The organism is Pseudomonas sp. GW821-FHT09D08, assembly GCF_059416305.1.
In genome coordinates this window covers 453,225-509,705 of record NZ_JBWKOX010000002.1, presented here as the reverse complement: position 1 = coordinate 509,705, position 56,481 = coordinate 453,225, and the positions used below count along the sequence as shown (strand labels likewise).

General features: G+C 60.3%; 53 protein-coding genes (2 of these 53 running past the window's edge). 29 read left to right on the top strand and 24 right to left on the bottom strand.

The window, feature by feature from the left end; translation table 11 throughout:
- Both AC07OP_RS05340 and AC07OP_RS05335 read right to left on the bottom strand, forming a co-directional pair.
- Positions 1-211, bottom strand: partial view of a glycine betaine ABC transporter substrate-binding protein gene (locus tag AC07OP_RS05340; RefSeq protein WP_495101115.1) — the start only. It extends 683 nt beyond the left edge of the window; 211 of the gene's 894 nt are visible here — the first part of the coding sequence; its start codon is at positions 209-211; its stop codon lies off the left edge, out of view.
- Between the two features lie 20 nt (positions 212-231).
- Positions 232-984: an ABC transporter permease gene (locus AC07OP_RS05335; protein ID WP_262382155.1), complete on the bottom strand. Its 753-nt coding sequence runs from the start codon at positions 982-984 to the stop codon at positions 232-234.
- Positions 985-1,279: 295 nt separating this feature from the next.
- Between AC07OP_RS05335 and AC07OP_RS05330 the strand changes: the two genes are divergently transcribed.
- The 3 genes from AC07OP_RS05330 to AC07OP_RS05320 all read left to right on the top strand — a co-directional run bounded on the left by AC07OP_RS05330 (position 1,280) and on the right by AC07OP_RS05320 (position 3,600).
- The gene (locus AC07OP_RS05330; RefSeq protein WP_495101116.1) at positions 1,280-2,863 is read left to right on the top strand and encodes a peptide chain release factor 3; all 1,584 of its coding nucleotides are present in this window, start codon (positions 1,280-1,282) and stop codon (positions 2,861-2,863) included.
- A 133-nt stretch (positions 2,864-2,996) separates the two neighbouring features.
- On the top strand, positions 2,997-3,242 hold the full coding sequence (locus tag AC07OP_RS05325) for a hypothetical protein (RefSeq protein ID WP_495101117.1): 246 nt from the start codon (positions 2,997-2,999) through the stop codon (positions 3,240-3,242).
- 97 nt (positions 3,243-3,339) lie between these two features.
- Positions 3,340-3,600: a hypothetical protein gene (locus AC07OP_RS05320; protein WP_495101118.1), complete on the top strand. Its 261-nt coding sequence runs from the start codon at positions 3,340-3,342 to the stop codon at positions 3,598-3,600.
- A 112-nt stretch (positions 3,601-3,712) separates the two neighbouring features.
- On the opposite strand, the gene AC07OP_RS05315 is transcribed toward AC07OP_RS05320, so the two are convergent.
- From AC07OP_RS05315 to AC07OP_RS05270, 10 genes are all read right to left on the bottom strand, one after another.
- Positions 3,713-4,684 carry a peptide ABC transporter ATP-binding protein gene (locus AC07OP_RS05315; RefSeq protein WP_495101119.1) on the bottom strand — a complete coding sequence of 324 codons (972 nt, stop codon included), beginning with the start codon at positions 4,682-4,684 and terminating at the stop codon, positions 3,713-3,715.
- Positions 4,684-5,652, bottom strand: coding sequence for an ABC transporter ATP-binding protein (locus AC07OP_RS05310; protein ID WP_027604859.1), 969 nt, complete (start codon positions 5,650-5,652; stop codon positions 4,684-4,686). The genes AC07OP_RS05315 and AC07OP_RS05310 overlap by 1 nt, the downstream gene beginning before the upstream one ends.
- A gap of 10 nt (positions 5,653-5,662) precedes the next feature.
- Positions 5,663-6,574, bottom strand: a complete 912-nt coding sequence (locus AC07OP_RS05305) for an ABC transporter permease subunit (RefSeq protein WP_027604858.1) — start codon at positions 6,572-6,574, stop codon at positions 5,663-5,665.
- 10 nt (positions 6,575-6,584) lie between these two features.
- Positions 6,585-7,595, bottom strand: a complete 1,011-nt coding sequence (locus AC07OP_RS05300) for an ABC transporter permease subunit (protein ID WP_003215992.1) — start codon at positions 7,593-7,595, stop codon at positions 6,585-6,587.
- 76 nt (positions 7,596-7,671) lie between these two features.
- On the bottom strand, positions 7,672-9,267 hold the full coding sequence (locus AC07OP_RS05295; protein ID WP_027604857.1) for an ABC transporter substrate-binding protein: 1,596 nt from the start codon (positions 9,265-9,267) through the stop codon (positions 7,672-7,674).
- An 80-nt stretch (positions 9,268-9,347) separates the two neighbouring features.
- Entirely contained in the window at positions 9,348-10,745 is a 1,398-nt protein-coding gene (locus AC07OP_RS05290) for an OprD family outer membrane porin (RefSeq protein ID WP_495101120.1), read from the bottom strand.
- A 169-nt stretch (positions 10,746-10,914) separates the two neighbouring features.
- Positions 10,915-12,459, bottom strand: coding sequence for an ABC transporter substrate-binding protein (locus AC07OP_RS05285; RefSeq protein ID WP_371914612.1), 1,545 nt, complete (start codon positions 12,457-12,459; stop codon positions 10,915-10,917).
- A 364-nt stretch (positions 12,460-12,823) separates the two neighbouring features.
- Positions 12,824-14,452: an ABC transporter substrate-binding protein gene (locus AC07OP_RS05280; protein WP_141156742.1), complete on the bottom strand. Its 1,629-nt coding sequence runs from the start codon at positions 14,450-14,452 to the stop codon at positions 12,824-12,826.
- A 258-nt stretch (positions 14,453-14,710) separates the two neighbouring features.
- Entirely contained in the window at positions 14,711-16,312 is a 1,602-nt protein-coding gene (locus tag AC07OP_RS05275) for an ABC transporter substrate-binding protein (RefSeq protein WP_495101121.1), read from the bottom strand.
- A 92-nt stretch (positions 16,313-16,404) separates the two neighbouring features.
- Positions 16,405-17,118, bottom strand: a complete 714-nt coding sequence (locus tag AC07OP_RS05270; RefSeq protein WP_027604852.1) for an SIMPL domain-containing protein — start codon at positions 17,116-17,118, stop codon at positions 16,405-16,407.
- 204 nt (positions 17,119-17,322) lie between these two features.
- Here AC07OP_RS05270 and AC07OP_RS05265 point away from each other — a divergent pair, with 204 nt between their 5' ends.
- The 3 genes from AC07OP_RS05265 (at position 17,323) to AC07OP_RS05255 (ending at position 20,960) form a co-directional block, all read left to right on the top strand.
- Entirely contained in the window at positions 17,323-18,585 is a 1,263-nt protein-coding gene (locus AC07OP_RS05265) for an ATP-binding protein (protein ID WP_027604851.1), read from the top strand.
- Positions 18,578-19,138, top strand: a complete 561-nt coding sequence (locus AC07OP_RS05260; RefSeq protein WP_010565532.1) for a response regulator transcription factor — start codon at positions 18,578-18,580, stop codon at positions 19,136-19,138. Before AC07OP_RS05265 ends, AC07OP_RS05260 begins: the two co-directional genes overlap by 8 nt.
- Before the next feature lie 97 nt (positions 19,139-19,235).
- The gene (locus AC07OP_RS05255; protein WP_495101122.1) at positions 19,236-20,960 is read left to right on the top strand and encodes an ABC transporter ATP-binding protein/permease; all 1,725 of its coding nucleotides are present in this window, start codon (positions 19,236-19,238) and stop codon (positions 20,958-20,960) included.
- A gap of 102 nt (positions 20,961-21,062) precedes the next feature.
- Here the strand turns inward: AC07OP_RS05255 and AC07OP_RS05250 are convergent, their stop codons facing one another.
- Positions 21,063-21,500, bottom strand: coding sequence for a Z-ring associated ZapG family protein (locus AC07OP_RS05250; RefSeq protein ID WP_003171734.1), 438 nt, complete (start codon positions 21,498-21,500; stop codon positions 21,063-21,065).
- A 147-nt stretch (positions 21,501-21,647) separates the two neighbouring features.
- Between AC07OP_RS05250 and AC07OP_RS05245 the strand changes: the two genes are divergently transcribed.
- The 3 genes from AC07OP_RS05245 (at position 21,648) to zapE (ending at position 24,831) form a co-directional block, all read left to right on the top strand.
- The gene (locus AC07OP_RS05245) at positions 21,648-22,277 is read left to right on the top strand and encodes an alpha/beta hydrolase (protein WP_065924314.1); all 630 of its coding nucleotides are present in this window, start codon (positions 21,648-21,650) and stop codon (positions 22,275-22,277) included.
- A gap of 24 nt (positions 22,278-22,301) precedes the next feature.
- Positions 22,302-23,657: a tryptophan--tRNA ligase gene (locus tag AC07OP_RS05240; protein WP_495101123.1), complete on the top strand. Its 1,356-nt coding sequence runs from the start codon at positions 22,302-22,304 to the stop codon at positions 23,655-23,657.
- 79 nt (positions 23,658-23,736) lie between these two features.
- Complete coding sequence (zapE, locus tag AC07OP_RS05235; RefSeq protein ID WP_027604847.1) at positions 23,737-24,831, top strand: cell division protein ZapE; 1,095 nt, start codon at positions 23,737-23,739, stop codon at positions 24,829-24,831.
- 111 nt (positions 24,832-24,942) lie between these two features.
- Here zapE and AC07OP_RS05230 read toward each other — a convergent pair whose 3' ends face one another.
- Positions 24,943-25,863 carry a GlxA family transcriptional regulator gene (locus tag AC07OP_RS05230; RefSeq protein ID WP_193603550.1) on the bottom strand — a complete coding sequence of 307 codons (921 nt, stop codon included), beginning with the start codon at positions 25,861-25,863 and terminating at the stop codon, positions 24,943-24,945.
- A gap of 220 nt (positions 25,864-26,083) precedes the next feature.
- On the opposite strand from AC07OP_RS05230, the gene AC07OP_RS05225 reads away from it, so the two are divergent.
- A complete protein-coding gene (locus AC07OP_RS05225; RefSeq protein ID WP_495101124.1) occupies positions 26,084-27,220 on the top strand; it encodes an acyl-CoA dehydrogenase family protein in 1,137 nt (378 codons plus the stop codon).
- 60 nt (positions 27,221-27,280) lie between these two features.
- Here AC07OP_RS05225 and AC07OP_RS05220 read toward each other — a convergent pair whose 3' ends face one another.
- Complete coding sequence (locus AC07OP_RS05220; protein ID WP_495101125.1) at positions 27,281-28,321, bottom strand: NADP(H)-dependent aldo-keto reductase; 1,041 nt, start codon at positions 28,319-28,321, stop codon at positions 27,281-27,283.
- A gap of 248 nt (positions 28,322-28,569) precedes the next feature.
- Between AC07OP_RS05220 and rplM the strand changes: the two genes are divergently transcribed.
- The 7 genes from rplM (at position 28,570) to AC07OP_RS05185 (ending at position 33,458) form a co-directional block, all read left to right on the top strand.
- Complete coding sequence (gene rplM, locus AC07OP_RS05215) at positions 28,570-28,998, top strand: 50S ribosomal protein L13 (protein ID WP_003171742.1); 429 nt, start codon at positions 28,570-28,572, stop codon at positions 28,996-28,998.
- Between the two features lie 14 nt (positions 28,999-29,012).
- Positions 29,013-29,405, top strand: coding sequence for a 30S ribosomal protein S9 (gene rpsI, locus AC07OP_RS05210; RefSeq protein WP_003171743.1), 393 nt, complete (start codon positions 29,013-29,015; stop codon positions 29,403-29,405).
- A gap of 266 nt (positions 29,406-29,671) precedes the next feature.
- Complete coding sequence (gene petA, locus AC07OP_RS05205) at positions 29,672-30,265, top strand: ubiquinol-cytochrome c reductase iron-sulfur subunit (RefSeq protein WP_027604843.1); 594 nt, start codon at positions 29,672-29,674, stop codon at positions 30,263-30,265.
- Positions 30,265-31,476: a cytochrome b gene (locus AC07OP_RS05200; RefSeq protein ID WP_003171746.1), complete on the top strand. Its 1,212-nt coding sequence runs from the start codon at positions 30,265-30,267 to the stop codon at positions 31,474-31,476. The genes petA and AC07OP_RS05200 overlap by 1 nt, the downstream gene beginning before the upstream one ends.
- On the top strand, positions 31,476-32,255 hold the full coding sequence (locus tag AC07OP_RS05195; protein WP_027604842.1) for a cytochrome c1: 780 nt from the start codon (positions 31,476-31,478) through the stop codon (positions 32,253-32,255). The genes AC07OP_RS05200 and AC07OP_RS05195 overlap by 1 nt, the downstream gene beginning before the upstream one ends.
- 148 nt (positions 32,256-32,403) lie before the next feature.
- Positions 32,404-33,021, top strand: a complete 618-nt coding sequence (locus AC07OP_RS05190; RefSeq protein ID WP_049710008.1) for a glutathione S-transferase N-terminal domain-containing protein — start codon at positions 32,404-32,406, stop codon at positions 33,019-33,021.
- A gap of 17 nt (positions 33,022-33,038) precedes the next feature.
- Positions 33,039-33,458 (top strand): ClpXP protease specificity-enhancing factor, encoded by a 420-nt coding sequence (locus AC07OP_RS05185; RefSeq protein ID WP_065938513.1) that lies wholly within the window; start codon positions 33,039-33,041, stop codon positions 33,456-33,458.
- A gap of 61 nt (positions 33,459-33,519) precedes the next feature.
- Here the strand turns inward: AC07OP_RS05185 and AC07OP_RS05180 are convergent, their stop codons facing one another.
- The gene (locus AC07OP_RS05180) at positions 33,520-35,109 is read right to left on the bottom strand and encodes a glucan 1,4-alpha-maltotetraohydrolase domain-containing protein (protein ID WP_495101126.1); all 1,590 of its coding nucleotides are present in this window, start codon (positions 35,107-35,109) and stop codon (positions 33,520-33,522) included.
- 277 nt (positions 35,110-35,386) lie between these two features.
- On the opposite strand from AC07OP_RS05180, the gene AC07OP_RS05175 reads away from it, so the two are divergent.
- Positions 35,387-36,136, top strand: coding sequence for a FadR/GntR family transcriptional regulator (locus AC07OP_RS05175; protein ID WP_053131606.1), 750 nt, complete (start codon positions 35,387-35,389; stop codon positions 36,134-36,136).
- A gap of 1 nt (position 36,137) precedes the next feature.
- Here the strand turns inward: AC07OP_RS05175 and AC07OP_RS05170 are convergent, their stop codons facing one another.
- The gene (locus AC07OP_RS05170) at positions 36,138-36,512 is read right to left on the bottom strand and encodes a hypothetical protein (protein WP_141156747.1); all 375 of its coding nucleotides are present in this window, start codon (positions 36,510-36,512) and stop codon (positions 36,138-36,140) included.
- Positions 36,513-36,646: 134 nt separating this feature from the next.
- Positions 36,647-37,801 carry a phospholipase gene (locus tag AC07OP_RS05165; protein WP_495101127.1) on the bottom strand — a complete coding sequence of 385 codons (1,155 nt, stop codon included), beginning with the start codon at positions 37,799-37,801 and terminating at the stop codon, positions 36,647-36,649.
- 242 nt (positions 37,802-38,043) lie between these two features.
- Here AC07OP_RS05165 and kdgD point away from each other — a divergent pair, with 242 nt between their 5' ends.
- The 5 genes from kdgD (at position 38,044) to AC07OP_RS05140 (ending at position 44,587) form a co-directional block, all read left to right on the top strand.
- Positions 38,044-38,955 carry a 5-dehydro-4-deoxyglucarate dehydratase gene (gene kdgD, locus AC07OP_RS05160; protein ID WP_495101128.1) on the top strand — a complete coding sequence of 304 codons (912 nt, stop codon included), beginning with the start codon at positions 38,044-38,046 and terminating at the stop codon, positions 38,953-38,955.
- A gap of 54 nt (positions 38,956-39,009) precedes the next feature.
- Entirely contained in the window at positions 39,010-40,455 is a 1,446-nt protein-coding gene (locus AC07OP_RS05155) for an aldehyde dehydrogenase family protein (protein ID WP_027604836.1), read from the top strand.
- 97 nt (positions 40,456-40,552) lie between these two features.
- Positions 40,553-41,917, top strand: coding sequence for an MFS transporter (locus AC07OP_RS05150; protein ID WP_495101129.1), 1,365 nt, complete (start codon positions 40,553-40,555; stop codon positions 41,915-41,917).
- An 11-nt stretch (positions 41,918-41,928) separates the two neighbouring features.
- On the top strand, positions 41,929-43,482 hold the full coding sequence (garD, locus tag AC07OP_RS05145) for a galactarate dehydratase (protein ID WP_065938518.1): 1,554 nt from the start codon (positions 41,929-41,931) through the stop codon (positions 43,480-43,482).
- 163 nt (positions 43,483-43,645) lie between these two features.
- Positions 43,646-44,587, top strand: coding sequence for an AEC family transporter (locus AC07OP_RS05140; protein WP_027604833.1), 942 nt, complete (start codon positions 43,646-43,648; stop codon positions 44,585-44,587).
- On the opposite strand, the gene AC07OP_RS05135 is transcribed toward AC07OP_RS05140, so the two are convergent.
- The 6 genes from AC07OP_RS05135 to gatC form a co-directional block, all read right to left on the bottom strand.
- Positions 44,584-44,964: a carboxymuconolactone decarboxylase family protein gene (locus AC07OP_RS05135; RefSeq protein WP_065924306.1), complete on the bottom strand. Its 381-nt coding sequence runs from the start codon at positions 44,962-44,964 to the stop codon at positions 44,584-44,586. The genes AC07OP_RS05140 and AC07OP_RS05135 overlap by 4 nt on opposite strands.
- A complete protein-coding gene (locus tag AC07OP_RS05130; RefSeq protein ID WP_414887081.1) occupies positions 44,961-46,007 on the bottom strand; it encodes a calcium/sodium antiporter in 1,047 nt (348 codons plus the stop codon). The genes AC07OP_RS05135 and AC07OP_RS05130 overlap by 4 nt, the downstream gene beginning before the upstream one ends.
- 58 nt (positions 46,008-46,065) lie before the next feature.
- Positions 46,066-46,437: a septal ring lytic transglycosylase RlpA family protein gene (locus tag AC07OP_RS05125; RefSeq protein WP_027604830.1), complete on the bottom strand. Its 372-nt coding sequence runs from the start codon at positions 46,435-46,437 to the stop codon at positions 46,066-46,068.
- Between the two features lie 99 nt (positions 46,438-46,536).
- Positions 46,537-47,982, bottom strand: coding sequence for an Asp-tRNA(Asn)/Glu-tRNA(Gln) amidotransferase subunit GatB (gene gatB / locus AC07OP_RS05120; protein ID WP_108573889.1), 1,446 nt, complete (start codon positions 47,980-47,982; stop codon positions 46,537-46,539).
- 10 nt (positions 47,983-47,992) lie between these two features.
- Entirely contained in the window at positions 47,993-49,444 is a 1,452-nt protein-coding gene (gatA, locus tag AC07OP_RS05115) for an Asp-tRNA(Asn)/Glu-tRNA(Gln) amidotransferase subunit GatA (protein WP_495101130.1), read from the bottom strand.
- Positions 49,445-49,460: 16 nt separating this feature from the next.
- Positions 49,461-49,748: an Asp-tRNA(Asn)/Glu-tRNA(Gln) amidotransferase subunit GatC gene (gene gatC, locus AC07OP_RS05110; protein ID WP_003171764.1), complete on the bottom strand. Its 288-nt coding sequence runs from the start codon at positions 49,746-49,748 to the stop codon at positions 49,461-49,463.
- A gap of 210 nt (positions 49,749-49,958) precedes the next feature.
- On the opposite strand from gatC, the gene mreB reads away from it, so the two are divergent.
- From mreB to AC07OP_RS05080, 6 genes are all read left to right on the top strand, one after another.
- The gene (gene mreB, locus AC07OP_RS05105; RefSeq protein WP_002555108.1) at positions 49,959-50,996 is read left to right on the top strand and encodes a rod shape-determining protein MreB; all 1,038 of its coding nucleotides are present in this window, start codon (positions 49,959-49,961) and stop codon (positions 50,994-50,996) included.
- A 138-nt stretch (positions 50,997-51,134) separates the two neighbouring features.
- Complete coding sequence (mreC, locus tag AC07OP_RS05100; protein ID WP_495101180.1) at positions 51,135-52,256, top strand: rod shape-determining protein MreC; 1,122 nt, start codon at positions 51,135-51,137, stop codon at positions 52,254-52,256.
- Positions 52,256-52,744 carry a rod shape-determining protein MreD gene (mreD, locus tag AC07OP_RS05095; protein WP_027604826.1) on the top strand — a complete coding sequence of 163 codons (489 nt, stop codon included), beginning with the start codon at positions 52,256-52,258 and terminating at the stop codon, positions 52,742-52,744. Before mreC ends, mreD begins: the two co-directional genes overlap by 1 nt.
- Positions 52,745-52,795: 51 nt before the next feature.
- Positions 52,796-53,392: a Maf family protein gene (locus tag AC07OP_RS05090; protein ID WP_495101131.1), complete on the top strand. Its 597-nt coding sequence runs from the start codon at positions 52,796-52,798 to the stop codon at positions 53,390-53,392.
- Positions 53,393-53,462: 70 nt separating this feature from the next.
- Positions 53,463-54,920: a ribonuclease G gene (rng, locus tag AC07OP_RS05085; RefSeq protein ID WP_010213134.1), complete on the top strand. Its 1,458-nt coding sequence runs from the start codon at positions 53,463-53,465 to the stop codon at positions 54,918-54,920.
- A 76-nt stretch (positions 54,921-54,996) separates the two neighbouring features.
- On the top strand, positions 54,997-56,481 hold the 5' end (the start) of the coding sequence (locus tag AC07OP_RS05080; RefSeq protein WP_495101132.1) for a YhdP family protein. Its footprint extends 2,331 nt past the window's final position; the window shows 1,485 of its 3,816 coding nt (coding positions 1-1,485); the start codon lies at positions 54,997-54,999; the stop codon falls past the right edge of the window.

Here is a 56,481-nt window from a genome sequence, read left to right as displayed (position 1 = left end):
TTTCCTGGGCACTGCGCGCCAGGTTGCTGCCCAGGCCGCCGGTCACGCGGGCGTCATAGCCCTTGGTGCGCAGGTACTGGGAGGTGATTTCGGCCAGCAAGGTCTGTTCGGTGAACACCCGGGCGCCAATGCGGATCACGGGTTTTTCGGCAGCTTGCGCAAAACCTGCAAACAGCAGGACGCAGCTCAGTATCAAGGTGAATTTTTTCATGTGTATTCCTTTGCCAAGCCTTAAGACGGACGCAACCCGCGTTCCAGCCAGAGGCGGCTGGCCATGGTTACCAGGCCGTCGAGCAGCAACGCCAGCAACGCGGTGCACGCGGCGCCGAGCAGCAGTTGCGGCTGGTTGTTCAGGGCGATGCCGGGGAAAATCAGGCTGCCCAGGCTATTGGCACCAATCAGGAACGCCAGCGGCGCGGTACCGACGTTGATCGCCAGGGCTACGCGCACACCGCCGATGATGATCGGCACGGCGTTCGGCAATTCGACGCGAAACAGCACCTGGCGCGGGGTCATGCCGATGCCGGTGGCGGCTTCTTTCAGCGAGCCTTGAACGTTTTTGAGGCCTTCGTAGGTGTTGCGCACGATGGGCAACAAGGAGGCGAGGAACAGCGCGAAGATGGCCGGGCCACTGCCGATGCCGAGGACGCCGAGGGCGATGGCCAGTACGGCCAGGGGCGGGACGGTGTTGCCGATGTTGAAGATCTGCATGAAGCGTTCTGCGCGCCCGACCATGTTCGGTCGGCTGAGCAGGATACCGGCGGGGATGCCCACAACGAGGGCGGCCAGCATGGAGACTAGAACCAGGATCAAATGAGCTTGCAGGTAAAACAACAAATCGTCGCGGTACAGTTCGATCGTGTTGATGCCGATCCAGTGGACCAGCAGGGCCAGGAGAGCGACGACAACCACTCCTCCTATCAGCCCTTTGCCATAGCGAATAGCCACAGGCGGACTCCTTTTTTCTTTTGTCGGCGACCACATTTCCGAGCGGCAATGCCATTCCTGGCTGTCGGCGAATAGGGTCGCGAAAAGCAGCTCGCCAATACCGGCAACGCGGTATCAAATCGAGCCATGAGCGCAGCCTCGTCAGGCTAACTTGCTGATTTTTCAGCCCCTGTTACGAGTGCGGTAGCAGGGGAGTGGACGTCTCTACCTTTTAAAAGGTTCCATACTTGGCAGCATTTAGCCACCCCCAATGGGGTGAACGGTGGTCCGGCACCTGCGGTTTGCGCTATACTCGCCGCCCTTTTTTGACTCACCTGCCAGGCGATTTCCCATGACCCACCAGGCCGCCGAAGTCGCGAAACGCCGCACTTTCGCCATTATTTCCCACCCCGATGCCGGTAAAACCACCATCACCGAGAAGCTCCTGCTGATGGGCAAGGCGATCGCAGTGGCCGGCACGGTGAAATCGCGCAAATCCGACCGCCATGCCACCTCCGACTGGATGGAAATGGAAAAACAACGGGGTATTTCCATTACCACGTCGGTCATGCAGTTCCCGTATCGCGACCACATGGTCAACCTGCTCGACACCCCGGGCCACGAAGACTTCTCCGAAGACACCTACCGCACCCTGACCGCGGTGGACTCGGCACTGATGGTCCTCGACGGCGGTAAGGGCGTCGAGCCGCGTACCATCGCGCTGATGGACGTGTGCCGCCTGCGTGACACGCCGATTGTCAGCTTCATCAACAAACTCGACCGCGATATCCGCGACCCGATCGAATTGCTGGATGAAATCGAGGCCGTCCTGAAGATCAAGGCTGCGCCGATCACCTGGCCGATCGGTTGCTACCGCGACTTCAAGGGCGTGTACCACCTGGCTGACGACTACATCATTGTCTACACCGCTGGTCATGGCCACGAACGCACCGATGTGAAAATCATCGAGAAGCTCGACTCCGACGAAGCCCGCGCCCACCTGGGTGACGAGTACGAGCGCTTTGTCGACCAGTTGGAACTGGTTCAGGGCGCCTGCCACGAGTTCAACCAGCAGGAATTCCTCGACGGCCAGCTGACCCCGGTGTTCTTCGGGACCGCCCTGGGCAACTTCGGCGTCGACCACGTGCTCGACGCTGTCGTGAACTGGGCACCGAAGCCGCTGGCCCGTGTCGCCAACGAGCGCACCGTGGAACCGGTGGAAGAGAAATTCACCGGCTTCGTGTTCAAGATCCAGGCGAACATGGACCCCAAGCACCGCGACCGTATTGCCTTCATGCGCATTTGCTCGGGCAAGTACGAAAAAGGCATGAAGATGCGCCACGTGCGCACCGGCAAGGACGTGCGCATCGGCGACGCCCTGACGTTCTTCTCCTCCGAGCGTGAACAGCTCGAAGAGGCCTACGCCGGCGACATCATCGGCCTGCACAACCACGGCACCATCCAGATCGGCGACACCTTCACCGAGGGCGAAACGCTGGGCTTCACCGGTATCCCGCACTTCGCCCCGGAACTGTTCCGTCGCGTGCGCCTGCGCGATCCGCTGAAATCCAAGCAACTGCGCCAAGGCCTGCAGCAACTGGCGGAAGAGGGCGCTACCCAGGTGTTCTTCCCCGAGCGCAGCAACGACATCATCCTCGGCGCCGTGGGTGTGCTGCAGTTCGATGTGGTCGCCAGCCGCTTGAAAGAGGAATACAAGGTCGAATGCTCCTACGAGCCGATCACCGTGTACTCCGCGCGCTGGATCGAATGCGCCGATAAGAAGAAGCTGGAAGAGTTCTCCAACAAGGCCGTGGAAAACCTCGCGCTCGACGGCGGTGGTCACCTGACCTACCTGGCCCCGACCCGGGTCAACCTGGCGCTGATGGAAGAGCGCTGGCCGGATGTGAAATTCCGCGCGACCCGCGAGCACCACTAAGGTCTGAGCGCCGCAAAACAAAATGTGGGAGGGGGCAAGCCCCCTCCCACATTTTTTTCTCCTCCAGGCATGGGATTGGCGAGAATCCGGCATCGGGTCTAGCGTTTAACCACCGACTGCAAAGGAGATCACCGTGCGAAATGCTCAACGCGCCATCCCCCTGGTGTTGCTGGCCGTCCTGGGGCTGACGTCCCTTCCGGCACTGGCGGGCGCAGGAGTGCCGCAGTGGAAAGACACCGGCCCGGCCACCAAGAAAAAGCAGAACGAGGTCAACTCCGGCAGTTGGCAACCCCAGGTCCAGCCTGCGCCCAAGGAAGATGCAGAAAACCCTTATAACGAAGGGGAAGACAGCGAAACCTATGACGATGGTGACACCTGACGCGCGAGTGGCATAAAACCAGGATCGGAACTAGCTTAATTCACAGCGCCGGTCGAACGCCGGCGCGAGTGATTCACTGACTGGACGGAAATTGACCATGAGTATTTTTCAACGTTTAGTGATGTTGCTAAAAGTGCTGGTGATGTTATCGCTGGGGATCTCCTCTGCATGGGCCAATACCGCAGTGCAGAGCCAGGTCCAAGGGTTCGTAGCGGCGAAAACGGCGCAGGCGGGTGGTTTACAACTGGCCAAGAGCGAGTCGGAGCCCGGTGATGAGGACCAGGGCGGCTCCAAGGATGACGATGACCAACAAGCCCCTGCGGATGATGATGACACTGAGGGTGACAGCGATACCTGAGTCGAGCTGAAAAAAAGCCCCACCTACCGGACTGATGCGCAATCCGACGGGTGGGGCGGTAGAACTCATGTCATGCCCTGGACTGAACCTCCAGGGCATTTTTATTGCTGGGTCAGGCCACAAACTGCTCCGCGTAGTGGCACGCCACTTGGCGGTTATCCAAGGCGCGCAGTTGCGGCTCCTCGCTGCTGCAACGTGCCGTCGCATACGGGCAGCGCTTGTGGAACGCGCAGCCCGGCGGCGGGTTCAGTGGGTTGGGCAACTCGCCAACGATTTTGATCTTCGGTTTGTTCGGATCCGGATGAATGGTCGGGGTGGCCGAGAGAAGTGCCTGGGTGTACGGGTGCAGCGGGCGCGCGTAGATGTCTGCCTTGGGGCCCACTTCCACCGGGCGGCCGAGGTACATCACCATCACGTCATCGGCGACGTGCTGCACCACCGCCAGGTTGTGGGAGATGAACACGTAGGCGGTGTTGAATTCCTGCTGCAGGTCCATGAACAGGTTGAGCACCTGGGCCTGGATCGACACGTCCAGCGCCGAGGTGGGTTCATCCGCCACCAGCACTTTCGGTTGCAGCATCATCGCGCGGGCCAGGGCGATCCGCTGGCGCTGGCCACCGGAGAACATGTGCGGGTAGCGCTGGTAATGCTCAGGGCGCAGGCCCACTTGCTTCATCATCGCCTGCACTTTCTCGCGGCGTTCGGCGGCGGACAGGTTGGTGTTGATCAGCAGCGGCTCGCCCAGCTGATCACCGACCTTCTGGCGTGGGTTCAATGAGGCATACGGGCTCTGGAACACCATCTGCACGTCTTTGCGCAATTGCTTGCGCTGGGCCTTGTCGGCACCGGCGACTTCCTGGCCGGCGATTTTCAACGAGCCCGAGGATGGCTCTTCAATCAGCGTCAGCGCACGGGCCAGGGTGGATTTGCCGCAACCCGACTCGCCTACAACCGCGAGGGTCTTGCCGGCTTCCAGTTCAAACGACACACCATTAAGCGCGCGTACCAGCGCATGGCCCTTGAACAGACCACGGGACACTTCGTAATGACGGGTCAGGTCGCGGGCGGTAAGAACGACGGCCATTACGCCACCTCCTGGTTCAAGGGGTAGAAGCAGCGCGCAAGGCTGTTGCTTTTCGGATCAAGGCCGGGCCGCTGGGCACGGCAGCTTTCCTGCACATACGGGCAGCGTGGCGACAGCAGGCAACCCTGCGGGCGGTCATAGCGGCCGGGCACGATACCCGGCAGCGTGGCCAGGCGCGTGGCGCCGAGGCTGTGCTCGGGGATCGCCTTGAGCAGCGCTTCGCTGTACGGGTGCGCCGGGATATCGAACAACTGCGGCACCTGGCCGACTTCCACGGCTTGGCCGGCGTACATCACGCACACGCGCTGGGCGGTTTCTGCCACGACCGCGAGGTCATGGGTGATCAGTACCAGGCCCATGTTCTGCTCTTTCTGCAGGGCCAGCAGCAGTTCCATGATCTGCGCCTGGATGGTCACGTCCAACGCGGTGGTCGGCTCATCCGCGATCAGCAGTTTCGGCTCGCCGGCAATCGCCATGGCGATGGCCACACGCTGGCTCATACCGCCGGACAACTGGTGCGGGTAGGCGTCCATACGGCTGGCGGCGCCGGGGATCTCGACTTTTTCCAACAACTCGATGGCGCGCTTGCGGGCTTGCTTGCCGGACATTTTCAGGTGCAGGCGCAGCACTTCTTCGATCTGGAAACCCACGGTGTAGCTGGGGTTCAGCGCGGTCATCGGGTCCTGGAACACCATCGCCAGGTCTTTACCGACGATCTGGCGGCGCTGGCGGTTGCTCAGCTTGAGCATGTCCTTGCCGTCGAAGTTCAGGGCGTCGGCGGTGACGATGCCAGGGTGCTCGATCAGCCCCATCAGCGCCATCATGGTCACGGATTTACCCGAGCCCGACTCGCCAACGATGGCCAGGACTTCGCCCTTGTCGACGGCAATGTCGAGGCCATCGACCACCGGTACGGCGGTCTTGTCGCCGAAGCGCACGTTGAGATTCTTGATTTCTAACAGTGACATGGGAATCTCCTCAGGCGGCGTTCTTGAGTTTCGGGTCCAGCGCATCGCGCAGGCCGTCACCCATCAAGTTGATTGCCAGCACGCTGAGCAAAATGGTCAGGCCAGGCAGGCTCACCACCCACCAGGCGCGTTCGATGTAGTCACGGGCCGAAGCCAACATGGTGCCCCACTCCGGGGTTGGCGGTTGTACGCCAAGGCCAAGGAAGCCCAGGGCCGCGGCATCGAGGATCGCCGAAGAGAAACTCAGGGTCGCCTGCACGATCAGCGGTGCCATGCAGTTAGGCAGCACGGTGATGAACATCAGGCGGGGCAGGCCGGCGCCGGCGAGGCGGGCGGCAGTCACGTAGTCACGGTTCAGCTCGCCCATCACCGCAGCGCGGGTCAGACGTACGTAGGACGGCAGCGACACGATGGCGATGGCGATCACGGTGTTGATCAGGCCAGGGCCGAGGATCGCGACAATCGCAACCGCCAGCAGCAGCGAGGGCAGGGCCAGCATGATGTCCATCAGGCGCATGATGGTCGGGCCGAGCAGGCGCGGGAAGAAACCGGCGAACAGACCCAGCAGGATGCCCGGGATCAGCGACATCACCACCGACGACAAGCCGATCAGCAAGGACAGGCGTGAGCCCTGGATCAGGCGCGAGAGCAGGTCGCGGCCCAGTTCGTCGGTGCCGAGCAGGAACTGGATCTGCCCGCCTTCCAGCCACGACGGTGGGGTGAGCAGGAAATCGCGGTATTGCTCGCTGGGGTTATGCGGCGCTACCCAGGGGGCGAAGATCGCGCAGAACACGATCAGCAACATGAACAGCAGGCCGGCAACCGCGCCCTTGTTCTTGGAGAAGGCTTGCCAGAATTCTTTGTACGGCGACGGGTACAGCAGGCTTTGATCGACTGCTGACACTTGAGTAGGTGTGGTCATGGTCATGATCTCAGCGCTGGTGACGGATGCGTGGGTTGGCGAAGCCGTAGAGGATGTCCACCACGAAGTTCACCAGGATCACCAGACAGGCGATCAGCAGGATGCCGTTTTGCACCACCGGGTAGTCCCGTGCGCCAATGGCTTCGATCAGCCATTTGCCGATGCCGGGCCACGAGAAGATGGTTTCGGTCAGCACCGCACCGGCCAGCAGGGTGCCGACTTGCAGGCCGACCACGGTGAGTACCGGGATCAGTGCGTTACGCAGGCCGTGCACGAACACCACGCGCGCCGGCGACAGGCCCTTGGCCTTGGCGGTGCGGATGTAGTCTTCACGCAGCACTTCGAGCATGGATGAACGGGTCATCCGCGCGATCACTGCCAACGGAATGGTGCCGAGCACGATGGCCGGCAGGATCAGGTGGTGCAGCGCATCCCAGAATGCGTCCGGCTCGTCGGCCAGCAGGGTGTCGATCAGCATGAAGCCGGTGCGCGGCTCGATGTCGTAGAGCAGGTCGATGCGCCCGGACACCGGGGTCCAGCCCAGGCTCACGGAGAAGAACATGATCAGGATCAGGCCCCACCAGAAGATCGGCATCGAATAGCCCGCCAGGGAGATGCCCATCACCCCGTGGTCGAACAGGGATCCTCGCTTGAGTGCCGCGATCACCCCGGCCAACAGGCCCAGGATGCCGGCGAACAACAGGGCGGCCATGGACAGTTCCAGGGTCGCCGGGAAGAGGGCGGTGAACTCGGTCCACACGCTGGTACGGGTACGCAGGGATTCGCCAAGGTCGCCGTGGGCGAGCTTGCCGACGTAGTCCAGGTATTGCGCGTACAGCGGCTTGTTAAGGCCAAGGCGTTCCATTGCCTGTGCGTGCATCTCGGGGTCGACGCGCCGCTCGCCCATCATGACTTCGACAGGGTCGCCAGGGATCATGCGTATCAACGCAAACGTGAGCAACGTGATGCCGAAAAACGTGGGGATCAATAACCCCAGTCGGCGGGCAATAAAACTAAACATCTTGTGGTGTACCTCAATCAGCCGGTTAGGCAGGTTCGGCACCGTCCTGGTGGGCGGTGCCGAGCGTTTCTCTTATTTACTTCACCTGGGTGGTGGCGAAGTTATTGTTCGTCAGAGGGCTTTGGGTATAACCCTCGACGTTCTTGCGCATGGCGGTGAACATTTTCGGGTACGCCATGGGAATCCACGGTTGGTCCTTGTCGAAAACCTCCAGGGCTTGTTGATAGAGTGCGGCCCGCTGCTGGGGTTCAGCGTCGGCGCGGGCCTTATCGATCAAGTCCTGAAACTCTTTGTTACACCAGCGGGCGTAGTTTTCGCCGTTTTTCGCTGCATCGCAACTCAGGTTCGGCGTAAGGAAGTTATCCGGATCGCCGTTGTCACCGGCCCAGCCGGCGGAAACCATGTCGTGCTCGCCGGCTTTGGCGCGCTTGAGCATTTCGCCCCACTCCATGACCTTGATATTGACCTTCAGGCCGATCTGCGCCAGATCCGCCTGCATGCGCTGGGCGCCGAGCATCGGGTTGGGGTTGGTCGGGCCGCCGCCGTTACGGGTGAACAGGGTGAACTCGGTGCCTTCCGGTACACCGGCTTCCTTGAGCAGAGCACGGGCCTTGTCCAGGTCGCGCTCAGGGTTTTTCAGCTTGTCGTTGAAGCCCAGCAGGGTCGGCGGATACGGGCCGGTGGCATCCACGGCGTTGCCTTTGCCATACAGGGATTCGTTGTAGCCTTTCTTGTCGAACGCGATGTTGATCGCGTGACGCACCCGCGCGTCGCTCATGTACTTGTGGGTGGTGTTCAGGGCTGTGTATGCGGTGGTCATCGCCGCCAGTTCGGCGACCTTCAGGTTCGGGTCTTTCTTGATGCTGGGAAGGTCGTCGGGCTTGGGATACAGCGCGATCTGGCATTCGTTGGCCTTGAGCTTCTGCAGGCGCACGTTGTTGTCGACCGCAATGGCCAGGATCAACGGATCGGCCGGAGGCTTGCCACGGAAGTACTCCGGGTTGGCCTTGAAGCGCACCTGAGCGTCCTTCTGGTAGCGTGTGAAAATGAACGGGCCGGTGCCGATCGGCTTGCTGTTGAGCTCTTCGGTCTTGCCGGCGGCAAGTAGCTTGTCGGCGTACTCGGCGGAGTGGATGGCGGTGAACGGCATCGCGACATCGGCCAGGAACGGTGCCTCAGGGCGGGTCAGGGTGAAGACCACGGTATGGTCATCGGTCTTCTCCACGCTCTTGAGCAGTTCCTTGAAGCCCATGCTTTCAAAGTACGGGTAGCCCACGCTGGATTTGTTGTGCCACGGGTGTTTCGGGTCCAGTTGACGCTGGAAGCTCCAGAGCACGTCGTCGGCATTCATGTTGCGCGTGGGTTTGAAGTAGTCGGTGGTGTGGAACTTGACGTCGTCGCGCAGATGAAAGGTATAGGTCAGGCCGTCGTCACTGATTTCCCAGGAAGTGGCGAGCGCTGGCACGATCTCGGTGGTGCCGGGCTTGAAGTCCACCAGGCGGTTGAACATGGTTTCGGCGGCGGCATCGGCGGTGACTGCCGTGGTGTACAGGACCGGGTCAAAACCCTCCGGGCTGGCTTCGGTGCAGACCACCAGGGGTTTGGCCGATACGCCGATAGCCACGCTTAACAGCGCAGCGGCAACGGCAGCTTGTAGCGGGAGCATTTTCATTCAGAGCCCTCTGCAATCGATGGGACCAGACAAGCATAGACGGCAGGCTCGTCCTGAGCCTGCCGTCTACCTGGTGCTAGTTAAAGAATGTTGAACGGGATGGTGGTGACCAGGCGGAACTCTTTGATGTTGCCGTCAGCCTGTTGTGCGCTGGCGCGGTGAGTCACGTAGGTGCCACGGATGGTGGTGGCCTTGAGTGGGCCGCTCTGAATCGCGTAGGACGTGCCAACCCCGTATTCCTGGTGTTTCTCGCCGTCCATCAAGCGCAGGTCGCTACGCGAAGCGCCGGCTTCACCGTAGGCGGTACCGTTGTAGTGAGTACCGTCGATGCCCCAGCCGCGCGCCGAGTAGACGTTGAACTTCAGGCCCGGCACGCCGTATTCGGCCATGTTGATGCCGTAGGCGATCTGGAAGGACTTCTCGTTCGGGCTGTTGAAGTCGGAGGTCAGGGAGTTGGCCAGGTAGATGCCGTTGGTTTCGTGCAGGTAGTCGAAGTACTCGTCACCGTTAACTTCCTGGTACGAGAAGGTCAGGCTGTGGGCCTGGTGGGTCAGCCCCAGGGACAACGAGTAAGTGTCGTTGTCGATGTTGCCCATCTTCTTGCTGCCGGTGTCGGTGGTTTTGTAGTAGTTCAAACCGGTGGTCAGTGCCAGGGTCTGCGCATCACCCAATTCGTGGGTGGCACCGAAGTAGTACTGGTTCCAGAAGTCTTCGACGTTAGCGGCGAACACGCTGGTTTTCAGGCTCTTGAACGGCTGGTAGTTGAAGCCCAGGGTTTTGACCTTGTCGGTTTCCTGGCCATTGCCGTACTCGGAACGGAATTTCGACAGGCTTTGTTCGGTACGCGGCGAAACGCGATCAAAGATGCCGCCCTGGAACGACAAGTTGCTGAACTCTTCGCTGTTGAAGCTCACACCCTCGAAGCTTGAAGGCAGGGCACGGTTGCCGATGGTGTCGACGATACCGGTGCTGAAATTCTGGCGACCGGCGGTCAAGGTAGTGTTGGACACGCGGAACTTGACGTTGGCCAGGCCCAGTTTGCTCCACTGGCCTACTGCATCGCCGCCGGAGTCAGCCAGGGTGCGGTTGGAACCGCCGGCAATGTCTTTACGGTCGCGGTCCAGCGCGATGAAGTTGTAAGCCGCGACTTCGGTGCTCACGCCCACGGTGCCTTGGGTGAAGCCCGAGGTGTAGTTGAGGATGGTGCCCTGAGCCCAGTTGATACGGCGGGAGATCGGGGTCTTCACGCCGTCTTTACGGTAGCTGAAGCGATCGTTGCGAAACTTCATTTCGTTCGCATACCAGTTACGGGTAGTACCACCCAGGCTTTGGCCGTCGACAAAACCCTTGGCCTCGCTTTGCGCGCTGGAGCCGGCCAATGTGGTCGGGACGAAGTCCTGGCTGGCGGGTTCAGCATAGGCGGTGGCCGTGATGCTGCTGATGGCCAGGGCCAGAAGCGCTTTGCTGCTCAGTTTCATGGATGAAGCTCCTTTGGTTCTCTTTTTTATGCCGGTCTTTTAGGTGAACCGGCTATTGGGTGTGTAACTCGATCAAGCTGTTGCAAACGTTTGCCGTAGGAAATTTCCCAATAAAAGGCTGCACGTTTGCGGGAGAGCCAACTTCGCTCCCTGCAATCCGGTTATTTTCTTATGGGGTAATGCTGACGCCCGAGAACACGTTGCGGCCGAAGGGGCTTACTTTGAAGCCTTCGACTTTGGCGCTTAACGGCTGGTTGACCGTCGAGTGGGCGACGGGTGTGATCGGCACCTGCTGCTTGAGCAGTTGTTGCGCCTGTTTGTACAGAACAGTCCTTTGTTCGCGGTCGGTCACGACCTTGGCTTGCTTGATCAGCTTGTCGTATGCCGGGTCACACCACATGGAGTAGTTGTTCCCGCCGATGGCGTCGCAGCTGTAGAGGGTGCCCAGCCAGTTGTCCGGATCACCGTTGTCGCCGGTCCAGCCGATCAGGCTGACATCGTGCTCACCGTTCTTGGTGCGCTTGATGTATTCGCCCCACTCGTAGCTGACGATCTTGACCTTCAGTCCGATCCTGGCCCAGTCGCTTTGCAGCATCTCGGCCATCAGCTTGGCGTTGGGGTTGTACGGCCGTTGCACCGGCATCGCCCACAGGGTGATCTCGGTACCTTCCTTCACGCCGGCGGCCTTGAGCAGTTCCTTGGCTTTTTCCGGGTTGTAGGCGGCGTCCTTGATGCTGTCGTCGTAGGACCATTGGGTCGGCGGCATGGCATTGACTGCCAACTGCCCCGCGCCCTGGTAGACGGCGTTGAGGATGCTCTGCTTGTTCACCGCCATGTCCAGCGCCTGGCGCACTTCGAGCTGGTCGAAGGGCTTGTGGCGCACGTTGTAGGCGATGTAGCCCAAGTTGAAGCCCGGCTTGGTCAGCAGTTGCAGGTTCGGGTCGGCCTTGAGCGCGTCGACGTCGGCCGGGCGCGGGTGCAGGGTGACCTGGCATTCGCCTGCCTTGAGTTTTTGCACGCGCACCGAGGCGTCGGTGTTAATGGCAAAAATCAGCTGGTCCAGCTTGACCTTGCTCGGGTCCCAGTACTGTTTGTTGCCCACATAACGGATCTGCGAGTCTTTCTGATAGCGCTGGAAGACAAAGGGGCCAGTGCCGATCGGCTTCTGGTTGATATCGCTGGGCTTGCCTTCCTTGAGCAACTGCTCGGCGTATTCGGCCGACAGGATGGCGGCAAAGCTCATGGCAATGTTCTGCACGAACGCAGCGTCGACCGAGTTCAGCGTCATCACCACGGTATGCGGGTCGGTTTTTTCGACCTTGGCGATATTCTTGTTCAGGCTCATCCCGTTGAAGTACGGAAACTCAGTCGGGTAGGCCTTGCGAAACGGGTGGTCGGGGTCAAGCATGCGGTTGAAGGTGAACAGCACGTCGTCGGCGTTGAAATCCCGCGTCGGCTTGAATTCCTTGTTGCTGTGGAACTTCACCCCTTCACGCAGGTGAAAGGTGTAGGTCAGGCCGTCTTCGGAAATGTCCCACTTGGTCGCCAGCCCAGGTACGACGTTGGTCGCTCCCTTTTCAAACTCAACCAGGCGGTTGTACAGCGGCTCGGCCGCATCGTTATCGGTGGCGGTGGTGTACTGCGCGGTGTCGAACCCTGCCGGGCTGCCTTCGGAGCAGAACACCAGGCTCTTCTTGTCGGCCGCCTGGCCCATCGTGGCTACAGCCAGCAGGCTGGTGCTAAAAATTGCGGATAGAACGGTGGTATGGCGCATGACGATCCCGATCCTTGTTTGTAGTTGTCATCAGCAAGCAATCACCCTGGCGTACGGCCAGGGGGACATTACTGATCCCACACACAGCAAGTGCCTTTCCCAGGTTGGAGCCTCTGCTGTCCTACGACGGTATGGGTCGCGGACTGCGCAGTAAATGCGCCAAATTGGACTGACCTTGTAGGCAAAAGAGCTACTTGTCGCAGTTCGCAGCTGTAGGAAGCGGCGATTACGAATGTGGTCTATTTCCTACGGTCCAGGCGGATGCAATAACGGCGACGTTATGAAACGTCGCCGTTATTGGTCCTTACTTGCCGCTTACGCTCACGCCATAGAAGGAATTCAGGCCAAACGGGCTGATCTTGAAGTCCTGTACGGTGTTGCGCATGGGTTGATACACCGTCGAGTGCGCGATAGGTGTCATCGGGACTGCATCTTTGAGGATATGTTGCGCCTGCTTATACAGCTCGGTGCGTTTGGCGACGTCCGACGTAGCCTTGGCTTCTTTCACGACGCCGTCGAATTTCTTGTCGCACCACTTGGAGAAGTTGTTACCGGCCAGGGAGTCGCAGCCGAACAGCACGTTCAGCCAGTTGTCCGGGTCACCATTGTCGCCGCTCCAGCCAATGATCATGGCCTGGTTCTCGCCGCCTTTGGAGCGCTTGATGTACTCGCCCCACTCGTAGCTGGTGATCTTGACCTTCAGGCCGATCTTGGACCAGTCGTTTTGCAGCATTTCGGCCATCAGCTTGGCGTTCGGGTTGTACGGACGCTGAACCGGCATCGCCCACAGAACGATCTCGGTACCTTCCTTGACACCCGCTTCCTTGAGCAGCGCCTTGGCTTTCTCGGGATCGTACTTGGCGTCCTTGATGGTGGTGTCGTAGGACCATTGGGTTGGCGGCATGGCGTTGACCGCCAGTTGGCCTGCGCCCTGGTAGACGGAATCGATGATCTGCTGTTTATTCACCGACATGTCCAGGGCCTGGCGCACGCGCAGGTCAGCCAGTGGGTTGGGCTGGTCGCTGCCCTTGACCTTGTCCATGACGTTGTAGGCGACATAGCCCAGGTTGAAACCGGCCTGGTGCGGCAGTTTCAGGTCCTTGTCTTCACCCAGCGCCTTGAGGTCGGCCGGACGTGGGAACAGGGTGATCTGGCACTCGTTTTTCTTCAGCTTCTGGATACGCACCGACGGATCGGTGGTGATGGCGAAGATCAGGTTATCGATCTTCACGTCCTCAGGTTTCCAGTAGTCCTTGTTGCCGGTGTAGCGAATGTTCGAGTCTTTCTGGTAGCTCTTGAATACGAACGGGCCAGTACCGACCGGCTTCTGGTTGATGTCCTGGGGCGTGCCGTTTTTCAACAGCTGGGCGGCGTATTCGGCCGACTGGATGGAAGCGAAGCTCATGGCCAGGTTCTGGATGAACGCGGCGTCCACGGTGCCAAGGGTGAACTTGACGGTGTGGGCATCGACCTTCTCGATGTTCTTGATATTGGTGTCCATCCCCATGTCCGTGAAGTACGGGAACTCGGTGGGGTAGGCCTTACGGAATGGATCGTCTTTGTTGATCATCCGGTTGAAGGTGAACAGGACGTCGTCAGCCGAAAATTCACGAGTCGGCTTGAAGTATGGGGTGGTATGGAACTTGACGCCTTCGCGCAGGTGGAAGGTGTAGGTCAGGCCATCCGGGGACACGTCCCAGCTGGTGGCCAGGCCAGGAACAACGGCGGTGCCGCCGCGTTCGAACTGGCTCAGACGGTTGAACATGGTTTCGGCCGAAGCATCGAAGTCTGTTCCGGTGGTGTACTGGCCTGGATCGAAACCAGCCGGGCTCCCTTCGGAGCAGAACACCAGGTTAGTCGCCGCTTGGGCGAATGGGGCCGCGGCCATAAGGCCAGCGCTCACTAATAACGGAAGGACTGCGTGTTTAAGCATGTTGGCCTCATGATTTGTTGTCATTTTTGGTGGTGAGGGCGACCTCGTGAGTCGGCCTGCGGATACTTATGCAGGCGCCATACCCATTGCAAGATGCTGAACCGTCGCAAGGCGGAAAGAGTGGTACGAACGTACAGGAATGTCGCAATTATGAAAGTTTTGACATATTTGAACGTATTTATGGGTTTTTTTCGGTGCACAAGGTGCACCAGAGAGGGTCAACCGAGGCGTCTAGCGCACTCGGTTGGGGCATTGCTGTTACTTATCTAGACTCACGCCGTAGAACGGTGTCAGCCCAAAGGGGCTGATCTTGAAGTCCTTCACTTCCTTGCGCAGGGGTTGGAAAACCGTCGAGTTTGCAATTGGCGTTATAGGTACTTGTTCTTTAAGAATTTTTTGTGCCTGTTGATACCACTTGATGCGCTGCTCGCGGTCACTGCTGACCTTGGCCTGCTGCACCAGTTTGTCGTAGGCCGGGTTACACCATTTGGCGTAGTTGCTGCCCTTGACCGCAGCACAACTGTAGAGCACGCCGAGCCAGTTATCCGGGTCGCCGTTGTCGCCGGTCCAGCCATAAATCATCGCATCGTGCTCGCCATTTTTGGCGCGCTTGATGTATTCGCCCCACTCATAGCTGACGATATTGGCCTTGATGCCGACTTTCTCCCAATCCTGCTGGATCATCTGGGCCGACATGCGCGCGTTCGGGTTGGAAGCGCGCTGGACGGTCATTGCCCACAGGTTGATGGTGGTGCCCGGTGCAACCCCTGCTTCTTTTAGTAGCGCGCGGGCCTTGGTCGGATCGTGCGGGGCATCCTTGATGGTCGGGTCATAAGACCACTGCGCCGGTGGCAGTGCATTCTGCGCCAATTGTCCGGCGCCCTGGTACACCGCCTTGATGATCGCCGGCTTGTCGATGGCCATGTCCAGGGCCTGGCGGACCTTGAGCTGATCCAGCGGTGGGTGGGTCACGTTGTAGGCCAGGAAGCCCAGGTTGAAACCGGCTTGCTGCAGCACGCGCAGGTTGGGGTCCTGCTTCATCACCTCGATGTCCGACGGGCGCGGGTAGCCGCTGACCTGGCATTCGCCGGCCTTGAGCTTTTGCAGGCGCGACGCGGCGTCCGGGGTGATGGCGAACACCAGGTTGTCGAGTTTCACATCCTCGGGCTTCCAGTACTGCTTATTCGCCACGTAGCGAATCTGCGAGTCTTTCTGGTAGCGCTTGAACACAAATGGCCCGGTGCCTACCGGCTTCTGGTTGATGTCTTCGGCCTTGCCTTCCTTCATTAGCTGGGCGGCGTACTCGGCCGATTGCACGGAGGCAAAACTCATGGCCAGGTTCTGCACGAACGAGGCATCGACGTTGTTCAGGTTGAAACGCACGGTGTGCTCGTCGAGTTTGTCGACGCTCTTAATCGTGGTGTTCAGGCCCATGTCGGTGAAGTACGGTGATTCGGAAGGGTAGGCCTTGCGGAACGGGCTCTCGGCATCCAGCAGGCGATTGAAGGTAAACAGCACGTCATCCGCGTTGAAATCGCGGCTGGGTTTGAAGAAGTCAGTGGTGTGGAACTTGACGCCTTCGCGCAGGTGGAAGGTGTAGGCCAGGCCATCCTTGGACACCTCCCAGCGTGTGGCCAGGCCCGGTTCGACTTCGGTGCCGCCACGCTTGAATTGGGTCAAGCGGTTGAACACGGTTTCGGCGGATGCATCGAAATCGGTGCCGCTGGTGTACTGGCTGGGGTCGAAACCGGCGGGGCTGGCTTCGGAGCAGTAGACCAGGGTGCTGGCTGCATGGGCCATCGGCATAAAGGCCAGCATGCCTGCGGCAAGGAGGAGCGGTTTGAAGGTGGTTCTTTCCATGGAGACCCCTAGAAGTGGCAGGCATATAAACGCTGCCCAAACGAAAACGGCGGTCACCGAGGTTACCGCCGTTCAGGTTTGCCGGGTAGGGGTTACGGCATCTGCACTTCGATCACCCCATCGGCGCTCATGCTGACCTGGCTGGTACCTGCCTCCACTTCCGGCGTCGGTGCTGAATCCATCATGGCCGCCTTCATCATCATTCCGCCACGGGCATAAGGTTGTGGGTAGCCATTGGTGTTGAAGTTCAAGTTGACGATCTTGTAACCCTTGCCGCCCAGCGCATCGGTGGCCAGTTGTGCGCGTGCTTTAAAGGCGGCGACCGCGTCCTTGAGCAGGGCGTCTTCGCTGGTCTTGCGCGTGGTGTCGGCGATGGCGAAGTCCATGTTTTCCATTTTCAGGGTATTGAGCAACTCGCCGGTGAGTTTGGACAGCGCCGGGAAGTCCGCGCTTTCCAGGCGCAGTTCGGCGCGCTCGCGCCAGCCGGTGATCTTCTGGTTCTTGTTGTCGTAGATCGGGTAGCTGTTACGGCTGCCCTGGCGCAAAGTCACGCCTTGGACTTCGCGCGCCTGGCCCAGGGCCTTGTTCATGGTGGTGGTGATTTCGGCGGCGAGCTTGGCCGGGTCGGCGTTCTGGGACTCGGTGTAGAGGGTGACGATCATTTTGTCGCGGGCCACTTCCTGGCTGACCTCGGCGCGCAGGGAAATCTGGTTGTAATTCAGTGCATCGGCGGCCAGTGCCGGAAGGCTGGCCAGGGCGCTTGCGCTGAGGGTGAGAACAACTGCACTGCGAGTGAAACGAGACATGGAAGCTCCTTAGGGTGTTCGTATCGGTATGACTGTAGACGGTGGTGTCGGGTTCTTCGGGTTTACATATTCGCTACACATTGTGCGGCCGCCGACGAACGGTCGTTCGCCCGGCCTGCGGCAAAGAGCCACACGCGCCATGCCAGCGTGCCCGCTTCGTTTATACTCCTGCCGATCCGCCTGCAGCGCTCATCGGGAGAGCTCATGCTCGCCGCCGTAAAACTGACTTCCGCCACCCGCCAGAACCTCTGGCGCCTGACGTTCATTCGTACCCTGGTACTGGCCGCGCAGGCTGGTTCGGTCGGGCTCGCCTATTGGTTCGACCTGTTGCCGCTGCCGTGGCTGCAATTGGGCGTGACCCTGGGTTTCTCCATCGTGCTGTGTGTGTTTACCGCCATTCGGTTGCGCACCACCTGGCCGGTGACCGAGCTGGAATACGCCCTGCAATTGGCCTGCGACCTGTTTATCCACAGTGTGTTGCTGTATTTCTCCGGCGGTTCCACCAACCCGTTCGTGTCTTATTACCTGGTGCCATTGACCATCGCTGCGGTGACCTTGCCGTGGCGCTACTCGGTGGTGCTGTCGGGTATCGCCCTGACCTTGTACACCCTGCTGCTGGCGCGGTTCTATCCGTTGCAGACATTCCCCATCGCCCGCGAAAACCTGCAGATCTACGGGATGTGGCTGAGCTTTGCCCTGTCTGCCGCCGTGATCACTTTTTTTGCTGCGCGCATGGCCGAAGAGCTGCGCCGCCAGGAAGAACTGCGCGCCATTCGCCGCGAAGAAGGCCTGCGTGACCAGCAACTGCTCGCCGTCGCCACCCAGGCCGCCGGCGCGGCTCACGAATTGGGCACGCCGCTGGCGACCATGAGCGTGCTGCTCAACGAAATGACCCAGGACCATCACGACCCGGCGCTGCAAGAGGATCTCGGCGTGCTGCGCGAACAGGTCAAGCAATGCAAGCAAACCTTGCAGCAGCTGGTGCGCGCGGCTGAAGCCAATCGCCGCCTGGCGGTCGAGATGCAGGACGTGACCCAGTGGCTCGACGAAGCCCTGAACCGCTGGCACCTGATGCGCCCCGAAGCCAGCTACCGTTTCCATCTGCTGGGGCAGGGGACCGTGCCGCGCCTGGCGCCACCGCCGGACCTGACCCAAGCCTTGCTCAATCTACTGAACAACGCCGCCGACGCCTGCCCCGAAGGCCTGGAAGTCCGGCTGGATTGGGATGTGGATGACTTGACGATCAGCATTCGCGACCACGGCGCAGGCGTGCCGCTGGCCATCGCCGAGCAGATCGGCAAACCGTTCTTTACCACCAAGGGCAAAGGCTTCGGCCTCGGCCTGTTTTTGAGCAAGGCTAGCGTGACCCGCGCGGGCGGCTCAGTGAAGCTCTATAGTCATGAGGAAGGCGGTACGCTCACCGAGCTGCGCCTGCCCCGTGTCGCACGAGGAGATATCGATGAGTGACGAGATCCAAGTCGAAGGCGAAGAACTGCCGCACCTGTTGCTGGTAGATGATGACGCCACGTTTACCCGCGTGATGGCGCGCGCCATGAGCCGTCGCGGCTTTCGCGTGAGCACCGCCGGCTCCGCCGAAGAAGGCCTGGCCATCGCCCAGGCCGACTTGCCGGACTACGCCGCGCTCGACCTGAAAATGGACGGCGATTCCGGCCTGGTGCTGTTGCCCAAGCTGCTGGAACTCGACCCGGAAATGCGCGTGGTGATCCTCACCGGTTACTCCAGTATTGCCACGGCTGTCGAAGCCATCAAGCGCGGTGCCTGCAACTACCTGTGCAAACCGGCGGATGCCGACGATGTGTTGGCTGCGTTGCTGTCCGAGCACGCCGACCTCGACACCCTGGTGCCGGAAAACCCGATGTCGGTGGACCGCCTGCAGTGGGAACACATCCAGCGCGTCCTCACCGAACACGAAGGTAATATCTCCGCCACTGCCCGCGCCCTGGGCATGCACCGGCGCACCCTGCAACGCAAGCTGCAGAAGCGTCCGGTACGACGCTGAACCTAAGCTGAACAGCCTGCTTCAGGCCGCACGGAACCCTGAACCGATCACCTATGATCGGTTCAAACGCCTGCCTTCCTCCCTACGAGCCTGAACGATGAATCAGAACGCTGAGTACTCTGCGGTCAATGACGCTGTGCGTGGGCAATTTTTTCGCCGAACCTGGGGGATGATCACGCCTTATTGGCGAAGTGAAGAGAAGGGCAAGGCCTGGTTGTTGCTCGCCGTGGTGATTGGCCTGTCGCTGTTCAGCGTGGCCATTTCCGTGTGGCTCAACCACTGGTACAAGGACTTCTACAACGCCCTGGAAAACAAGGACACCGCGGCCTTCTGGCAACAGATCGTTTACTTCTGCGGTATCGCCACGGTGGCGATTCTCGGCGCGGTCTACCGTCTCTACCTCACCCAGATGCTGACCATTCGCTGGCGTGCATGGCTCACCGAAAAGTATTTTGCCCGCTGGCTTGGCAACAAGAACTACTACCAGCTCGAGCAGGGCGGCTACACCGATAACCCGGACCAGCGGATTTCCGAAGACCTCAACAGCTTTACCCTGAACACCCTGAGTCTTGGCCTTGGGCTGTTGCGCAATGTGGTCAGCCTGGTGTCGTTCTCCATCATCCTGTGGGGCGTGTCCGGCAGTATTGAAGTGTTCGGTATCACCATCCCCGGCTACATGTTCTGGTGTGCATTGGTCTATGCCGGTGTCGGCAGTTGGCTGACCCATCTGATCGGTCGTCGTTTGATCGGCTTGAGCAACCAGCAGCAACGCTTCGAAGCGGACTTGCGTTTCTCCATGGTGCGGGTGCGGGAGAATGCCGAGAGCATCGCCCTGTACAACGGCGAACCCAATGAGAATCAGCGTTTGAGCGCGCGGTTCGGGAAGGTCTGGCATAACTACTGGGACATCATGAAGGTGTCCAAGCGCCTGACGTTCTTCACTGCCGGCTATGAACAGATTGCGATCGTCTTTGCGTTTATCGTGGCTGCCCCGCGCTACTTTTCCGGCAAGATCGAACTGGGCGAGCTGATGCAAATCAACTCGGCGTTCGGCAACGTGCAGGGCAACTTCAGCTGGTTTATCAGCGCGTACGCCGACCTGGCCGGCTGGCGCGCGACCAGCGATCGTCTACTGAGTTTTCAGCAGGCCATGCGTGAAAACGAGCAGCGCCCAGCTGCCATCGACGTCAGCGCTGAAGGCGAGCGTCTTGTGGTGCAAGGTCTGGGCTTGAACCTGGTGGATGGTCGCCACCTGCTGACCGACGCCAACATGATCGTTGAACCGGGCCAGCGCGTCATGCTCAGCGGCCGTTCCGGCAGCGGCAAAAGTACCTTGCTGCGCGCCATGGGGCATCTGTGGCCGGCTGGTCACGGCAGCATCCGCCTGCCGGCCAGGCGTTACCTGTTCCTGCCGCAGAAGCCTTACCTGCCGATCGGCACACTCAAGGCGGTGTTGAGTTACCCACAGGGCGACAGCGTCTATTCGGCAGAACGTTATGCACAGGTCCTGGAAACCTGTCGCCTGCCGCACCTGGTGGAGCGCCTGGACGAAGCCAACCATTGGCAACGCATGCTCTCGCCCGGCGAGCAACAGCGCCTGGCCTTTGCCCGTGCCTTGTTGTTCGCGCCGCAATGGCTGTACATGGACGAGGCGACGTCGGCGATGGATGAAGAAGATGAGGCGACGTTGTATCAGGCGTTGATTGATGAATTGCCGGGGTTGAGCATTGTCAGCGTCGGTCACCGCAGCAGCCTCAAGCGCTTCCATGGGCGGCATGTGCGGATCGAGGCAGGGTGGCTTCAAGAACAGCCCGTGGCCTGAAGACCAATGGGGAAGGGTGTAGAACCCTCCCACAAGAGCGAGGCCCAACAAAAAGCCCGGTTGATCGATGATCAGCCGGGCTTTTTGTTGCTTGAAAATAACTTACTTCTTCAAGCCGTAATGCTCATCCAGCATGCCCGGGGCGTTCGGCGTTTTTGGCGCGTAGTCCCGTGGTGGTTCCTGGTTTTCCCGGGGTGGGGTCAGGCGTTCCCGTGGAGTTTGCGGTGCATCGGAATGCAGCGCGGCCAGCAGACGCTGACGGGTGATGTCGTCGAGGGCCAGGCGGTTTGCGCCATCGGCGAGGTGATCCTGTACTTCCTGGTAGCTCTGGGTGAGTTTCTTGACCAGGGTCGCGGTGCTGTTGAAGTGGGTAACAACCTCGTTCTGATAACTGTCAAAACGTTCCTGAATGTCATCCAACTGACGCTGCGTGCGGTTAGGCGCGGCATTCGGCAGCAGGCGGGCAACCAGGAATCCAATGGCGACACCGGCAACCAAGGCGAGAGTCGGCAACAACCAAACTAAGAGCGAGTGTTCCACGAGTCCTTCCTCTATAAACGGCTTTGCTTTACGTTAACGGCTCAAACCTGCGCTGTATACCGCGATTAAGCTCGCAATGATGCCATGCACAGACTTTTAGCTAGACGAGTCGACCCTTTGAGAGGTCACGGAGTTCATTCCTTGCTCATGCGTGAAACCCCCGTTTTGATCGATGGCCCGGTAGGCCAATTGGAAGCCCTGTACCTGGATCACCCCGAGCCACGTGGCCTGGCGCTGATCTGCCACCCTAATCCGGTGCAGGGCGGGACCATGCTCAATAAAGTCGTTTCGACCCTGCAACGCACGGCTCGCGATGCCGGGTTGATTACTTTGCGTTTCAATTATCGCGGCGTCGGCGCGAGTGCTGGCACCCACGACATGAGCACCGGTGAAGTGGACGATGCCGAAGCGGCTGCCACCTGGCTGCGTGAAAAGCACCCCGACCTGCCGATCACCCTGCTCGGTTTTTCCTTTGGCGGCTACGTGGCGGCCAGCCTCGGCGGCCGCCTGGAAGCCAAAGGCGAAAAGCTCGCGCACCTGTTCATGGTCGCGGCGGCGGTGATGCGCCTGCGCGATACCGATGTGCTGCCCCACAGCTGCCCGTTGACCCTGATCCAGCCGGAAACCGACGAAGTGGTCGACCCGCAAACCGTCTACGACTGGTCCGCCGCCTTGAAACGCCCCCATGAGCTGCTGAAAGTGGCAGAATGCGGGCACTTTTTTCATGGCAAGCTCACCGATCTCAAGGATCTGGTGCTGCCGCGCCTCTCGAATTGATAGCAGTCTGATAAGCGATTACCCATGACGACTCGTACCCGTATCCTCACCGGCATCACCACCACCGGCACGCCGCACCTGGGCAACTACGCCGGTGCGATCCGCCCGGCGATCCTGGCCAGCCAGGATGCCAATGCCGACTCCTTCTACTTCCTGGCCGACTACCACGCCCTGATCAAATGCGATGACCCGCAGCGCATCCAGCGTTCGCGTATGGAAATCGCGGCGACCTGGCTGGCCGGTGGCCTGGATGTGAACCGGGTGACCTTCTATCGTCAGTCCGACATCCCGGAAATCCCCGAGCTGACCTGGCTGCTGACCTGCGTCGCCGCCAAGGGCCTGCTCAACCGCGCCCATGCGTACAAGGCCTCGGTGGACAAGAACGTGGAGACCGGCGAAGACCCGGATGCGGGCATCACCATGGGCCTGTACAGCTACCCGGTGCTGATGGCCGCGGACATCCTGATGTTCAACGCGCACAAGGTGCCGGTGGGCCGCGACCAGATCCAGCACGTGGAAATGGCCCGCGACATCGGCCAGCGCTTCAACCACCTGTTCGGCAACGGGAAAGAGTTCTTCACCATGCCCGAGGCGTTGATCGAGGAAAGCGTTGCCACCTTGCCGGGCCTGGATGGTCGCAAGATGTCCAAGAGCTACGACAACACCATCCCGTTGTTCACCAGCGCCAAGGACATGAAAGACGCCATCTCGCGGATCGTTACCGACTCCCGCGCGCCCGGCGAAGCCAAGGACCCGGACAACTCGCACCTGTTCACCCTCTACCAGGCGTTTGCCAGCAAGGCCCAGGAAGAAGCGTTCCGCGGCGAGCTGCTGCAAGGCCTGGGCTGGGGCGAGGCGAAGAACCGTCTGTTCCAGCTGCTGGACAGCCAATTGGGCGAAGCGCGCGAGCGTTACCACCAGTTGATGTCGCGCCCGTCGGACATGGAAGACTTGTTGCAGGTCGGCGCCAGGAAAGCCCGTGCCGTAGCCGCGCCATTCCTGGCCGAGTTGCGCGAAGCGGTGGGCCTGCGTTCGTTCGTCAACCAGGCTGCGGCGCCGGTCGCTACCAAGAAGAAAGCCGTGAAAGCCGCGCGTTTCGTGAGCTTCCGTGAAGACGACGGCAGCTTCCGCTTCCGCCTGTTGGCCGCCGATGGCGAGCAGCTGCTGCTGTCGCGCAATTTTGCCGATGGCAAGGCGGCCGGCGCGGTGACCAAGCAACTGCAAAGTGGCGCTGCGCCGGATGTACGCAGCGAAGCCCTGAGCTTCAGCGTATGGCTGGACGGCGCCGCAGTGGCCGACAGCGCCGAGTTCGCCGATGCCGCATCCCGTGATGCCGCCATCGAAGCCTTGCGCATCGCGTTGACCCCAATCGAGGATTAACCCGACCAAGGGTTGATTGCCATTATCCAGGGCCGTCGTTACAGTGACGGCCCGTTTTTGTTGCCTTGCTAACGAAATTATGACGCCCCTAGAACGATACCAAGCTGATCTGAAACGCCCTGAATTCTTCCATGACGCGGCCCAGGAAACGGCGGTGCGTCATTTGCAGCGCCTGTACGATGACCTGGTCGCGGCCTCACAGAGCAAGCCGGGGATGCTCAGCAAGCTGTTCGGCAAGAAAGACCACGTGCCGGTCAAGGGCCTGTATTTCTGGGGCGGTGTAGGCCGGGGCAAGACCTACCTGGTCGATACGTTCTTTGAGGCGCTGCCGTTCAAGGAAAAGGTACGGACGCACTTCCACCGCTTCATGAAGCGCGTGCACGAAGAGATGAAGACCCTGCCGGGTGAGAAAAACCCGCTGACCATCATCGCCAAGCGTTTTTCCGATGAAGCGCGGGTGATCTGCTTCGATGAATTCTTCGTCTCCGACATCACCGATGCCATGATCCTCGGCACCCTGATGGAAGAGTTGTTCAAGAACGGCGTGACCCTGGTCGCCACCTCGAACATCGTGCCCGACGGCTTGTACAAGGACGGCCTGCAACGTGCGCGCTTCCTGCCGGCCATCGCGCTGATCAAGCAGAACACCGAGATCGTCAACGTCGACAGCGGCGTCGACTACCGCCTGCGTCACCTCGAGCAAGCGGAGTTGTTCCACTTCCCGCTGAACGAAGCGGCGCATGAAAGCCTGCGCAAAAGCTTCCGCGCCCTTACGCCGGAATGCACCCAGGCGGTGGAAAACGACAAGCTGATGATCGAGAACCGCGAAATCATCGCCCTGCGTACCTGCGATGACGTGGCTTGGTTCGAATTCCGCCAACTGTGCGACGGCCCGCGCAGCCAGAACGACTACATCGAGCTGGGCAAGATCTTCCACGCGGTGATCCTCAGCGGCGTGGAGCAGATGAGCGTCACCACCGACGATATCGCACGACGGTTTATCAACATGGTCGACGAGTTCTACGACCGTAATGTCAAGTTGATCATCTCGGCGGAAGTCGAACTCAAGGACTTGTATACCGGCGGGCGCTTGAACTTCGAATTCCAACGGACATTGAGCCGCTTGCTCGAAATGCAGTCCCACGAGTTCCTGTCGCGCGGGCACAAACCCTAAGACAGATGTAGGTCAAGTGCGGGAGGGGGCTTACTCCCGATAGCGGTCTTTCAGTAACAGATGCACTGACTGATCCACCGCTATCGGGAGCAAGCTCCCTCCCACATTTGCCTACGCAGCCTGTTGGAACTGCTGGCGGTACTGGTTCGGTGACAGCTCCGTGTGCTGCCTGAACAACCGCGCAAAGAAACTCGCATCGTCGTAACCCACCTCATAACTGATGGTCTTGATGCTCTTGCGGCTGCCCGAGAGCAGGCCCTTGGCCGTCTCGATACGCAGCCGTTGCAGGTAGTGCAGCGGCTTGTCGCCGGTGGCGGTCTGGAAGCGGCGCATGAAGTTGCGGATGCTCATGCCGTGTTCCCGGGCGACGTCTTCGAAGCGGAATTTGTCGGCGAAGTGCTCTTCGAGCCAATGCTGGATCTGCAGGATGATCACGTCCTGGTGCAGCTTCTGGCCGCCAAAACCGATGCGTCCCGGCGAGTAGCTGCGCTGCACTTCGTAGAGGATGTCGCGGGCCACGGCCTGGGCGATGTTGGCGCCGCAGAAGCGTTCGATCAGGTAGATATACAGGTCGCACGCCGAGGTGGTGCCGCCGGCGCAGTACAGGTTGTCGGCGTCGGTGAGGTGCTTGTCCTGGTTGAGCTGGACCTTGGGGAAGCGTTCGCTGAAGGCGTTGAAGAAACGCCAATAGGTGGTCGCCTCCTTGCCATCGAGCAGGCCGGCTTCGGCCAGCCAGAACACCCCGGTGGCTTCGCCGCAGAGTACCGCGCCCCGTGAATGCTGTTCGCGCAGCCACGGCAGCACTTGCGGGTAGCGCGCGCACAGGGCATCGAAGTCATCCCAGAAGGCTGGTAGCACGATGATGTCGGCGTCTTCCAGGCCGCCGTCCACCGGCATGATCACATCACTGAAACTGCGCACCGATTTTCCGTCGGGGCTCACCAGGCGCGTTTCGAACGCTGGGGTCAGGCCCAGGCCTTGCTGTTTGCCATAACGCAGGCTGGCGAGATGGAAGAAATCCTTGGCTTGCATCAGGGTTGAAGCGAATACCCGATCAATGGCCAAAATGCTGACGCGCCGCAACGGCGTGGAGATTTGGTTAGACATAATTTCATTTATTCTTATAGGGGAAAGTGGTCACCAGACGGCTGGATCGTCTTATTTTTTGTCGCATGTGTCCAGTGTCCTGTGACGCCATCGGGGCATAGGCTCTGTGGGTTCGTCCTTGTCCGACAATCCACGCAGGTGACCCATGATTCCGAGAACCTTGTTCAGCCCGGAGCACGAACTCTTCCGCCAGAGCGTGCGCACCTTTCTTGAAAAAGACGCTGCACCGTTTCACGGGCAATGGGAGAAGCAGGGCTATATCGACCGTAACCTGTGGAGCAAGGCGGGGGAGGCGGGGATGTTGTGTTCCCATCTGCCGGAGGAGTACGGCGGGCTGGGCGCGGACTTTCTCTACAGCGCCGTAGTGATCGAAGAGATCAGTCGCCTGGGCCTGACCGGCATTGGCTTTTCCCTGCATTCGGACATTGTCGCGCCCTACATCCTGCATTACGGCAGTGAAGCGCTGAAGCACAAGTACCTGCCCAAGTTGTTCTCTGGCGAGACAGTCACGGCCATCGCCATGACCGAGCCGGGTGCCGGGTCCGACCTGCAAGGGGTCAAGACCACCGCCGTGCTGGACGGTGATGAGTACGTGATCAATGGCTCCAAGACCTTTATCACCAACGGGTACCTGGCTGAGCTGGTGATCGTGGTCGCCAAGACCGATCCCAAGGCCGGTGCCAAGGGCACCAGCCTGTTTCTGGTGGAGGCCGATACGCCCGGCTTCGCCAAGGGCAAGCGCCTGGAGAAGGTCGGCATGAAGGCCCAGGACACCTCGGAGCTGTTCTTCCAGGACGTGCGGGTGCCCAAGGAAAACCTGCTGGGCCAGGCCGGCATGGGCTTTGCCTACCTGATGCAGGAGCTGCCCCAGGAGCGTTTGACGGTGGCAATTGGCGCACTGTCATCCGCCGAGGCGGCGTTGCAGTGGACCCTGGAATACACCCGAGAGCGCAAGGCGTTCGGCAAGGCGATTGCCGACTTCCAGAACACCCGTTTCAAGCTGGCGGAGATGGCCACGGAGATTCAGATCGGCCGCGTGTTCGTCGACAAATGCATGGCGTTGCACCTGGAAGGCAAGCTGGATGTGCCCACTGCCGCGATGGCCAAGTACTGGGCCACAGACCTGCAATGCAAGGTGCTGGATGAGTGCGTGCAGTTGCACGGCGGCTACGGGTTCATGTGGGAGTACCCGATTGCACGGGCGTGGGCGGATGCGCGGGTGCAGCGGATTTATGCGGGGACCAACGAGATCATGAAGGAGATCATTGCGCGGGCGCTTTGATTTTTGCTGGTCTTGAATGCGTCATCGGGGGCAAGCCCCCGATAGCGGTCTACAGATCAATCAAGGCGCAGGATTCGGATGATCCTTCTGAATCGCCTCAATCCCTTCCAGTACTTCCTTCGACAGCTTCAGATCAGCACTGGCGATATTGTTGTCCAGTTGCTCCAGGTTCGTGGCGCCAATAATGTTGCTGGTCACGAACGGTTGTTGGGTCACAAACGCCAACGCCATCTGCGCCGGATCCAGGCCATGCTCCCGCGCCAGTGCCACATAACGGCTGCAGGCCGCCTCCGACTGCGGGTTGAAGTAGCGGCTGAAACGGCTGTACTCGGTCAGGCGCGCCTTGGCCGGGCGTGCGCCACCTTCGTACTTGCCACTGAGCATGCCGAACGCCAGGGGCGAGTAAGCCAGCAGGCCGCATTGCTCACGGATGGCCACTTCGGCCAGGCCCACTTCAAAGCTGCGGTTGAGCAGGTTGTAGGGGTTCTGGATCGATACCGCGCGGGTCCAGCCACGGGCTTCGGCCAGGGCCAGGAACTTCATGGTGCCCCACGGGGTTTCATTGGACAGGCCGATATGGCGGATCTTGCCGGCCTTGACCTGCTCGTCCAGGGCTTCGAGGGTTTCCTCCAGAGGGGTGAGGTCGTCTTCGTCCTTGTGCTTGTAGCTCAGTTGGCCGAAGAAGTTGGTGCTGCGCTCCGGCCAGTGCAACTGGTAGAGGTCGATCCAGTCGGTTTGCAGGCGCTTGAGGCTGGCGTCCAGTGCCTCGACGATGTGCTTGCGGTTGTGGCGCAGGTGGCCATCGCGGATGTAGTCGATGGTGTTGCCGGGGCCGGCGATCTTGCTGGCAAGGATCCAGTCGGCACGGTCACCGCGGCTTTTGAAGTAATTACCGATGTAACGCTCGGTGGTGGCATAGGTGTCGGCCTTGGGCGGCACCGGGTACATTTCTGCGGTGTCGAGGAAGTTGATCCCCGCCGCCTTGGCCCTTTCGATCTGCGCGAAGGCCTCTGCCTCGCTGTTCTGCTCGCCCCAGGTCATGGTGCCCAGGGCTATCGCGCTCACGTTCAGATCCGTACGGCCCAGCTGTCGATAATCCATCGGGTACTCCTTCAGGGAAAACAATCATAAAAGCAGGTTGAATTTTTTTTCGCAATCTGCATAATTGCCCACCTCTTTCTGCAGTGGAAGTGATGCGCCGCCTGCCGAAGAATCTTGCCGTTGAACGGACGCGCCGACCCGAGCCCCCGATAGCGTCTGTATCCGGCTGCCTTTGACTTGTCAAAGTAAGCACTATTCAGTAAGATCCGCCGTCTAATTTACAGGGCGGCCCCTGAGGCTATTAAAGAATGACAACTTTTACTGCAAAACCGGAAACAGTTCAGCGCGACTGGTTTGTCGTCGACGCCGCTGGTCAGACCCTGGGTCGTCTGGCCACTGAAGTCGCCAGCCGTCTGCGTGGCAAGCACAAGCCTGAGTACACCCCTCACGTTGACACCGGTGACTACATCGTGATCATCAACGCTGAGCAGGTACGTGTTACCGGCAACAAAGCGCAAGACAAAATGTACTACCGTCACTCCGGTTTCCCAGGCGGTATCAAGTCTTCCAACTTTGAAGGCCTGATCTCCAAGAAGCCTGAAGCCCCGATCGAAATCGCGGTCAAAGGCATGCTGCCGAAGGGCCCACTGGGTCGCGATATGTTTCGCAAGCTGAAAGTCTATGCGGGCGCTGTACACCCTCATGCTGCTCAGCAGCCCCAAGAACTGAAGTTTTAACGGAATAGTTCATTATGTCGGCGACTCAAAATTACGGCACTGGCCGTCGCAAAACCGCAACCGCACGCGTTTTCCTGCGTCCGGGCACTGGTAACATCTCGATCAACAACCGCACTCTGGACAACTTCTTCGGTCGCGAAACTGCCCGCATGGTAGTTCGTCAGCCGCTGGAATTGACCGAGACTGTTGAAAAGTTCGACATCTACGTCACCGTTATCGGTGGCGGTGTAAGTGGTCAAGCTGGCGCAATCCGCCACGGTATCACTCGCGCTCTGATGCAGTACGACGAAACCCTGCGTGGCGCTCTGCGCAAAGCTGGCTTCGTGACTCGTGATGCCCGTGAAGTTGAACGTAAGAAAGTCGGTCTGCGTAAAGCGCGTAAGCGTCCGCAGTACTCGAAGCGTTAATTCGCTTTACGTTCCACAAAAACGCCCAGCCTCCTTACGGAGCTGGGCGTTTTTTATTGCCTGCGATTTATGCACATTTTTCACCGTGACAACTTGCCACATCCGTAGACCCCCTATACTACAAGGCCTGGAGGCGGAGCCCCGGGCAATTCCCTTGTCAGACGTGGGGCTTTTCATTACCATTCGGCAAAATTTTTATAAGTTCAGATTTAATACTTAGTAGACGCCTGATTTAACAGGCCAAAAAGCTGATGGGAGAGGACTGAATGAGCAATGACGGCGTGAATGCAGGCCGGCGTCGCTTCTTGGTAGCAGCCACATCCGTGGTGGGTGCTGCAGGAGCGGTGGGGGCTGCGGTCCCGTTCGTGGGGTCATGGTTTCCCAGTGCCAAGGCGAAAGCCGCAGGTGCACCGGTGAAGGTGAATATCAGCAAGATCGAACCAGGCCAGCAGATGATTGCTGAGTGGCGCGGCCAGCCGGTATTCATTGTTCGTCGTACGGAGGAAATCCTGGGAAATCTGAAAAAGATCGAAGGCCAGCTGTCTGACCCCAAATCTGAGAAATCCGACCAACCCGCCTACGCCAAAAACGAAGCACGTTCGATCAAGCCAGAGATTCTGCTGCTGGTCGGCCTGTGTACCCACTTGGGATGCTCACCCACCTTCCGCCCGGAAGTTGCCCCAGTCGATCTGGGTAAAGACTGGGTCGGTGGTTATTTCTGCCCTTGCCACGGCTCCCACTACGATCTGGCAGGGCGCGTCTACAAGTCCCAGCCCGCTCCCTTGAACCTGCCCGTGCCTCCGCATACCTACGAAACTGACGACCTCATTGTCATTGGCCTCGATAAGGAGAACGCGTGATGAGCAAGTTCATGGATTGGGTCGATGCACGCTTCCCCGCCACTAAAATGTGGGAAGACCATCTCAGCAAGTATTACGCGCCAAAAAACTTCAACTTCTTCTACTTCTTTGGCTCCCTGGCACTGCTGGTGCTGGTCAACCAGATCGTCACCGGTGTCTGGCTGACGATGAGCTACACCCCGTCGGCGGAAGAGGCGTTTGCCTCCGTCGAATACATCATGCGTGACGTCGAGTACGGCTCGATCCTGCGCCTGCTGCACTCCACCGGCGCTTCAGCGTTCTTTATCGTGGTCTACCTGCACATGTTCCGTGGTTTGCTCTACGGTTCGTACCAGAAGCCACGGGAGCTGGTGTGGGTGTTCGGCATGCTGATCTACCTGGCGCTGATGGCGGAAGCCTTCATGGGCTACCTGCTGCCATGGGGCCAGATGTCGTACTGGGGCGCTCAGGTGATCATCTCGCTGTTCGGTGCGATCCCGGTCATCGGCAACGACCTGACCCAGTGGATCCGCGGTGACTACCTCATCTCCGGTATCACCCTGAACCGCTTCTTCGCCCTGCACGTCGTGGCACTGCCCATTGTGATCCTGGGTCTGGTGGTGCTGCACATCCTGGCGCTGCACGAAGTGGGTTCCAACAACCCTGACGGCGTGGACATCAAGAAGCACAAGGACGAGAACGGCATCCCGCTGGACGGCATCCCGTTCCACCCGTACTACACCGTGAAAGACATTGTCGGCGTGGTCGTGTTCCTCTTCGTGTTCTGCTCGATCGTGTTCTTTTTCCCGGAGATGGGTGGTTATTTCCTCGAGAAGCCTAACTTCGAACAGGCGAACGCCTTCAAGACACCTGAGCACATTGCCCCGGTCTGGTACTTCACGCCGTTCTACGCGATCTTGCGGGCGATCCCCGACAAACTCATGGGCGTCATCGCCATGGGCGCGGCCATTGCGGTGCTGTTCGTGTTGCCGTGGCTCGACCGAAGCCCGGTCAAGTCCATGCGCTACAAAGGCTGGCTGAGCAAAATCTGGCTGTGGGTGTTCTGCATTGCATTCGTGATTCTGGGCGTGTTGGGCGTATTGGCGCCGACCCCGGAGCGTACGCTGCTGTCGCAGGTCTGCACCTTCCTGTACTTCGCCTACTTCATTCTGATGCCGTTCTACACCCGGCTCGAGAAGACCAAACCGGTTCCGGAAAGGGTGACTGGCTGATGAAAAAATTATTCGTTGCATTGATGCTTGCGGCGCTGCCGCTACTGTCCTTCGCTGCCGAGCACGGCGGCCCGGAACTGGAAAAAGTCGATATCGACGTGTCTGACAAGGCGGCTATGCAAGACGGCGCGCGTACGTTCGCCAACTACTGCATGGGCTGCCACAGCGCCAAGTTCCAGCGTTACGAGCGGGTGGCCGATGACCTCGGTATCCCCCATGAAATGATGCTGGAGAAGCTGGTGTTCACCGGTGCCAAGATCGGCGACCACATGAATATCGGCATGAAGCCTGCCGACGCCAAGACCTGGTTCGGCGCAGCACCGCCTGACTTGACGCTGGTGGCACGTGTACGCGGCACCGACTGGCTCTACGGCTACCTGAAATCCTTCTACGAGGACCCGGCGCGCCCTTATGGCGTGAACAACCGTGTGTTCCCGAACGTCGGCATGCCTAACGTTCTGGTCGGCCTGCAAGGCAAGCAAGTGGTAGGATGCAAGCAGGTTCAGGTCGTCGAAGACGGCAAGAAGCAATATGATCCGTTGACCGGTACGCCTTTGACTCATGAAGCGTGCGATCAACTGAAGATAGAAACCCCTGGTTCGTTGACTGACGAGCAGTTTGACGAGAAGGTCAAGAATCTGGTGACCTTCCTGGCCTATTCGGCCAACCCGGTCAAACTGCAACACCAGCGCATCGGGACGTATGTCTTGCTGTACCTGGCTTTCTTCTTCGTATTCGCTTATCTGCTTAAGCGCGAATACTGGAAGGATGTGCATTGATCCAACCGTAAGCAATTGCTGTTAATCTTGCGCGCCCAGCGGCATCTCTAACCCGTAGCGATCTGGACTTTCCAGAGGCTGCAGAGATGCTTTCTGGGCGCGCTCGTTTTTGAGCTTTCCATAATTTCAACAAGCGAGGAGGACCGCCATGGGCGTGACCAATCGGTTGGCCTGTTACTCCGACCCCGCCGACCACTATTCCCACCGAGTACGCATCGTACTCGCAGAGAAGGGTGTCAGCGCCGAGATCATCAGTGTGGAGGCGGGTCGTCATCCGCCGAAACTGATCGAAGTGAACCCTTACGGCAGCTTGCCCACCCTGGTCGATCGTGACCTGGCGTTGTGGGAGTCAACCGTGGTGATGGAATATCTGGATGAGCGTTACCCGCATCCGCCTTTGCTGCCGGTGTATCCGGTGGCCCGTGCCAACAGCCGCCTGCTGATCCATCGGATCCAGCGAGATTGGTGCGGGCTGGTGGATTTGATCCTGGATACCCGCAGCAAAGAAGCCGCTCGGGTGCAGGCGCGCAAGGAATTGCGCGAGAGCCTGACCGGTGTTTCGCCGTTGTTCGCCGATAAACCTTTTTTCCTCAGTGAGGAACAAAGCTTGGTGGATTGCTGCCTATTACCCATACTCTGGCGCTTGCCGATTCTGGGCATTGAACTGCCACGGCCGGCCAAGCCGTTGCTTGATTACATGGAGCGCCAGTTTGCGCGTGAGGCTTTCCAGGCAAGTCTGTCTGGTGTCGAACGCGATATGCGCTAAGGCTTAAGGAGCCGTTGATGAACTCCAGTCGACCTTACCTGGTCCGCGCGCTCTATGAGTGGATTGTGGATAACGATTGCACCCCGCACATGCTGGTCAATTCCGAATTTCCTGCGGTTCAGGTACCGCAGGGTTTTGCCAGTGACGGGCAGATTGTGTTGAACGTATCACCCAGCGCCGTGCGCCACCTGCACATGGACAATGAAGCGGTCAGCTTCGAAGGGCGTTTCGGCGGTGTGCCGCATACGCTGTTCGTGCCGATTGGCGCTATCCTCGGCATCTATGCCCGGGAGAACGGCCAAGGCATGGTGTTCGATCTGGAGTCGCCTTTCGAGGACGACGAAGCGATTGAAAACGAAGACGGCGATGATGTGCCGCCACCGGATACCGAGCCACCGCGTCCAAGCGGTCGGCCGAGTCTGAAAGTGGTGAAGTAAAATGCGTAAGTCTTCGGGCCTGCGTTAAAAAATGCCTCGGCTCTGCCGGGGCATTTTTTTGTCAAAAACTCCCCGCTGTTTCGCTGGCGGCCCCCGTGGTGAACTGATTGTCGGAGCCGCCTTGCCAGTAGACCTCGTTGACATTGCTCAGGCTGCGGATCAGGCATTTCCATTTGATCTGTTGCTGCGTCGGCCACACGACAGTGCCGCTCCAGCGATTGGATGCGCCGGATTGCAGTGCGATAGCGTGGGCCGGGTCCCAGGCGCCGAGTTCGATAGGCGACCCCACTGCGTAGACTGCCTGGCCGAGCTCCGGCCTGGCGTTGTCGCAGTGCAAGGTGGTCGTGGTGTCGGAAGGTGCCGGGGCGGCCTGCCACGAGCGGATGCGCTGCCCGTCCGCAAACAGGGCCGGGCTGAAGCCGTCAGGCACCTTGGAAAGGTCGGAGTCCAAGGCGATCAGCAGGCGCTTGCGGCTGCCTTGGAGGGTGGCCACCAATCCGGAATAGTGGGTCTGGAAACTGATGGGTGAATCGGCCCTGATGCCGGCGTCCTTGCGCAGGCTGATCAGCTCGCGGATCAGGTCGCCCCGGCCCCAGTCGTACATGTCGGGCCAATACACAGTCGGCGTACCCGGGCTCAGGAGGATATAGGCATAGGCGATATTGCGTTGCGGGTCGGCAAGGGGCCAATGGTGCTGGCCGCCGTATTGCCCTGGCGAATAACCGGTGTCGTGGTTGTCGACAAAGGTCACCGCGACCTGCCGCCATGCCGGTTCGGGATTGCCATTCAAGCCATGACGCCACTCGGCCAAGCTGCCATTTTGCATGCGCTCCTTGAGGGCGAAATCGAACACGCTGCAGTGGGACCGATCCGACCAGTCTTTCAACGCATCCTGCCAACTGGCCTGGCTACGCCAGTCGTTCGCCGGATATTCGCCGGGGGCTTTCCACAGCTCGCCGACGCAGAACGCTTGGTCACCAAAGTTTTTCATCCACACATCGACCCGCTCCGGCGCGTAGCCGCGCACAAAATCGAAGCGCAAGCCTTTGGCGCTGTAGTTGTCCCGCAGGTTCCTGAATTCCTGCATGAAGCGCTGCGAGACTTCCGAGTTGCTTGTGTTGAGGTCGGCCGAGCCGCTCATGAACGCGTCGCCCTCATCACAGACCACGGGTGCTGTGCAGTCATCGCGCCACAGCTTGAGCCCCCTGGGAAAGCGTATCTGTTTACTTGGCAGCTTGTCGTTCATATGGTTAGGCACCACGTCGTATATCGCTTGCACGCCGGCACCTGCCAGGGCGGCGACCGCCTGTTTGAGCTGGCTGTCACTGCCGTATTGGCTGTTCTTGTCGAAGTCGCTCCAGAAGTAACCTTCACCGCCGCCGGACGTTCCCGACGCCGCGTCGCTCCAACTGGATTGATCGGTCCAGGCGGGCGGCAGCCAGATTTTGGTGAAGCCATCCTGGCCGATAGTGGGGGCCATTTGTGCCAGCACCTCATACCATTTCTGCGGGGCATTGCGGCTGGAGTTCCAATGGAAACCCTGCAGCAGGATGTCTTCGCCACCGCCATTGCGCACACTCGGCGGTGCAGCGTGGACGGCGCATGCCAGCAGCCAGACAATCGTTGTGCAATACCAGCCTGTGCGTTTCATCACCCGTCACCTGTTTGCTGGAACAGGCTTTACTCTGCTACGGGGATGGAAAACCGTCTGCTGTCATAATTGCCAGGTGCGCGAGAACGTTTGGCACTAAGACCCAGGCGTGAAGTAGCCACGCGTTATGTTCGAATTTGACCCCCCTTTTACGGGAGCCCTATACGGCCGGAGCTGAAAGCTGCCCGCTTGTACATGAAAGTGCGGTACAAACGGTGATCGTACAACCGCCATGGGCTATGATGCTGTTTTAGTCCACCGAGATAGATGATTCCACATGGAAAACGCCAGCACCGCCCCTCGTCTTCCCCGCAAGCGCCGCAGCCTTGCCCAGGAATTGGTCACGGTGCTGTCCGAGCAGATCCGTGATGGTCAACTCAAACGTGGCGACAAGCTGCCCACCGAATCGGCGATCATGGACGCCCATGGCGTCAGCCGCACCGTGGTCCGCGAGGCCATCTCCCGCTTGCAGGCGGCGGGGCAGGTGGAAACCCGTCATGGTATCGGCACCTTTGTGCTCGACACGCCGAGCCCGAGCGGCTTTCGCATCGATCCGGCTACGGTAGTCACTTTGCGTGACGTGCTGGCGATTCTCGAACTGCGTATCAGCCTGGAAGTGGAATCTGCCGGGCTGGCCGCACTGCGCCGTAGCGATGAACAGCTGGCCGCCATGCGCGCGGCCCTCGATGCCCTGAATGAAAGCGCGGCGCACGCCGGTGATGCGGTGGCCTCGGACTTCGCATTCCACCTGGAAATTGCGTTGTCCACCGGCAACCGCTACTTCACCGACATCATGACCCACCTGGGCACCAGCATCATCCCGCGTACGCGCCTGAACTCGGCACGCCTGGCCCATGATGACCACCAGCACTACATGGGGCGCCTGAGCCGCGAACACGAAGAGATTTATGAGGCGATTGCCCGCCAGGATTCGGATGCGGCGAGGGCGGCGATGCGCTTGCACCTGACCAATAGCCGCGAGCGGCTGCGCCATGCCCATGAAGAGGCGGAGGCGCAGCGCGGTTGAGCTATTTGCTGATGGTCAGCGAAATTGGCTCAGAGCTGACCGACATGCTGGATTCACCGATGGTTTGATAGCGTAGCAATGTGGTTTGGTTCGTGAATCGCTCTAAGGCTTCTTTTGGAATCTCGACTTTCAGATTCGCAGATTGTTGATATTGCCCCGTGCTCGCCTGCCATCTGCCTGCATTGACTTTGGCTCCCCTCCAGGCAGGCTCTTCCGGATCTGCACCCAGAATCGCGTATACAGTGCCCTCCGGAAAGAGCTTGGCATCGTTTGGAATACTGGCTACGAGAGGCCCTGTGAATTTGGAAAGGCTAACCTCCGCTTGGTAAAAAGGCTCTGTAACAGGAATGTTTAGGCCGGGGACTGGATTTTCCATGATGAAACCTCCGTGGCTGCCACACAGTAGCGTATCAATTCAGGAGCCGTGTTTCTGGCTCCTGAGCAAACTTATCCACCGCTACGGCATTGTCCGAAACTGTTAGAAATCACAGTCGCGACAAACGGCGTTGATCAAGCTGGCGTATTCGGCTTGTAGTCCTTAAGCAACAAATACGTACTCCACCCCCACCAATCATTGGTCCAGTGCTTGTCGTTGAGGTCATTGACCTCCTTGCGACGCAGCACTTTGTCTCCCTCCATCTTGAACAGCGGCGAAAAGTTATTCGCCGGGTTCTGCGCGGCATTCAGATCCGGCACATACAGCGGTGCCTTGAAGTTGGCCGGGGAGGGCGCAACGCCACCGATGAAGGTTTCGAAGATCTCATCAGCGGATGCCTGAACGGCGCGTTTGACCTGTGCCCGATTGGCTGCGTCGATACTGTCGAAATAGCGTTTGTCGCCATAGGCATGCCACTCATCCCCCAGTGCATTGCGCACCTTGAGCCCGAACTTGCTGTCTTCATCGTGCATGAAGCGGCTGATCAGCGAGCCCAGTTCGCCCGGTGTGACGACCGCCGCCAGCTGTTTGCGCGGCACGCGCAGGTGGCCGGCAGAAAATAGATCGGTCAAGAAGTGATCGGCAAAGCCGTTCATGGCGTAGGCCAGTTCCAATGCCTGATCGGTACCGGTCTGGTGGGCCACCACGGCCTGTTGCAAGGCGGCTGCATGCCCCGCCAGGTAGGCCGCCAGCGCCCATTCGCCGAAGTGGTCGGCGTTGTCCGCCGCCAGTTTCAGGTAACGTCCCAGTGGGATCAATGCCGACACCGCGCTGCCGCCACCGGTGATGCGGTTCCATTCCTCGGACAACGTATCACCCAGGGCATCATAAGCTTCATGGGCTTGCTTGCCGTCCTTGATCGCCTGGTTGACCGCGTTGATCTCTTTTTGCATCACCGCCAGGATCTTCGGCGCTTCGTCCCGCGAGACAGGCAGCACGGCCAGTGAGTTGAACGCGGCGCTGAAACGTTGCATACGATCGGCAGGTGAGGTGCCCTCGTTGATGGGCTGGCCGGGGATGCCATAAAAGTCACCGCCCAGGGCGATCACTTGGCCGTAGGTGAGTGCCAGCCCGTTGGGCAGGTGCAGTTCGACTTGCCGCGCGGGGATTGCCGGGGCGTCCTTGCTGAAGCGCAACAGCGTATCGTCGCCGATGGCGGTGTGTTCACCGCCTTCGAAGCGCAGGGTAGGCGGTTTTTTTGCGGGTGCTGCGAGTTCAGGACCTGACATGTTAGCTCCTTGCTATGTCGTAGGAATCTTCCTTGAATGCTGTATGTATATACAGTCATGCAGAGCATAGAGGAATAATTTCCTACGTCAAGAACACCACTGCCCAAGCCTTTCAACGCCCTCAAGTGCACAACGCCGATGAATTGCAGTTGACGAAATTATTTATAGTTGTACGATGACGTACGACATCAACAAAACCAACAACCTTTCAATAGAAAGTCTTCGCCCAGGGTGTTCGAATAATGAATCCACAAGAACTGAAGTCCATCCTCTCCCACGGTCTGCTGTCTTTCCCGGTGACCGATTTCAATGCCCAGGGTGACTTTCACCAGGCGGGCTACATCAAGCGCCTGGAATGGCTGGCCCCTTACGGCGCCACTGCTTTGTTCGCTGCGGGCGGCACTGGTGAGTTTTTCTCCCTCGCCGCCAGCGAATATTCCCAAGTGATCAAGACCGCCGTGGATACCTGCGCCACCAGCGTGCCGATCCTCGCCGGTGTCGGTGGTTCGACCCGCCAGGCCATCGAGTACGCGCAAGAAGCCGAGCGCCTGGGCGCCAAAGGCCTGCTGCTGCTGCCGCACTACCTCACCGAAGCCAGCCAGGACGGGGTTGCCTCCCACGTTGAAGCGGTGTGCAAATCGGTCAAGATCGGCGTGGTGGTCTACAACCGCAACGTGTGCCGCCTGACCGCTCCGCTGCTGGAACGCCTGGCCGAGCGCTGCCCGAACCTGATCGGCTACAAGGATGGCCTGGGTGACATCGAGTTGATGGTGTCGATCCGCCGCCGTCTGGGCGATCGTTTCAGCTACCTCGGCGGCCTGCCGACCGCAGAGGTCTACGCCGCTGCCTACAAGGCCCTGGGCGTACCGGTGTACTCCTCGGCGGTGTTCAACTTCATCCCGAAGACCGCGATGGATTTCTACCACGCCATTGCCAAGGACGATCACGCCACCGTCGCCAAGATCATCGACGACTTCTTCCTGCCGTACCTGGACATCCGTAACCGCAAGGCCGGTTATGCCGTGAGCATCGTCAAGGCGGGTGCAAAAATCGTCGGCTATGACGCAGGCCCTGTGCGCACGCCGCTGACCGATCTGCTGCCGGAAGAATACGAAGCCCTGGCCGCGCTGATCGACAAGCAAGGTCCGCAATAAATTATCCACAAGGCCGCTGAGCAATCAGCGGCCTTTTGCGTCAGGAGAAGATTCGTGTCCCAAGTAAAGCGTTTTGAGAACTACATCAACGGTGAATGGGTTGCCGGCGCCGACTACTGCGTCAACCTCAACCCGTCGGAGTTGTCCGATGTCATTGGTGAATACGCCAAGGCTGACGTCACCCAGGTCAACGCCGCCATCGACGCCGCCCGCGCCGCATTCCCGGCCTGGTCCACTTCCGGGATCCAGGCTCGCCACGATGCCCTGGATAAAGTCGGCAGCGAAATCCTCGCCCGTCGCGAAGAACTCGGCACCCTGTTGGCCCGTGAAGAAGGCAAGACCCTGCCGGAAGCCATCGGCGAAGTGACCCGCGCCGGTAACATCTTCAAGTTCTTCGCCGGTGAATGCCTGCGGTTGTCCGGCGACTACGTGCCGTCGGTACGCCCGGGCGTCAACGTGGAAGTCACCCGTGAAGCCCTCGGCGTGGTCGGCCTGATCACCCCGTGGAACTTCCCGATCGCCATTCCCGCCTGGAAAATCGCCCCGGCCCTGGCCTACGGCAACTGCGTGGTGATCAAGCCGGCTGAACTGGTACCGGGCTGCGCCTGGGCCCTGGCGGAGATTATCTCCCGCGCCGGTTTCCCTGCCGGTGTGTTCAACCTGGTGATGGGCAGCGGCCGCGTGGTGGGCGACGTGCTGGTCAACAGCCCGAAAGTCGACGGCATCAGCTTCACCGGTTCCGTCGGTGTGGGTCGCCAGATTGCTGTCAGCTGCGTATCGCGCCAAGCCAAAGTGCAGTTGGAAATGGGCGGTAAGAACCCGCAGATCATTCTCGACGACGCCGACCTCAAGCAGGCCGTCGAGTTGTCGGTACAGAGCGCGTTCTACTCCACCGGCCAGCGTTGCACGGCGTCCAGCCGCCTGATCGTCACCGCCGGTATCCACGACCAGTTCGTCGCGGCCATGGCCGAGCGCATGAAGTCGATCAAGGTCGGCCACGCGCTCAAAAGCGGCACCGACATCGGCCCGGTGGTTTCCCAGGCCCAACTGGACCAGGACATGAAGTACATCGACATCGGCCAAAGCGAAGGTGCGCGGCTGGTGAGCGGTGGCGGCCTGGTCACCTGCGACACCGAAGGCTACTACCTGGCGCCGACGCTGTTTGCCGACAGCGAAGCCGCCATGCGTATCAGCCGTGAAGAGATCTTCGGCCCGGTCGCCAACGTCGTGCGCGTGGCGGACTACGAGGCGGCACTGGCCATGGCCAACGACACCGAGTTCGGTTTGTCGGCGGGCATTGCCACCACGTCGTTGAAGTACGCCAACCACTTCAAGCGCCACTCCCAGGCGGGGATGGTGATGGTCAACCTGCCGACCGCAGGTGTGGATTACCACGTTCCATTCGGTGGCCGTAAAGGCTCGTCCTATGGCTCGCGGGAGCAAGGTCGCTATGCGCAGGAGTTCTACACCGTGGTGAAAACCAGCTACATCGGTTCGTAATACGCAACACCCAGTGGGGCCGGAGGCCTGCCGGTCCCCACGACAACAACAGAAAACCATTACCCGCAAAAAAAATAATTAGTGGGAGTACTTCTACATGCAAGCGACCAAGCCGACCCATGTCCGCTATTTGATCCTGCTCATGCTATTCCTGGTGACCACGATCAACTATGCCGACCGGGCTACTATTGCAATCGCGGGCTCCAGCCTGCAAAAAGACCTCGGCATCGACGCGGTCACCCTCGGTTATATCTTCTCCGCATTCGGTTGGGCCTACGTGGCCGGGCAAATCCCCGGCGGCTGGCTGCTGGACCGATTCGGCTCGAAAAAAGTCTACGCCCTGAGCATCTTCACCTGGTCACTGTTCACCGTGCTGCAAGGCTACGTCGGTGAGTTCGGTGTCTCCACCGCAGTGGTTGCGCTGTTCATGCTGCGCTTCATGGTGGGCCTGGCTGAGGCGCCGTCCTTCCCGGGCAACGCGCGCATTGTTGCCGCCTGGTTCCCGACCGCCGAGCGCGGTACGGCCTCGGCGATCTTCAACTCGGCGCAGTACTTCGCCACGGTGTTGTTCGCGCCGCTGATGGGCTGGATCGTCTACCGCTTCGGCTGGCAGCACGTGTTTATCGTGATGGGCGTGATCGGCATCGTGTTCTCGCTGATCTGGCTGAAAGTTATCCACAGCCCGCGCCAGCACCCGATGATCAACGAAGCCGAGCTCAATCACATCGCCGTCAATGGCGCGATGGTCGATATGGATCAGGACAAGGGCAAGGGTAAGAAAACCGACGGTCCGAAGTGGGATTACATCCGTCAGTTGCTGACCAACCGCATGATGCTTGGCGTGTACCTGGGCCAGTACTGCATCAACGGTATCACCTACTTTTTCCTGACCTGGTTCCCGGTGTACCTGGTGCAGGACCGCGGCATGACCATCCTCAAGGCTGGTTTCATCGCCTCGTTGCCGGCCATCTGCGGGTTTATCGGTGGCGTGCTGGGCGGGGTGATTTCCGACTACCTGCTGCGCAAAGGCCATTCGCTGACGTTCGCCCGCAAGGCGCCGATCATTGCCGGCCTGCTGGTCTCCAGCAGCATCATCGCGTGCAACTATGTTGACGTTGAATGGATGGTGGTGGGCTTCATGGCTTTGGCCTTCTTCGGCAAGGGCGTTGGCGCACTGGGCTGGGCGGTCGTGTCCGACACCTCGCCGAAACAAATCGCCGGTCTCAGTGGCGGCTTGTTCAACACCTTCGGTAACCTCGCGTCGATCACCACGCCGATTGTCATCGGCTACATCATCAGCACCACCGGCTCGTTCAAGTGGGCCCTGGTGTTTGTCGGCGCCAACGCGCTGGTGGCGGTGTTCAGCTATCTGGTCATCGTCGGCCCGATCAAGCGTGTAGTACTCAAAGAGCCGCCAAGCAAGGGGCCTGAGTTGACCAACCTAACCGAAGCGCACTCCTGAGAGGCCCCGTGATGCAGTTGATTGAACATGCCGACTCGCCGCGCTCCATCCGCCTGCACGAGCGCGACAACGTAGTGATCGTGGTCAACGACCAGGGCGTACCGGCCGGGACGGAGTTCCCGGACGGCCTGGTGACCGTGGATTTCATCCCCCAGAGCCACAAAGTGACCCTGGAAGACATCCCCGAAGGCGGTCAGATTATTCGCTACGGACAGACCATCGGTTACGCCTTGGCGCCGATTCCGCGCGGCAGTTGGGTCCAGGAAGATCAACTGCGCATGCCCACCGCGCCACCGCTGGACAGCTTGCCGCTGTCCACCGAGGTGCCTGCAACCCAGGCACCGTTGGAGGGGTTTACCTTCGAGGGCTATCGCAACGCCGACGGCACCGTGGGCACGCGCAATATCCTCGGCATCACCACCACGGTGCAGTGCGTGACGGGCGTGTTGGACCATGCGGTCAAGCGCATCAAGGACGAATTACTGCCCAAGTACCCCCACGTCGATGACGTGGTGGCGCTGACCCACAGCTACGGCTGCGGGGTGGCGATCACCGCGACGGATGCCTACATCCCGATCCGTACCGTGCGTAACCTGGCGCGCAACCCGAACCTGGGCGGCGAAGCCCTGGTGATCAGCCTGGGCTGCGAGAAATTGCAGGCCGGGCAGGTGATGCACGACAACGACAGCTCCGTCGACCTCAGCGAGCCGTGGCTGTATCGGTTGCAGGATTCCAGCCATGGCTTTACCGAAATGATCGAACAGATCATGGAACTGGCCGAAGTGCGCCTGAAAAAGCTCGACCAGCGTCGCCGGGAAACCGTGCCGGCGTCCGAACTGATCCTGGGCATGCAATGCGGCGGCAGTGATGCGTTTTCCGGTATCACCGCCAACCCGGCGCTGGGCTATGCCTCGGATTTGTTGCTGCGGGCGGGAGCGACGGTGATGTTTTCCGAAGTCACCGAAGTGCGGGATGCCATTTACCTGCTGACTTCGCGCGCAGAGACGAAGGAAGTTGCCGAAGAGTTGGTCAGGGAAATGGACTGGTACGACCGCTACCTGGCCAAGGGTGAGGCCGATCGCAGCGCCAACACCACGCCAGGCAACAAGAAGGGCGGGCTGTCGAACATTGTCGAGAAGTCCCTGGGCTCCATCGTCAAGTCCGGCAGCAGTGCGATCAACGGCGTGCTGGGCCCTGGCGAGCGCTTCAAAAGCAAGGGCCTGATCTTTTGCGCCACGCCGGCCAGTGACTTTGTCTGCGGTACCCTGCAACTGGCGGCGGGGATGAACCTGCATGTGTTCACCACCGGGCGTGGCACCCCTTACGGGCTGGCGATGGCGCCGGTGGTGAAGGTCTCGACACGTACGGAGCTGGCGCAGCGCTGGCCGGACCTCATCGATATCGACGCCGGGCGCATTGCCACCGGGCGCGCGACCATCGAGGAGTTGGGCTGGGAGTTGTTCCACTTCTACCTGGACGTGGCCAGCGGTAAGAAGCAGACCTGGGCGGAGCATCACAAGCTGCATAACGACATCACCTTGTTCAACCCGGCGCCGATTACCTGAGACCGCGTCGCCTGCCATCGGGGGCAAGCCCCTCCCACAGTTTGAATTGTGAATACTTTCAAGTGTGGGAGGGGGCTTGCCCCGATAGCGGTCTATCAGGCGCCGTTGGGCTGTATGGCTTATCATTAGCCACCTGACGACGCTCACCAAGGTTCTCCCCGGCATGCTGGCAATTTTCCTCACCACCCTCACCATCACTGCGCCGGTATTCGCCATGCTGTTCCTGGGTGTGCTGCTCAAGCGCATCAACTGGATCAACGACAACTTTATCCACACGGCTTCGTCCCTGGTGTTCAACGTCACCATGCCGGCGCTGCTGTTCCTCGGCATCCTCCACGCCGACCTGCACTCGGCGCTCAAGCCGGGGTTGCTGATCTATTTTGCCGTGGCCACGCTGCTGAGCTTTGCCCTGGCCTGGGGCTGGGCGATTTTTCGCTGCAAGCGTGAAGACCGGGGCATCTACACCCAGGGCGCGTTTCGCGGCAACAACGGGGTGATCGGCCTGGCCCTGGCGGCCAGCATGTATGGCGACTACGGCATTTCCCTCGGCGCGATCCTCGCGGCGCTGGTGATCCTGTTCTACAACACGCTGTCGACCATTGTGCTGGCGGTGTACAGCCCGGTGATCAAGTCCGACCCGTGGAGCATCTGCAAAAGTGTGGTGGCCAATCCGCTGATCATCAGCGTCATCGTGGCGGCGCCGTTCGCGTATTTTCAGATTGGCCTGCCGGGCTGGCTGGAAAAATCCATGCAGTACCTGGCGGACACCACCTTGCCGCTGGCATTGATCTGCATTGGCGGCACCTTGTCCCTGGCGGCGTTGCGCAAGAGCGGCAATATGGCGCTGAGCGCGAGCTTGATGAAGATGGTCTGGCTGCCGGTGGTCGCGACCCTGGGCGCTTGGCTGTTGGGCTTTCGCGGGCCGGAGTTGGGAATCCTGTTCCTGTACTTCGGTGCGCCGACCGCTGCGGCGAGCTTCGTGATGGCCAGGGCGGCCGAGGGCAATCATGAACTGGCGGCGGCGATTATCGTGATCACCACGCTGATGGCGGCAGTGACCACGAATATCGGGATTTTCGTGTTGCAGGCGGGGGGCTGGATCTAGCCTTCTTTCTGATAGGTGTCGATGACTTCCTGCGCCGCCCGAAACGCATCAATCGCCGCCGGTACGCCGGCATACACCGCGCAATGCAGCAGCGCTTCGCGAATTTCCTCCACAGTACAGCCGTTGTTCAACGCGCCGCGCACGTGGCCCTTGAGCTCCTGCGGGCACTTGAGCGCGGTGAGGGCGGCCAGGGTAATCAGGCTGCGCGTCTTCAGCGGCAAACCTTCGCGGGTCCACACGCTGCCCCAGGCATGTTCGTTGACGAAGTCCTGCAGCGGCTGGGTGAATTCGGTGGCGTTGCCCAGGGCGCGGTCGACGAACACATCGCCCATCACCTGGCGACGCATTTCAACCCCGGGCTTTTTCTGATCGGTCATTGCGATTCCCTCTTGTGTTGGCGGCGCCAGGCTCGCAGCGTGCTGAACAACAGGAAAGCCACCAGCACTGGCAGGACGTAATACAGCATCAGTTGTTCAAGCTTGTTGGCCAGGGGCATGCCGGTGGTGAACGACATCACGTGCAGCCCATACGCCAGGTACAGGCCCAGCAGTACCAGGCCTTCGGCGCGGGTGACGCGGTAGCCGGTATAAAACACCGGCAGGCACAGCACCACCACGCCGAGCATCACCGGCAGGTCGAAGTCCAGGGCGTTGGGCGACACCGACAGCGGCGAAGGCGCGAGCAGCGCGGTCAGCCCCAATACCCCCAGCAGGTTGAACAGGTTGCTGCCGATCACGTTGCCCACGGCAATTTCCCGCTGGCCGCGCAGGGCGGCAATCAGTGAGGTGGCCAGGCAGGGCAGCGACGTGCCGACGCCGATCAGCGTAAGGCCGATGATGCGCTCCGAGAGGCCCAGGTCCGCCGCCACATCCACCGCCGCGCCGAGCAGCAAGTGCCCGGCCAGCACCAGGATCAACAGCCCGCCCAGCATCTGCAGCACACTGCTCAGCCAGGGCGCCCGGGCGACGGTATCCAGGGTGCGCGGGCGGCGCGAATGGCGGGTCTGGTAATGCAGCACGCCGAGGTAGGCCAGCAGGGCAATCAGCAGCAGCAGGCCATCGACCGGCGTCAGTTCTTCATTGGCCGCCAGGGTAAACACCAGCAGCCCGGCGAGGATCATCACCGGAATATCCACGCGCACCAGCTGCCGCGAGACGCGCAGGGGGATGATCAGCGCCGACAGGCCCAGGGTCACGAGAATGTTGAAGATGCTGCTGCCGATCACGCTGCCCACGGCAATGTCGGTATTGCCGGCCAGGGTGGCCTGCAGGCTGACGGTCATCTGCGGCGCGCTGCTGCCGAAGGCGACGATCGTAAGGCCGATGATCAGCGGCCGCACCTTGAGGCTGGCGGCCAGGCGCACGGCGGCGCGCACCAGGATTTCGGCGCCGAGGATCAGCAGCACCAGGCCGCTGACCAGTTCGAGCAGGCTCCAGGGCGAGAGGGCGGTTAATCCGAAAATGGCCAGGGCTCCGTCTTCAATTGCTCAAGGCTTGCACGCGAACCCGCGCAGTGCCGCTGCTCAGCATGCCCAGTTGCTCGGCCGCCTTGCGTGATAGATCGATCAAGCGCCCACGGGTATGCGGGCCGCGATCGTTGATGCGGACCACGACGGATTTGTCGTTGTCGAGATTGGTGACCTTGACCTGGGTGCCGAAGGGCAGTCGCCGGTGGGCGGCGGTCAGGGCGTTCTGGTTGAAGGGTTCACCGCTGGCGGTTTTCTTGCCATGGTGCCTGGCGCCGTAATAAGAGGCGGTGCCGGTTTCGTCGTAGCCGTTGGGGTCGATGAGGCCGCTGGCGCAGCCGGCCAGCAGTGAAAATAGAGCCCATAGACCTAATAGACGCTTCATTATCAAGGTGCCCCCCATCACAAATGTGGGAGGGGGCAAGCCCCCTCCCACAGGAGGTCCGAATCAGGCATGAAGTCTCGCCCGGACCATTCATCGCAATCAGCCTTCGAGCTTGCTTTTCAGCAGTTCGTTCACCTGTTGCGGGTTGGCCTTGCCTTTGGAGGCTTTCATCGCCTGGCCGACAAAGAAACCAAACATCTTGCCGCGCTTGGCTTCGTCTGCCGCACGGTACTGTTCGACCTGCTCGGCGTTGGCCGCCAGCATTTCATCCAGCACGGCCGAGATGGCGCCGCTGTCGGTGACTTGCTTGAGACCGCGTTTCTCGATGATCTCGTCGGCGCTGCCTTCACCGCTGGCCATGGCTTCGAACACGGTCTTGGCGATTTTGCCGGAGATGGTGTTGTCCTTGATGCGCAGCAGCATGCCGCCCAATTGCTCGGCCGACACCGGCGCTTCGTCGATCTCCAGGCCCTGTTTGTTCAACAGGCTGCCCAGCTCGACCATCACCCAGTTGGCCGCCAGCTTGGCGTCACCGGCAATGCTCACGACCTTTTCGAAGTAGTCGGCTTGCTCACGGCTCGAAGCCAGCACGCTGGCATCGTAGACCGACAGGCCGAACTGCGCCTGGAAGCGCTCGCGTTTTTGCGGCGGCAATTCCGGCAGGGTAGCGCGGATCTCATTGAGGAACGAGTCCTCAAGCACCACCGGCAACAGGTCCGGATCGGGGAAGTAACGGTAGTCGTTGGCTTCCTCTTTGCTGCGCATGGCGCGGGTTTCGTCTTTGTTCGGGTCGTACAGGCGCGTTTGCTGGATCACCTTGCCGCCGTCCTCGATCAATTCGATCTGGCGCCGCACTTCGGTGTTGATCGCCTTCTCGATAAAGCGGAACGAGTTGACGTTCTTGATCTCGCAGCGAGTGCCGTACTCGGCCTGGCCTTTTGGCCGCACCGACACGTTGCAGTCGCAACGCAGCGAGCCTTCGGCCATGTTGCCGTCACAGATGCCCAGGTAACGCACCAGCGCGTGGATGGTCTTGACGTAGGCCACGGCTTCCTTGGCGCTGCGCATGTCCGGCTCGGACACGATCTCCAGCAGCGGCGTGCCGGCACGGTTCAGGTCGATACCGGTGGCACCGTTGAACTCTTCGTGCAGGCTCTTGCCGGCGTCTTCTTCCAGGTGCGCACGGGTGACGCCGACACGCTTGATGGTGCCGTCTTCCAGCGGGATGTCCAGATAGCCCTTGCCGACGATCGGCAATTCCATCTGGCTGATCTGGTAACCCTTGGGCAGGTCCGGGTAGAAGTAGTTCTTGCGCGCGAACACGTTGTGCTGGCCGATCTCGGCGTCAATCGCCAGGCCGAACATCACCGCCATGCGCACGGCTTCCTGGTTCAGCACCGGCAGTACGCCGGGCATGCCCAGGTCTACCAGGCTGGCCTGGGTGTTGGGCTCGGAGCCGAACGTGGTGGCGCTACCGGAGAAAATCTTCGATTGGGTGGCGAGCTGGGTATGAATCTCCAGCCCGATCACAACTTCCCATTGCATAGTGTTCTCCTCAGAAGCCGGTAGGGGTGCGAGTGTGCCAGTCGGTGTTCAACTGGTACTGGTGCGCCACATTGAGCAGGCGGCCTTCCTGGAAATACGGGGCGAGCAATTGCACGCCCACCGGCAGGCCGTCGACGAAACCGGCAGGCATGGACAAGCCCGGCAGGCCCGCGAGGTTGGCGGTGATGGTGTAGAGGTCTTCCAGGTACTCGGCAATCGGGTCACCGGTCTTGGCGCCGATCTTCCAGGCCGGGTTCGGCGTGGTTGGGCCGAGGATCACGTCGACTTCTTCAAAGGCAGCCATGAAGTCGTTCTTGATCAGGCGACGGATCTTTTGCGCCTTGAGGTAGTACGCGTCGTAATAGCCGGCGGACAGGGCGTAGGCACCGACCATGATCCGGCGTTGCACTTCGGCACCGAAGCCTTCGCCACGGGAGCGTTTGTACAGGTCGGTCAGGTCCTTCGGGTTCTCGCAGCGGTAGCCGAAGCGCACGCCGTCGAAACGCGACAGGTTGGAGGAGGCTTCTGCCGGCGCGATCACGTAGTAGGCAGGAATCGCATGCTGGTTGTTCGGCAGGCTGATTTCCTTGATCACCGCGCCGAGCTTTTCCAGCTCCTTGACGCTGTTGTGCACCAATTCTGCAATGCGCGGGTCGAGACCGGCGCTGAAGTATTCCTTCGGCACGCCGATGCGCAGGCCCTTGAGCGAAGCATTGAGGCTGGCGCTGTAGTCCGGCACCGGTTCATCGATGCTGGTGGAGTCCTGGGTGTCGAAGCCTGCCATGCCTTGTAACAAAATCGCGCAGTCTTCGGCCGTGCGGGCCAGTGGGCCGCCCTGATCGAGGCTGGAGGCGTAGGCGATCATGCCCCAGCGGGAAACACGACCGTAGGTCGGCTTCAGGCCGGTGAGGTTGGTGAAGGCCGCCGGCTGGCGGATCGAGCCGCCGGTGTCGGTGGCCGTGGCGGCTGGCAGGAAGCGCGCGGCAACGGCCGCAGCCGAACCACCGGACGAACCACCGGGCACGTGTTCCAGGTTCCACGGGTTTTTCACCGCGCCGTAGTAGCTCGATTCGTTGGCCGACCCCATGGCGAATTCGTCCATGTTGGTCTTGCCCAGGGTCACGGCCCCGGCAGCGGCCAGCTTGGCGACCACGGTGGCGTCGTAGGGCGCCTTGAAGTTGTCGAGCATCTTCGAGCCGCAGCTGGTGCGAATGCCCTGGGTGCAGAACAGGTCCTTGTGGGCGATCGGTGCGCCCAGCAGGGCACCGTTTTCACCGTTGGCGCGGCGTGCATCCGCGGCCTTGGCCTGGCTCAAGGCCAGCTCTTCGGTGAGGCTGATGAAGCTGTTGACCTTGGGGTCCAGCTCGGCGATGCGCGCCAGCAGGGTCTTGGTCAGCTCTTCGGAAGAAAACGTTTTGTCGGCGAGACCGCGGGCGATCTCGGCCAGAGTCATGTGATGCATGAAAGGCTCTTTCCCTTTAGTCGATGACTTTCGGAACCAGGTACAGGCCGTTTTCGACCGCTGGCGCGATGGACTGGTAGGCCTCGCGATTATTGCGCTCGGTCACGACGTCTGCGCGCAGGCGCTGGCTGGCTTCCAGCGGGTGAGCCAGGGGCTCGATGCCGTCGGTATTCACCGCCTGCATTTGGTCAACCAGCCCGAGAATGCTGTTCAGGGCTGCGGTGGTCTGTGGAAGATCGGCTTCATTCAGGCCAAGCGAGGCCAGATGAGCGATTTTTTCCACGTCGGAGCGTTCAAGCGCCATGGGAATCTCCAGTGGAAAACAGAACGGAGGCTGTCCGTGTGTTAGATTGTCGGAACACTACCGCATTTCTACGGTCTTACGGCCGCGATTGTGGGGGTTGGTGCACAGAAAGTCGGCCAATTTAGCACATTGGCGCCTTGCCCAAAATCCCTGTCGTTGTTAGAGTTTGCCGCACTTTTTTACCCACGCGTTGCCTAGGGTCCTTTCCCCATGTTCAAGAAACTGCGTGGCATGTTTTCCAGCGATCTTTCCATTGACCTGGGCACTGCCAACACCCTTATTTACGTGCGCGAGCGCGGTATCGTTCTGAATGAGCCATCGGTTGTGGCCATTCGGACCCATGGTAATCAGAAAAGTGTCGTTGCCGTCGGCACCGAGGCCAAGCGCATGCTCGGCCGAACACCAGGCAATATTGCTGCCATTCGTCCGATGAAAGACGGCGTGATCGCCGACTTCAGCGTCTGCGAAAAGATGCTGCAGTACTTCATCAACAAGGTTCACGAAAACAGCTTCCTGCAGCCCAGCCCTCGTGTGCTGATCTGCGTTCCGTGCAAATCCACCCAGGTGGAGCGTCGTGCCATCCGTGAGTCGGCCCTTGGCGCCGGTGCCCGCGAAGTGTTCCTGATCGAAGAGCCGATGGCTGCTGCGATCGGTGCCGGCCTGCCGGTTGAAGAAGCGCGCGGTTCGATGGTGGTGGATATCGGTGGTGGTACCACTGAAATCGCCCTGATTTCCCTGAACGGTGTGGTGTATGCCGAATCCGTACGTGTAGGCGGCGACCGTTTCGACGAAGCGATCATCACTTATGTACGTCGCAACTACGGCAGCCTGATCGGCGAGTCCACCGCCGAGCGCATCAAGCAGGAAATCGGTACCGCTTACCCGGGCGGCGAAGTTCGCGAAGTCGATGTTCGCGGTCGCAACCTGGCCGAAGGCGTTCCACGTGCCTTCACCCTGAACTCCAATGAAGTGCTGGAAGCTCTGCAAGAGTCCCTGGCCACCATCGTTCAGGCTGTGAAGAGCGCCCTGGAGCAATCGCCGCCGGAGCTGGCTTCCGACATCGCCGAGCGAGGCCTGGTGCTGACCGGTGGTGGCGCCCTGTTGCGCGACCTCGACAAGCTGCTGGCCCAGGAAACCGGCCTGCCGGTGATCGTCGCCGAAGATCCGCTGACCTGCGTTGCCCGTGGCGGTGGTCGTGCACTGGAAATGATGGATAAACACACCATGGACCTGCTCTCCAGCGAATAAGACCGTTGGTTGCACCATGTTTCGCCCGCAGGCAGCACTTTGCAGTGCTGCCTGTTGGCGTTTATCTTCTTCAATCTGCATCCAGGCCGGTTAGATGCCGTATGAATAAAGAGAACATTTGCCTGGGAGGAGCGGCCTATTAAACCGCTTTTCGCCAAAGGCCCCTCATTGGGCGTGCGCTTATTGGTGCTGGTCGTGCTTTCGGTCGCATTGATGGTGGTCGATGCCCGCTTTGCGCTGCTCAAGCCGGTGCGTAGCCAAATGTCGCTGGTGTTGATGCAGACCTACTGGATCACCGACCTGCCGCAACGTCTCTACCAGGGCGTGGCCAGCCAATTTGGCAGCCGCACCGAACTGGTTGCCGAGAACGAAAAACTCAAGACCGAAAACCTGCTGTTGCAGGGGCGCATGCAAAAGCTGGCAGCCCTCACCGAGCAGAACGTTCGGCTGCGCGAGTTGCTTAACTCTTCTGCGTTGGTCAACGAAAAGGTCGAAGTGGCCGAGTTGATCGGCATGGACCCCAACCCCTTTACCCATCGCATCATCATCAACAAGGGTGAGCGCGACGGCGTGGTGCTTGGTCAGCCGGTACTCGATGCCCGTGGCCTGATGGGCCAGGTAGTCGAGTTGATGCCCTACACCTCGCGGGTCCTGCTGCTGACGGACACCACCCACAGCATTCCGGTGCAGGTCAACCGTAACGGCTTGCGCGCGATTGCCAGCGGTACCGGTAACCCCGAGCGCCTGGAGTTGCGTCACGTCGCGGATACGGCCGACATCAAGGAAGGCGATCTGCTGGTCAGCTCCGGCCTGGGCCAGCGGTTCCCGGCAGGCTATCCGGTGGCAACGGTCAAGGAAGTGATCCACGATTCCGGCCAGCCCTTCGCCATTGTGCGTGCCGTGCCCACTGCAGCCCTGAACCGCAGCCGCTACCTGTTGCTGGTGTTCAGCGACAATCGGACTCCGGAAGAGCGCGCCAACGACGCCGCCCAGGCCCAGGAAGCGGAAGACAAGAAGAACGGCACTGCGCCGATCATTCCCGCGACCGTGCCCAAGCCCGCGTCGGCTGCCCCCGTTGTACCGGCGGCAACGCCCGCCGTTGCTGCGCCTGTGGCCACGCCGGTCAAGCCTGCGGCCCATAGCGCGCGCGCGGTGAAACCGACTGCAGCGAAACCGCCTGCCACTACGCCTGCCACTACGACGCCCGCTGCGAAGCCTCCAGCCGCAGCCCCGGCCACCACACGGCAGAGGGAGGAATAATGGCCGGTACTCATTCGAGCAATGGCTGGATCGTCTGGCTGACATTCGCCATCGGCTTGCTGCTCAGCGTTTCGCCGCTGCCGCAGTTCATGGAGATCCTGCGTCCGCTGTGGCTGGCATTGCTGCTGGCATTCTGGTCGCTGAACCTGCCGCATAAAGTGGGCATGGTCACGGCCATGTTCCTGGGCTTGGCGGAAGATGTGCTGTATGGCACTTTGCTGGGCCAGAACGCGTTGATCCTGACCCTGATTACCTTCCTGGTGCTGTCGTTGCAGCAGCGCCTGCGCATGTTCCCGATGTGGCAGCAATGCCTGGTGATCCTGGTGATCTTCGGCCTGGCGCAGTTGGTACAGTTGTGGCTCAGTGCCTTGACCGGCAACCGCCAGCCAACCCTGGCGCTGGTGTTGCCGGCCCTGGTCAGTGCGCTGCTGTGGCCGTGGATCAGCTTCGGCCTGCGTGGGTTACGTCGTCGCTATAAAATCAATTGAATGGATTGCGAGGCTCTGCCTGGTTATCGAACCCCACAGGGAGAGTCTGCAATGAATTCGCTATATCTGGCCTCGGGTTCCCCGAGGCGGCGTGAACTGCTGACCCAGATCGGTGTGCCTTTCACCGTGGTCAGCGCCGCCATTGATGAAACCCCTCTTACAAACGAAACCCCTGTTTCCTACGTCGAGCGTCTCGCTCGCGGTAAGGCCGCAGCGGGTTTTGCTGCGCTCGGGCAAACCTCGGCCGCCTGCGTCCTGGGCGCCGATACCGCAGTGATCGTGGACGGCAAGATCCTCGGCAAGCCCGTAGACCAAGCCGATGCGTTGGCGATGTTGATGGCACTGGAGGGGCGTGAACATGAAGTTCTGACTGCGATTGCCCTGACTGACGGCCAGCGCTGTGAAACCCAATGTGTAAGCAGTCGTGTACTTTTCCGTGGGATTTCTGTCGAGGAGGCTACAAGCTACTGGCACAGCGGCGAACCCCAGGACAAGGCGGGCGGCTATGCTATCCAAGGGCTTGGCTCGGTGTTTGTGGCCGGGCTCAATGGCAGCTATTCCGCCGTGGTAGGCCTGCCGGTGTGCGAAACCGCGCAACTGCTTGCCCAATTCGGCATACCCTGTTGGCAAAACCTTACCGCGCGCTGAGCACGTGACTCCAGCGCCCAGCCTTAAGCGACCGGTCACTATTGTGAAAACGCCTGAACGAGACCCAGCCATGAGTGAAGAGATTCTGATCAATATCACGCCGATGGAATCGCGCGTGGCGGTGGTAGAGAACGGTGTTCTGCAAGAAGTGCATGTCGAGCGCACCCAGAAACGCGGGATCGTCGGCAATATCTACAAGGGCAAGGTGGTGCGGGTGTTGCCGGGGATGCAGGCGGCATTTGTCGATATCGGCCTGGACCGGGCGGCATTTATCCACGCCTCGGAGATCTCCCTGCGCGAAGGGCCTGCGGTGGAAAGCATCAGCGCCTTGGTGCACGAAGGGCAGAGCCTGGTGGTGCAAGTCACCAAGGACCCCATCGGCTCCAAGGGCGCGCGGCTGACGACTCAGCTGTCGATTCCGTCGCGCTACCTGGTTTACATGCCGCGCACCGCCCATGTCGGCATTTCCCTGAAGATTGAAGACGAAGCCGAGCGCGAGCGCCTGAAAAAGGTGGTCAGCGACTGCGTGGCCGCCGAAGGTATCAAGGAGGCGGGCGGTTTTATCCTGCGCACCGCCGCCGAGGGCGCCGGTGCTGACGAAATCCTCATGGACATTCGCTACCTGCGGCGCCTGTGGGACCAGATCGGCGCACAGATCAAGACCATCGGCGCGCCGAGTGTGATCTACGAAGACCTGGGCCTGGCCCTGCGTACCTTGCGCGACCTGGTCAGCCCCAAGATCGAGAAAATTCGCATCGACTCGCGGGAAACCTTCCAGCGCACCACGCAATTTGTTGCCGAGCTGATGCCGGAAATTGCCGATCGCCTGGAGCATTATCCTGGCGAACGGCCGATCTTCGACCTGTATGGCGTCGAGGACGAAATCCAGAAAGCCCTGGAGCGCAAGGTCCCGCTCAAGTCCGGTGGCTACCTGGTGGTGGACCCGGCGGAGGCCATGACCACCATCGACGTCAACACCGGCGCGTTCGTAGGCCATCGCAACCTTGAAGAGACCATCTTCAAGACCAATCTCGAAGCGGCCACGGCGATTGCTCGTCAACTGCGCCTGCGTAACCTGGGCGGCATCATCATCATCGACTTCATCGACATGGAAGATGAAGAGCACCAGCGCCAGGTGCTGCGCACACTCGAAAAGCAGTTGGAGCGCGATCACGCCAAGACCAATATCATCGGCATCACCGAGCTGGGCCTGGTGCAGATGACCCGCAAGCGCACCCGCGAGAGCCTGGAGCAGGTGCTGTGCGAGCCCTGCAGCAGTTGCCAGGGCCGCGGTAAGTTGAAAACTCCGGAAACGGTTTGCTACGAGATTTTCCGGGAAATCCTCCGAGAGGCACGGGCCTACCAGGCCGAAGGTTATAGAGTGCTCGCCAACCAGAAAGTGGTCGACCGCCTGCTGGATGAAGAATCCGGTAACGTGGCTGAATTGGAGGGGTTTATCGGGCGTACGATTCGCTTCCAGGTCGAAACCATGTATTCCCAGGAACAATATGACGTGGTGCTGCTCTGATCCCCATTCGCTTTCTTTTTACGCGACTCGCAGACCTTGATCTGCAGTCCGACTACTGCCTTGAGGGTCGCCTGACATGGAGCGTCTGACACGCTTTTTTGCCGCTTTGACCCGTTGGGGCCTTGGGCTGTGCGCCTTGCTGCTGGTGTTGGCGGCGGTGTACGTGAGCCTGGGGCGTGAATTGACCCCGTTGGTGGCCGAATACCGCGCGGAAATCGAAGCCAAGGCCCAGGCTGCGGTGGACATGCCTGTGCACATCGGCAGCCTTGAAGGCCGCTGGAGCGGTTTTGCGCCCGTGTTGCTGGCCCACGACGTAATGGTCGGCGAGGGCAGCAGTGCCTTGCGCCTGGATCAGGTCGAAGTGGTGCCGGACATGTGGGCCAGCCTGATGGCGCGCGAAGTGCGTATTGCGCACCTGGAAGTCAGTGGCCTGCAACTGAGCGCCAAGGAAGACAAGGACGGCCATTGGGCGCTGCAAGGCTTGCCGATGCAGGACGACCAGCCGCTGGACCCGGAGCAATTGCTCAAGCGCATGCAGATGGTCAAGCGCGTATCGCTGCTCGACAGCCAGGTCACCCTGCAACCGTTCGACCAGGCGCCGCTGACCCTCACGTATGTGGGCTTGAGCCTGCACACGGGCGTCACCCGCCAGCGCCTGGACGCCCGCCTTACCTTGCCCGACGGCCAGCCCCTGGCCCTGAGCCTGCGCAGCCGCATTCGCGCGAGCCAGTGGAAGGACGCTGAAGTCGAGGCCTACCTGAGCCTGCCGCAGAGCGACTGGGCCAAGTGGATCCCCGCCAGGCTGACCCAGCAGTGGAAACTCACGCAGTTCAAGGCCGGCGGTGAGTTCTGGCTGAACTGGGGTAAAGGCACGGTGCAAAGTGCGGTCGTGCGCCTCAACTCGCCGCAGGTGAAGGGCAGCTACGCCGAACGCAAGCCGGTCCACATCGAAAACCTTGCACTCACGGCCTATCTGCAACGCAGTGATACCGGCTTGAAGGTGTTGTTCGATTCCCTGGCGATGAACCTGGGCGAGACCCGATGGGAATCGCGCCTGCAATTGCAGCAGACCCTGGCGACCGACACGGCCCTGGAAGCCTGGAAGCTGCAGGCTGACCGCCTTGACCTGACCCCCATCACACCGTTGCTCAACGCCCTGGCGCCGCTGCCGGAAGGCGTCGCCAAGACCGTCGAGCACCTGAAGGCCACCGGCCTGCTGCGCAATGTACTGGTGGATTTCCGTCCTCAAGACACCACCGATCAAAAGGTCAGCTTTGCCGCCAACCTGGAACGGGTCGGGTTTGACGCCTACTTCGGTGCGCCGGCCGCACGCAACGTTTCCGGCAGCATCAGCGGCGACCTGGGCCAAGGCGAGTTGCGCATGGACAGCAAGGATTTTTCCCTGCACCTCGATCCGATCTTCGCCAAGCCCTGGCAGTACCTTCAGGCCAATGCACGCCTGACGTGGAAGCTGGATAAACAAGGCTTCACCCTGATCGCCCCGTATATCAAGGTGCTGGGGGAAGAAGGCAAGATCGCTGCCGATTTCCTGATTCGCCTG

Coding starts and splice junctions, on each gene's coding strand:
- AC07OP_RS05335 (WP_262382155.1), bottom strand. CDS start 984: ATGTGGTCGCCGACAAAAGAAAAAAGGAGTCCGCCTGTGGCTATTCGC.
- AC07OP_RS05330 (WP_495101116.1), top strand. CDS start 1,280: ATGACCCACCAGGCCGCCGAAGTCGCGAAACGCCGCACTTTCGCCATT.
- AC07OP_RS05320 (WP_495101118.1), top strand. CDS start 3,340: ATGAGTATTTTTCAACGTTTAGTGATGTTGCTAAAAGTGCTGGTGATG.
- AC07OP_RS05315 (WP_495101119.1), bottom strand. CDS start 4,684: ATGGCCGTCGTTCTTACCGCCCGCGACCTGACCCGTCATTACGAAGTG.
- AC07OP_RS05310 (WP_027604859.1), bottom strand. CDS start 5,652: ATGTCACTGTTAGAAATCAAGAATCTCAACGTGCGCTTCGGCGACAAG.
- AC07OP_RS05305 (WP_027604858.1), bottom strand. CDS start 6,574: ATGACCACACCTACTCAAGTGTCAGCAGTCGATCAAAGCCTGCTGTAC.
- AC07OP_RS05300 (WP_003215992.1), bottom strand. CDS start 7,595: ATGTTTAGTTTTATTGCCCGCCGACTGGGGTTATTGATCCCCACGTTT.
- AC07OP_RS05295 (WP_027604857.1), bottom strand. CDS start 9,267: ATGAAAATGCTCCCGCTACAAGCTGCCGTTGCCGCTGCGCTGTTAAGC.
- AC07OP_RS05290 (WP_495101120.1), bottom strand. CDS start 10,745: ATGAAACTGAGCAGCAAAGCGCTTCTGGCCCTGGCCATCAGCAGCATC.
- AC07OP_RS05285 (WP_371914612.1), bottom strand. CDS start 12,459: ATGGGCCAGGCGGCCGACAAGAAGAGCCTGGTGTTCTGCTCCGAAGGC.
- AC07OP_RS05280 (WP_141156742.1), bottom strand. CDS start 14,452: ATGCTTAAACACGCAGTCCTTCCGTTATTAGTGAGCGCTGGCCTTATG.
- AC07OP_RS05275 (WP_495101121.1), bottom strand. CDS start 16,312: ATGGAAAGAACCACCTTCAAACCGCTCCTCCTTGCCGCAGGCATGCTG.
- AC07OP_RS05270 (WP_027604852.1), bottom strand. CDS start 17,118: ATGTCTCGTTTCACTCGCAGTGCAGTTGTTCTCACCCTCAGCGCAAGC.
- AC07OP_RS05265 (WP_027604851.1), top strand. CDS start 17,323: ATGCTCGCCGCCGTAAAACTGACTTCCGCCACCCGCCAGAACCTCTGG.
- AC07OP_RS05260 (WP_010565532.1), top strand. CDS start 18,578: ATGAGTGACGAGATCCAAGTCGAAGGCGAAGAACTGCCGCACCTGTTG.
- AC07OP_RS05255 (WP_495101122.1), top strand. CDS start 19,236: ATGAATCAGAACGCTGAGTACTCTGCGGTCAATGACGCTGTGCGTGGG.
- AC07OP_RS05245 (WP_065924314.1), top strand. CDS start 21,648: ATGCGTGAAACCCCCGTTTTGATCGATGGCCCGGTAGGCCAATTGGAA.
- AC07OP_RS05240 (WP_495101123.1), top strand. CDS start 22,302: ATGACGACTCGTACCCGTATCCTCACCGGCATCACCACCACCGGCACG.
- zapE (WP_027604847.1), top strand. CDS start 23,737: ATGACGCCCCTAGAACGATACCAAGCTGATCTGAAACGCCCTGAATTC.
- AC07OP_RS05230 (WP_193603550.1), bottom strand. CDS start 25,863: ATGCAAGCCAAGGATTTCTTCCATCTCGCCAGCCTGCGTTATGGCAAA.
- AC07OP_RS05225 (WP_495101124.1), top strand. CDS start 26,084: ATGATTCCGAGAACCTTGTTCAGCCCGGAGCACGAACTCTTCCGCCAG.
- AC07OP_RS05220 (WP_495101125.1), bottom strand. CDS start 28,321: ATGGATTATCGACAGCTGGGCCGTACGGATCTGAACGTGAGCGCGATA.
- rplM (WP_003171742.1), top strand. CDS start 28,570: ATGACAACTTTTACTGCAAAACCGGAAACAGTTCAGCGCGACTGGTTT.
- rpsI (WP_003171743.1), top strand. CDS start 29,013: ATGTCGGCGACTCAAAATTACGGCACTGGCCGTCGCAAAACCGCAACC.
- petA (WP_027604843.1), top strand. CDS start 29,672: ATGAGCAATGACGGCGTGAATGCAGGCCGGCGTCGCTTCTTGGTAGCA.
- AC07OP_RS05200 (WP_003171746.1), top strand. CDS start 30,265: ATGAGCAAGTTCATGGATTGGGTCGATGCACGCTTCCCCGCCACTAAA.
- AC07OP_RS05195 (WP_027604842.1), top strand. CDS start 31,476: ATGAAAAAATTATTCGTTGCATTGATGCTTGCGGCGCTGCCGCTACTG.
- AC07OP_RS05190 (WP_049710008.1), top strand. CDS start 32,404: ATGGGCGTGACCAATCGGTTGGCCTGTTACTCCGACCCCGCCGACCAC.
- AC07OP_RS05185 (WP_065938513.1), top strand. CDS start 33,039: ATGAACTCCAGTCGACCTTACCTGGTCCGCGCGCTCTATGAGTGGATT.
- AC07OP_RS05180 (WP_495101126.1), bottom strand. CDS start 35,109: ATGAAACGCACAGGCTGGTATTGCACAACGATTGTCTGGCTGCTGGCA.
- AC07OP_RS05175 (WP_053131606.1), top strand. CDS start 35,387: ATGGAAAACGCCAGCACCGCCCCTCGTCTTCCCCGCAAGCGCCGCAGC.
- AC07OP_RS05170 (WP_141156747.1), bottom strand. CDS start 36,512: ATGGAAAATCCAGTCCCCGGCCTAAACATTCCTGTTACAGAGCCTTTT.
- AC07OP_RS05165 (WP_495101127.1), bottom strand. CDS start 37,801: ATGTCAGGTCCTGAACTCGCAGCACCCGCAAAAAAACCGCCTACCCTG.
- kdgD (WP_495101128.1), top strand. CDS start 38,044: ATGAATCCACAAGAACTGAAGTCCATCCTCTCCCACGGTCTGCTGTCT.
- AC07OP_RS05150 (WP_495101129.1), top strand. CDS start 40,553: ATGCAAGCGACCAAGCCGACCCATGTCCGCTATTTGATCCTGCTCATG.
- garD (WP_065938518.1), top strand. CDS start 41,929: ATGCAGTTGATTGAACATGCCGACTCGCCGCGCTCCATCCGCCTGCAC.
- AC07OP_RS05140 (WP_027604833.1), top strand. CDS start 43,646: ATGCTGGCAATTTTCCTCACCACCCTCACCATCACTGCGCCGGTATTC.
- AC07OP_RS05135 (WP_065924306.1), bottom strand. CDS start 44,964: ATGACCGATCAGAAAAAGCCCGGGGTTGAAATGCGTCGCCAGGTGATG.
- AC07OP_RS05125 (WP_027604830.1), bottom strand. CDS start 46,437: ATGAAGCGTCTATTAGGTCTATGGGCTCTATTTTCACTGCTGGCCGGC.
- gatB (WP_108573889.1), bottom strand. CDS start 47,982: ATGCAATGGGAAGTTGTGATCGGGCTGGAGATTCATACCCAGCTCGCC.
- gatA (WP_495101130.1), bottom strand. CDS start 49,444: ATGCATCACATGACTCTGGCCGAGATCGCCCGCGGTCTCGCCGACAAA.
- gatC (WP_003171764.1), bottom strand. CDS start 49,748: ATGGCGCTTGAACGCTCCGACGTGGAAAAAATCGCTCATCTGGCCTCG.
- mreB (WP_002555108.1), top strand. CDS start 49,959: ATGTTCAAGAAACTGCGTGGCATGTTTTCCAGCGATCTTTCCATTGAC.
- mreD (WP_027604826.1), top strand. CDS start 52,256: ATGGCCGGTACTCATTCGAGCAATGGCTGGATCGTCTGGCTGACATTC.
- AC07OP_RS05090 (WP_495101131.1), top strand. CDS start 52,796: ATGAATTCGCTATATCTGGCCTCGGGTTCCCCGAGGCGGCGTGAACTG.
- rng (WP_010213134.1), top strand. CDS start 53,463: ATGAGTGAAGAGATTCTGATCAATATCACGCCGATGGAATCGCGCGTG.